General features: G+C 70.2%; 53 protein-coding genes, 1 tRNA gene and 2 pseudogenes (2 of these 56 only partly in view). 26 read left to right on the top strand and 30 right to left on the bottom strand.

The window, feature by feature from the left end:
• Positions 1-1,062: the 3' portion of a GH1 family beta-glucosidase gene (locus tag ACFCXS_RS07860; protein ID WP_376642170.1), read on the top strand. The gene continues 375 nt to the left of window position 1, outside the view; 1,062 of the gene's 1,437 nt are visible here — the last part of the coding sequence; the start codon falls outside the window, past its left edge; it ends in the stop codon at positions 1,060-1,062.
• Between the two features lie 115 nt (positions 1,063-1,177).
• Here ACFCXS_RS07860 and ACFCXS_RS07855 read toward each other — a convergent pair whose 3' ends face one another.
• From ACFCXS_RS07855 to ACFCXS_RS07835, 5 genes are all read right to left on the bottom strand, one after another.
• Entirely contained in the window at positions 1,178-2,065 is an 888-nt protein-coding gene (locus tag ACFCXS_RS07855; RefSeq protein WP_376642169.1) for a carbohydrate ABC transporter permease, read from the bottom strand.
• Positions 2,062-3,045: a carbohydrate ABC transporter permease gene (locus tag ACFCXS_RS07850; protein ID WP_376642168.1), complete on the bottom strand. Its 984-nt coding sequence runs from the start codon at positions 3,043-3,045 to the stop codon at positions 2,062-2,064. Before ACFCXS_RS07850 ends, ACFCXS_RS07855 begins: the two co-directional genes overlap by 4 nt.
• Positions 3,046-3,082: 37 nt before the next feature.
• A complete protein-coding gene (locus ACFCXS_RS07845) occupies positions 3,083-4,396 on the bottom strand; it encodes an ABC transporter substrate-binding protein (RefSeq protein ID WP_376642167.1) in 1,314 nt (437 codons plus the stop codon).
• 186 nt (positions 4,397-4,582) lie between these two features.
• The gene (locus tag ACFCXS_RS07840) at positions 4,583-5,980 is read right to left on the bottom strand and encodes a sensor histidine kinase (protein ID WP_376642166.1); all 1,398 of its coding nucleotides are present in this window, start codon (positions 5,978-5,980) and stop codon (positions 4,583-4,585) included.
• Positions 5,977-6,681, bottom strand: coding sequence for a response regulator transcription factor (locus tag ACFCXS_RS07835; protein ID WP_376642165.1), 705 nt, complete (start codon positions 6,679-6,681; stop codon positions 5,977-5,979). The genes ACFCXS_RS07840 and ACFCXS_RS07835 overlap by 4 nt, the downstream gene beginning before the upstream one ends.
• Before the next feature lie 131 nt (positions 6,682-6,812).
• Here ACFCXS_RS07835 and ACFCXS_RS07830 point away from each other — a divergent pair, with 131 nt between their 5' ends.
• A complete protein-coding gene (locus ACFCXS_RS07830) occupies positions 6,813-7,325 on the top strand; it encodes a hypothetical protein (RefSeq protein ID WP_376642164.1) in 513 nt (170 codons plus the stop codon).
• Positions 7,326-7,397: 72 nt separating this feature from the next.
• Here ACFCXS_RS07830 and ACFCXS_RS07825 read toward each other — a convergent pair whose 3' ends face one another.
• Positions 7,398-8,267: a spermidine synthase gene (locus ACFCXS_RS07825; protein WP_376642163.1), complete on the bottom strand. Its 870-nt coding sequence runs from the start codon at positions 8,265-8,267 to the stop codon at positions 7,398-7,400.
• A 163-nt stretch (positions 8,268-8,430) separates the two neighbouring features.
• A complete protein-coding gene (locus ACFCXS_RS07820) occupies positions 8,431-8,826 on the bottom strand; it encodes a hypothetical protein (protein WP_376642162.1) in 396 nt (131 codons plus the stop codon).
• A gap of 297 nt (positions 8,827-9,123) precedes the next feature.
• Here ACFCXS_RS07820 and ACFCXS_RS07815 point away from each other — a divergent pair, with 297 nt between their 5' ends.
• Complete coding sequence (locus ACFCXS_RS07815) at positions 9,124-10,587, top strand: hypothetical protein (protein ID WP_376642161.1); 1,464 nt, start codon at positions 9,124-9,126, stop codon at positions 10,585-10,587.
• A 586-nt stretch (positions 10,588-11,173) separates the two neighbouring features.
• Here ACFCXS_RS07815 and ACFCXS_RS07810 read toward each other — a convergent pair.
• On the bottom strand, positions 11,174-11,767 hold the full coding sequence (locus ACFCXS_RS07810) for a histidine phosphatase family protein (protein WP_376642160.1): 594 nt from the start codon (positions 11,765-11,767) through the stop codon (positions 11,174-11,176).
• A 187-nt stretch (positions 11,768-11,954) separates the two neighbouring features.
• Between ACFCXS_RS07810 and ACFCXS_RS07805 the strand changes: the two genes are divergently transcribed.
• The 7 genes from ACFCXS_RS07805 (at position 11,955) to ACFCXS_RS07775 (ending at position 18,644) form a co-directional block, all read left to right on the top strand.
• Complete coding sequence (locus ACFCXS_RS07805; RefSeq protein WP_376642159.1) at positions 11,955-12,956, top strand: phosphatase PAP2 family protein; 1,002 nt, start codon at positions 11,955-11,957, stop codon at positions 12,954-12,956.
• Positions 12,907-14,145, top strand: coding sequence for a hypothetical protein (locus ACFCXS_RS07800; protein ID WP_376642158.1), 1,239 nt, complete (start codon positions 12,907-12,909; stop codon positions 14,143-14,145). The genes ACFCXS_RS07805 and ACFCXS_RS07800 overlap by 50 nt, the downstream gene beginning before the upstream one ends.
• The gene (locus tag ACFCXS_RS07795) at positions 14,136-15,728 is read left to right on the top strand and encodes a hypothetical protein (RefSeq protein ID WP_376642157.1); all 1,593 of its coding nucleotides are present in this window, start codon (positions 14,136-14,138) and stop codon (positions 15,726-15,728) included. The genes ACFCXS_RS07800 and ACFCXS_RS07795 overlap by 10 nt, the downstream gene beginning before the upstream one ends.
• Entirely contained in the window at positions 15,725-17,059 is a 1,335-nt protein-coding gene (locus ACFCXS_RS07790; RefSeq protein WP_376642156.1) for an AAA domain-containing protein, read from the top strand. The genes ACFCXS_RS07795 and ACFCXS_RS07790 overlap by 4 nt, the downstream gene beginning before the upstream one ends.
• Positions 17,060-17,291: 232 nt before the next feature.
• Complete coding sequence (locus tag ACFCXS_RS07785) at positions 17,292-17,660, top strand: hypothetical protein (protein ID WP_104779765.1); 369 nt, start codon at positions 17,292-17,294, stop codon at positions 17,658-17,660.
• Between the two features lie 134 nt (positions 17,661-17,794).
• Complete coding sequence (locus tag ACFCXS_RS07780; protein WP_376642155.1) at positions 17,795-18,577, top strand: bifunctional DNA primase/polymerase; 783 nt, start codon at positions 17,795-17,797, stop codon at positions 18,575-18,577.
• Positions 18,568-18,644, top strand: a tRNA-Lys gene (locus tag ACFCXS_RS07775). The genes ACFCXS_RS07780 and ACFCXS_RS07775 overlap by 10 nt, the downstream gene beginning before the upstream one ends.
• A 56-nt stretch (positions 18,645-18,700) precedes the next feature.
• Here the strand turns inward: ACFCXS_RS07775 and ACFCXS_RS07770 are convergent.
• Positions 18,701-19,966, bottom strand: a complete 1,266-nt coding sequence (locus ACFCXS_RS07770) for a M6 family metalloprotease domain-containing protein (RefSeq protein WP_376642154.1) — start codon at positions 19,964-19,966, stop codon at positions 18,701-18,703.
• A 307-nt stretch (positions 19,967-20,273) separates the two neighbouring features.
• Between ACFCXS_RS07770 and ACFCXS_RS07765 the strand changes: the two genes are divergently transcribed.
• On the top strand, positions 20,274-22,139 hold the full coding sequence (locus ACFCXS_RS07765) for a putative bifunctional diguanylate cyclase/phosphodiesterase (RefSeq protein ID WP_376642153.1): 1,866 nt from the start codon (positions 20,274-20,276) through the stop codon (positions 22,137-22,139).
• Here ACFCXS_RS07765 and ACFCXS_RS07760 read toward each other — a convergent pair.
• The 4 genes and pseudogenes from ACFCXS_RS07760 to ACFCXS_RS07745 all read right to left on the bottom strand — a co-directional run bounded on the left by ACFCXS_RS07760 (position 22,109) and on the right by ACFCXS_RS07745 (position 25,816).
• Positions 22,109-23,191 (bottom strand): LLM class flavin-dependent oxidoreductase, encoded by a 1,083-nt coding sequence (locus ACFCXS_RS07760; RefSeq protein WP_376642413.1) that lies wholly within the window; start codon positions 23,189-23,191, stop codon positions 22,109-22,111. The genes ACFCXS_RS07765 and ACFCXS_RS07760 overlap by 31 nt on opposite strands.
• Before the next feature lie 117 nt (positions 23,192-23,308).
• Entirely contained in the window at positions 23,309-23,578 is a 270-nt protein-coding gene (locus tag ACFCXS_RS07755; RefSeq protein WP_376642152.1) for a hypothetical protein, read from the bottom strand.
• Between the two features lie 289 nt (positions 23,579-23,867).
• Positions 23,868-24,248 (bottom strand): annotated as a pseudogene (locus tag ACFCXS_RS07750) (decarboxylase); the annotation flags it as partial.
• 233 nt (positions 24,249-24,481) lie between these two features.
• Entirely contained in the window at positions 24,482-25,816 is a 1,335-nt protein-coding gene (locus ACFCXS_RS07745) for an SGNH/GDSL hydrolase family protein (protein WP_376642151.1), read from the bottom strand.
• Positions 25,817-25,980: 164 nt separating this feature from the next.
• On the opposite strand from ACFCXS_RS07745, the gene ACFCXS_RS07740 reads away from it, so the two are divergent.
• Together ACFCXS_RS07740 and ACFCXS_RS07735 are read left to right on the top strand one after the other, a co-directional pair.
• Positions 25,981-27,354: a DUF445 domain-containing protein gene (locus ACFCXS_RS07740; protein WP_376642150.1), complete on the top strand. Its 1,374-nt coding sequence runs from the start codon at positions 25,981-25,983 to the stop codon at positions 27,352-27,354.
• 67 nt (positions 27,355-27,421) lie between these two features.
• Positions 27,422-28,942 (top strand): MFS transporter, encoded by a 1,521-nt coding sequence (locus ACFCXS_RS07735; protein ID WP_376642149.1) that lies wholly within the window; start codon positions 27,422-27,424, stop codon positions 28,940-28,942.
• Between the two features lie 87 nt (positions 28,943-29,029).
• On the opposite strand, the gene ACFCXS_RS07730 is transcribed toward ACFCXS_RS07735, so the two are convergent.
• The 3 genes and pseudogenes from ACFCXS_RS07730 to ACFCXS_RS07720 form a co-directional block, all read right to left on the bottom strand.
• The gene (locus ACFCXS_RS07730; protein ID WP_376642148.1) at positions 29,030-30,493 is read right to left on the bottom strand and encodes an alginate lyase family protein; all 1,464 of its coding nucleotides are present in this window, start codon (positions 30,491-30,493) and stop codon (positions 29,030-29,032) included.
• Between the two features lie 301 nt (positions 30,494-30,794).
• Complete coding sequence (locus ACFCXS_RS07725; RefSeq protein ID WP_376642147.1) at positions 30,795-31,097, bottom strand: hypothetical protein; 303 nt, start codon at positions 31,095-31,097, stop codon at positions 30,795-30,797.
• Positions 31,098-31,290: 193 nt separating this feature from the next.
• Positions 31,291-32,917, bottom strand: a pseudogene (locus ACFCXS_RS07720) (IS200/IS605 family accessory protein TnpB-related protein).
• Between the two features lie 152 nt (positions 32,918-33,069).
• Between ACFCXS_RS07720 and ACFCXS_RS07715 the strand changes: the two are divergent.
• From ACFCXS_RS07715 to ACFCXS_RS07665, 11 genes are all read left to right on the top strand, one after another.
• A complete protein-coding gene (locus ACFCXS_RS07715) occupies positions 33,070-33,459 on the top strand; it encodes a DUF2267 domain-containing protein (RefSeq protein ID WP_376642146.1) in 390 nt (129 codons plus the stop codon).
• Positions 33,460-33,552: 93 nt separating this feature from the next.
• Positions 33,553-34,359: an alpha/beta fold hydrolase gene (locus ACFCXS_RS07710; RefSeq protein ID WP_376642145.1), complete on the top strand. Its 807-nt coding sequence runs from the start codon at positions 33,553-33,555 to the stop codon at positions 34,357-34,359.
• Positions 34,360-34,653: 294 nt separating this feature from the next.
• Positions 34,654-35,940 carry an extracellular solute-binding protein gene (locus ACFCXS_RS07705; RefSeq protein WP_376642144.1) on the top strand — a complete coding sequence of 429 codons (1,287 nt, stop codon included), beginning with the start codon at positions 34,654-34,656 and terminating at the stop codon, positions 35,938-35,940.
• 6 nt (positions 35,941-35,946) lie between these two features.
• Complete coding sequence (locus ACFCXS_RS07700) at positions 35,947-36,942, top strand: carbohydrate ABC transporter permease (RefSeq protein WP_376642143.1); 996 nt, start codon at positions 35,947-35,949, stop codon at positions 36,940-36,942.
• Positions 36,942-37,859 (top strand): carbohydrate ABC transporter permease, encoded by a 918-nt coding sequence (locus tag ACFCXS_RS07695; RefSeq protein WP_376642142.1) that lies wholly within the window; start codon positions 36,942-36,944, stop codon positions 37,857-37,859. The genes ACFCXS_RS07700 and ACFCXS_RS07695 overlap by 1 nt, the downstream gene beginning before the upstream one ends.
• Positions 37,856-40,468 carry a beta-galactosidase gene (locus ACFCXS_RS07690; RefSeq protein WP_376642141.1) on the top strand — a complete coding sequence of 871 codons (2,613 nt, stop codon included), beginning with the start codon at positions 37,856-37,858 and terminating at the stop codon, positions 40,466-40,468. The genes ACFCXS_RS07695 and ACFCXS_RS07690 overlap by 4 nt, the downstream gene beginning before the upstream one ends.
• 420 nt (positions 40,469-40,888) lie before the next feature.
• The gene (locus ACFCXS_RS07685) at positions 40,889-41,467 is read left to right on the top strand and encodes a DUF3455 domain-containing protein (protein WP_376642140.1); all 579 of its coding nucleotides are present in this window, start codon (positions 40,889-40,891) and stop codon (positions 41,465-41,467) included.
• A 45-nt stretch (positions 41,468-41,512) separates the two neighbouring features.
• The gene (locus tag ACFCXS_RS07680) at positions 41,513-41,701 is read left to right on the top strand and encodes a hypothetical protein (protein WP_376642139.1); all 189 of its coding nucleotides are present in this window, start codon (positions 41,513-41,515) and stop codon (positions 41,699-41,701) included.
• A gap of 71 nt (positions 41,702-41,772) precedes the next feature.
• Positions 41,773-42,258, top strand: a complete 486-nt coding sequence (locus ACFCXS_RS07675) for a MarR family transcriptional regulator (protein ID WP_376642138.1) — start codon at positions 41,773-41,775, stop codon at positions 42,256-42,258.
• A 66-nt stretch (positions 42,259-42,324) separates the two neighbouring features.
• Positions 42,325-42,708 (top strand): VOC family protein, encoded by a 384-nt coding sequence (locus ACFCXS_RS07670; protein ID WP_376642137.1) that lies wholly within the window; start codon positions 42,325-42,327, stop codon positions 42,706-42,708.
• 35 nt (positions 42,709-42,743) lie between these two features.
• Positions 42,744-43,118 (top strand): hypothetical protein, encoded by a 375-nt coding sequence (locus tag ACFCXS_RS07665; protein ID WP_376642136.1) that lies wholly within the window; start codon positions 42,744-42,746, stop codon positions 43,116-43,118.
• Positions 43,119-43,542: 424 nt separating this feature from the next.
• Here the strand turns inward: ACFCXS_RS07665 and ACFCXS_RS07660 are convergent, their stop codons facing one another.
• The 9 genes from ACFCXS_RS07660 to ACFCXS_RS07620 all read right to left on the bottom strand — a co-directional run bounded on the left by ACFCXS_RS07660 (position 43,543) and on the right by ACFCXS_RS07620 (position 49,514).
• Positions 43,543-44,415 carry a hypothetical protein gene (locus ACFCXS_RS07660; RefSeq protein WP_376642135.1) on the bottom strand — a complete coding sequence of 291 codons (873 nt, stop codon included), beginning with the start codon at positions 44,413-44,415 and terminating at the stop codon, positions 43,543-43,545.
• Positions 44,399-45,301, bottom strand: a complete 903-nt coding sequence (locus tag ACFCXS_RS07655; protein ID WP_376642134.1) for an aldo/keto reductase — start codon at positions 45,299-45,301, stop codon at positions 44,399-44,401. The genes ACFCXS_RS07660 and ACFCXS_RS07655 overlap by 17 nt, the downstream gene beginning before the upstream one ends.
• The gene (locus ACFCXS_RS07650) at positions 45,298-46,491 is read right to left on the bottom strand and encodes a cupin domain-containing protein (protein WP_376642133.1); all 1,194 of its coding nucleotides are present in this window, start codon (positions 46,489-46,491) and stop codon (positions 45,298-45,300) included. Before ACFCXS_RS07650 ends, ACFCXS_RS07655 begins: the two co-directional genes overlap by 4 nt.
• Before the next feature lie 11 nt (positions 46,492-46,502).
• On the bottom strand, positions 46,503-46,634 hold the full coding sequence (locus ACFCXS_RS07645; RefSeq protein WP_376642132.1) for a hypothetical protein: 132 nt from the start codon (positions 46,632-46,634) through the stop codon (positions 46,503-46,505).
• Positions 46,635-46,730: 96 nt separating this feature from the next.
• Complete coding sequence (locus ACFCXS_RS07640; RefSeq protein WP_376642131.1) at positions 46,731-47,576, bottom strand: helix-turn-helix domain-containing protein; 846 nt, start codon at positions 47,574-47,576, stop codon at positions 46,731-46,733.
• A 15-nt stretch (positions 47,577-47,591) separates the two neighbouring features.
• On the bottom strand, positions 47,592-48,062 hold the full coding sequence (locus ACFCXS_RS07635; protein ID WP_376642411.1) for a DUF6879 family protein: 471 nt from the start codon (positions 48,060-48,062) through the stop codon (positions 47,592-47,594).
• Positions 48,063-48,105: 43 nt separating this feature from the next.
• Positions 48,106-48,336 carry a hypothetical protein gene (locus ACFCXS_RS07630; RefSeq protein WP_376642130.1) on the bottom strand — a complete coding sequence of 77 codons (231 nt, stop codon included), beginning with the start codon at positions 48,334-48,336 and terminating at the stop codon, positions 48,106-48,108.
• An 89-nt stretch (positions 48,337-48,425) separates the two neighbouring features.
• Positions 48,426-48,668 carry a DUF397 domain-containing protein gene (locus tag ACFCXS_RS07625; RefSeq protein ID WP_376642129.1) on the bottom strand — a complete coding sequence of 81 codons (243 nt, stop codon included), beginning with the start codon at positions 48,666-48,668 and terminating at the stop codon, positions 48,426-48,428.
• A complete protein-coding gene (locus tag ACFCXS_RS07620) occupies positions 48,669-49,514 on the bottom strand; it encodes a helix-turn-helix domain-containing protein (RefSeq protein WP_376642128.1) in 846 nt (281 codons plus the stop codon).
• A gap of 214 nt (positions 49,515-49,728) precedes the next feature.
• Here ACFCXS_RS07620 and ACFCXS_RS07615 point away from each other — a divergent pair, with 214 nt between their 5' ends.
• A complete protein-coding gene (locus tag ACFCXS_RS07615) occupies positions 49,729-50,361 on the top strand; it encodes an ATP-binding protein (protein WP_376642127.1) in 633 nt (210 codons plus the stop codon).
• A 142-nt stretch (positions 50,362-50,503) separates the two neighbouring features.
• Here ACFCXS_RS07615 and ACFCXS_RS07610 read toward each other — a convergent pair whose 3' ends face one another.
• On the bottom strand, positions 50,504-50,968 hold the full coding sequence (locus tag ACFCXS_RS07610) for a very short patch repair endonuclease (RefSeq protein WP_376642126.1): 465 nt from the start codon (positions 50,966-50,968) through the stop codon (positions 50,504-50,506).
• 88 nt (positions 50,969-51,056) lie between these two features.
• Here ACFCXS_RS07610 and ACFCXS_RS07605 point away from each other — a divergent pair, with 88 nt between their 5' ends.
• The gene (locus tag ACFCXS_RS07605; protein ID WP_376642125.1) at positions 51,057-52,313 is read left to right on the top strand and encodes a DNA cytosine methyltransferase; all 1,257 of its coding nucleotides are present in this window, start codon (positions 51,057-51,059) and stop codon (positions 52,311-52,313) included.
• 26 nt (positions 52,314-52,339) lie between these two features.
• Here the strand turns inward: ACFCXS_RS07605 and ACFCXS_RS07600 are convergent, their stop codons facing one another.
• The 4 genes from ACFCXS_RS07600 to ACFCXS_RS07585 all read right to left on the bottom strand — a co-directional run.
• A complete protein-coding gene (locus tag ACFCXS_RS07600; RefSeq protein WP_376642124.1) occupies positions 52,340-53,203 on the bottom strand; it encodes an NgoMIV family type II restriction endonuclease in 864 nt (287 codons plus the stop codon).
• Between the two features lie 11 nt (positions 53,204-53,214).
• Positions 53,215-54,012 carry an HNH endonuclease gene (locus tag ACFCXS_RS07595; protein ID WP_376642123.1) on the bottom strand — a complete coding sequence of 266 codons (798 nt, stop codon included), beginning with the start codon at positions 54,010-54,012 and terminating at the stop codon, positions 53,215-53,217.
• A 449-nt stretch (positions 54,013-54,461) separates the two neighbouring features.
• A complete protein-coding gene (locus ACFCXS_RS07590) occupies positions 54,462-55,478 on the bottom strand; it encodes an SEC-C metal-binding domain-containing protein (protein WP_376642122.1) in 1,017 nt (338 codons plus the stop codon).
• 146 nt (positions 55,479-55,624) lie between these two features.
• On the bottom strand, positions 55,625-55,807 hold the 3' end of the coding sequence (locus ACFCXS_RS07585) for a beta-1,6-galactanase (RefSeq protein ID WP_376642121.1). 1,293 nt of this gene lie beyond the right edge of the window; only the last 183 of its 1,476 coding nucleotides appear in the window; the start codon falls outside the window, past its right edge — the gene reads right to left on this strand; its stop codon occupies positions 55,625-55,627.

The following is a 55,807-nucleotide window of genomic DNA, read 5'->3' as shown; positions in this document are numbered from 1 at the left end:
CTCTACCACTGGGACCTGCCGCAGGAGCTGGAGGACGCGGGCGGCTGGCCGGAGCGTGACACGGCGTACCGGTTCGCGGAGTACGCGCAGATCGCCGGAGAGGCGCTGGGCGACCGGGTGGAGCAGTGGATCACGGTCAACGAGCCGTGGTGCAGCGCGTTCCTGGGCTACGCCTCCGGTGTGCACGCCCCGGGCCGTACGGACCCGGCGGCTTCGCTGCGTGCCGCGCACCATCTGAATCTGGCGCACGGGCTGGGCGCGTCCGCGCTGCGGTCGGTGATGCCGGCCCGCAACACGGTCGCGGTGAGCCTCAACTCCTCGGTGGTGCGGCCGCTTTCGCAGGATCCGGCGGATCTGGACGCGGTTCGCAGGATCGACGACCTGGCCAACGGCGTGTTCCACGGGCCGATGCTGCACGGCGCCTACCCGGAGTCGCTGTACGTGGCGACGGCGGGCCTGACGGACTGGGGCCATGTCCTGGACGGCGACCTGGAGCTGATCAACCAGCCGCTGGACGCGCTGGGCCTCAACTACTACACGCCCGCGCTGGTCTCGGCGGCGGACGTGTCGGCGAAGGCCCCGCGTGCCGACGGGCACGGGGCGAGCGACCACTCGCCGTGGCCGGCCGCGGACGACGTCGCGTTCCACCAGACGCCGGGCGACCGCACGGAGATGGGCTGGACGATCGACCCGAGCGGCCTGCACGAGCTGATCATGCGCTACACCCGTGAGGCGCCGGGCCTGCCGCTGTACATCACGGAGAACGGCGCGGCCTACGACGACAAGATCGACTCCGACGGCCGGGTGCACGATCCGGAGCGGGTGGCCTACCTGCACGGCCATCTCTCGGCGGTCCGCCGCGCGATCGCCGACGGCGCGGACGTCCGGGGCTACTACCTGTGGTCCCTGATGGACAACTTCGAGTGGGCGTACGGCTACGGAAAGCGCTTCGGCGCGGTCTACGTGGACTACGCGACGCTGGAACGCACGCCGAAGACGAGCGCCCGGTGGTACGGCCGGGCGGCTCGGACCGGCGCGCTGCCGGAGACCGAGGCGGTCTGACCGACGGGGGACGGGGGGCGGGGCGCGGCACGATTAGGGGAGTGCCGCGCCCCGGCCGCGTCTCGGCGAGGCCGCGCCCGGCGCCCGGGCGTCAGCCCTTGTTGGCGCTCGGGCGTCAGCCCTTGTTGGCGCCCAGGGTCAGTCCGCTGACGAACTGGCGCTGGAGCGCGAAGTACACGATCAGGGTCGGGATCGCGGTGAGCAGGGCGCCGGCGGCGACGAGGTTGGGGTCGGTGAAGTACTGGCCGGAGAGGTTGTTCAGCGCCGAGGTGATCGGCATGTTCTCGCCGGTGGAGATCAGGACGATGGCCCAGAAGAAGTCGTTGTAGATCCAGATGGACAGCAGGGTGGCGAGGGCGGCCATCGCGGGCTTGCACAGCGGCAGCACGATCTGCCAGTACAGCCGCCACACGGAGGCGCCGTCGACCAGGGCGGCCTCGGTGAGCTCGTGCGGCAGCGAGCGCATGTAGTTGCTCAGCACGAACGCGCAGAAGCCGGACTGGAACGCCACGTGGATCAGCACCAGGCCGAGCGCGGAGTCGTACAGTTTGCCGCTCGTGGTGATGCCGGGCAGGTCGACCAGCAGGTACAGCCGGTACAGCGGGGTGATGATGACCTGCTGGGGCAGCAGGTTGCCGGCGGTGAACACCAGCAGCAGGAACAGGTTGAGCCGGAAGTCGAAGCGGCTGACGTAGAAGGCGACCATCGACGACAGCAGCAGCGTCAGCAGCACGGCCGGCACCGCGATCAGCAGCGTGTTGCCGAAGTAGTGCAGCATGTCCGACTGCTCGAAGGCGTTGGTGAAGTTGTCGAGGGTGAGCTTGTCGGGCCAGGAGACATAGCCCCTGGCGCTGGTCTCCGCGTACGGGCGCATCGCCGCGAGCAGCGCCCACAGCAGGGGCGCGAGCCAGGCCAGGGCGGTGACGACGAGGAAGGTGTGCAGCAGGATCCGGGCGGGGCGGATCGGGGTGCGCTGCTTGACCGGTGCGCTGACGGTACTCATGCGCGCCGCTCCTTCCGGAAGGTGGCGATCAGGTAGGGGATGATCACCGCGAGCGAGATCACCAGCAGGACGACGGCGATCGCGGAGCCGTATCCGATGCGGCTGGACTCCCCGATGATGTTGTTGGTCACCAGGATCGACAGCAGTTCGGTGCCCTGGGCGCCCTTGTTGAAGACGAAGACCAGGTCGAAGGCGCGCAGCGCCTCGATGATCGTGACGACCAGGACGACGGTGTTGGTCGGGCGCAGGGTCGGGAAGATGACGTTCTTGAACGTCTGCCACTCGCCGGCGCCGTCCAGGGCGGAGGCCTCGCGCAGGGCGGGGTCGACGCTCTTCAGGCCGGCCAGGTAGAGGATCATCATGTAGCCGGCGTGCCGCCAGGAGGCGGCGACGAGCACGGCCCACAGGTTCAGGTCCGGGTCACCGATCCAGTCGATGTAGTGGCCGGGCTTGTTGGCGCCGATGATGCTGTTGATCAGGCCGGTGTCGGGGTTGTAGATCAGCTGCCAGACGAAGCCGATGACGGCCAGCGACATCACGACCGGCAGGAAGAACGCGGTCTGGTAGACGCGGCTGAAGCGGATCTTCTTGTCCAGCTGCACAGCCAGGAACAGGCCGAAGGGCGTGGGCAGCAGGATGAGCACCACGAACCAGATGATGTTGTGCTCGACGGCGGGCCAGAACTGCGGGTTGCTGGTGAACAGCTCCTTGAAGTTCTGCAGTCCGACCCACTTGATGGAGCCGAAGCCGATGCCGTCCCAGGTGGTGAAGGCCAGCGCGATCGAGGCGAGAGCCGTCAGCCACACCAGGGCGACGTGCAGGATCGTCGGCACGCCGGCCATCAGGCCGAGCGTGAGGCGGTCCCGTCGGGTGAGCAGACGCCGGTGGCCGTGGGGCGTCTTGGCGGGCGGGGACGTGGGGGCGGGCCCCGGAGCCGGCGGGGCGGCCGGCTCCGGAGCCTTCGCGGGGGTGGCAGTCATGTCTTGATCCGAGTCGTCGAGTCTCCGTTGCGTCGCGTCAGGAGGAGGCGAAGATCGTCTTCTTCTGGCGTTCGATCGACGAGAGGATGCTGTCGACGTTCTTCGGGTTGCGGATGAAGTTCTGCAGCGCCGGCTGCATCACCGTGGACGTGAAGTCCGGGCGGGAGTCGCGGTCCATGAACTGGGTGAGGCTCTTCGCGCCGGAGATCATCTCGAAGCTCTTCTTCTGCAGCGCGGTGTAGCTGGAGGTGTCGGCCTTGGTGGAGGCGGCCACCACGGAGGAGTCGGCCTTGAGGTAGATCTGCTCGGCCTCGGGCGTGCCCAGGTACTCCAGGAGCTTCACGGCGGCGTCGTGGTTCTTGGGGGCCTTGGAGAGCATGAAGCCGTCGGTGGGGGCCTCGACGGTGTCCTGCCCGAACTGCGGGTCGATCTCCGGGAAGGCGAAGAAGTCGAGGTCGTCCAGGTCGGCCTTGTTGGTGAACTGCTGACCGACGAAGGTGCCCAGCAGGTACATGCCGGCCTTCTTGGCCACCAGCGACTGCGCCGCGTCCTGCCAGGTGCGGCCGACCGCGCCCTCCTGGTGGTAGGGCAGGATCTCCGTCCAGTGGTCGAAGACCTTGCGCACCTTCGGGTCGGTCCAGGAGGCCTTGCCGGCCATCAGGTCGACGTGGAAGTCGTAGCCGTTGGTGCGGAAGTTGATCTGGTCGAAGGTGCCCATGGCGGGCCAGGCGTCCTTGTCGCCGAAGGCGATCGGGACCAGCCCGTCCTTCTTCATCCGCTTGCACAGGGCGACGAAGTCGTCCCAGGTGGTGGGCACCTTGTAGCCGTGCTGCGCGAACACGCTCTTGCGGTAGAAGACCGCCCACGGGTACGTGTACAGCGGCACGAAGTAGTACTTGCCGTCCTCTCCCTTGCTGAGCTTCTGCATCGCCGCGGGGAAGTTGCCGCCGATCTTCTGCCACACGTCGTCGATCGGGGACGCGAGCTTCTTCGCCGCGAAGAACTGCATGCGGTAACCGGCGAACCAGGTGAACACGTCGTCCGGGGTGCCCTGGAGGTAGGAGTTGATCTGCTCCTGGAACGTGTTGTGGTCCTTGGTGTTCACGTCGACCTTGATGCCGGACTTCTTGGTGAAGGCGGCGTAGATCTCGGCGAACGCCTTCTTCGGCACGGCGTCGGACGAGTTGGAGCCGAGACTGACCGTCTTCGGGTCGGCGGCCGAGCCGCTGCCGCCGCAGGCGCTCAGCAGGGGTATTCCGGCGCCGAGCAGGGCCGCGCCGCCCATTCCGCGCAGCAGGGTGCGGCGGCTGGGAGCGGCGAAGGAGAGACCGGAGGGAGAGAGGTCGTGCATGAACTGCTCCTGAAGGCAGGGTTCGGCCATGAGGGTGTGGCGTGAAATCCAGTCGCAATCGACCAGAAACCAACTTGACCGAACACGGTGGCGCAATGACAGCCGTATGTCCGGTATCCCGTCAAGAGCCGTTGCCTTCATTTGTCGAAACGTGACCGTCCCGTGAAGGCGCGGTGTCGGGAGTGGTCAGCGGGACCGGGAGCGGTTGTACACGGCAGCGAACCTGCCGGCGCGGCGCCGCCGCATCTGCCGGTGCCCGCCTCCGGCCGGGGCGCGGCCGGCCGGCTGGATCCAGATCCGCACCTCGGCCCCGCCGAGCACCGAGGAGCCGATCCGTACGTCCCCGCCGGTTGACTCCGCGAGCCGGCGCACGATGTCCAGGCCGAGCCCGGTCGAGCCGTCGCTCCCCGAGCCGCGGCCCCGCGCCAGCGCCCTCTCGGGGTCGGGTATGCCCGGGCCCGCGTCGGAGACGAGCACGATCACCGCGTCCTCGCCGTTGTGCACGTCGACCGCGAAGGCGGTGCCCTGCGCGGTGTGCCGGAAGACGTTCCCGAGCAGCGCGTCGAGCGCGGCGGCCAGGTCGGCGCGGGCCACGGGTATGCGCACCGGCCGGTCGGCCCCGGCCACCCGCCACCTGCGGCCCTCGTCCTCCGCGAGCGCCGACCAGAACGCCATCCGCTCCCGGACCACCTCGGCCGCGTCGCATCCCGCGCCCGGACCGGCCGCGGCCGTCTGCGGCTTGGCCTCCCGGGCCGTGCGGATGATGGTGTCGACCTCGCGCTCCAGCTGCTCCACCGCGGTCCGGGTCTGGTCGGCGGCCGGTCCCTCGCCGAGCGAGGCGGTGTTGAGCCGCAGCACGGTCAGGGGCGTGCGCAGCCGGTGGGACAGGTCGGCCGCCAGCTCCCGCTCGTTGGCCAGGAGCTGGACGACCTGGTCGGCCATCGCGTTGAACGCTACCGCCGCGAGCCGCAGCTCGCTCGGGCCCTCCTCGGGCACGCGGGCGCCGAGCCGGCCCTCTCCCAGGTCGTGCGCCCCCTCGACCAGGCGCCGCGCGGGCCGGACCATGCGCACGCCCAGCCGGTCGGCGACCGCGACCGAGCCGAGGATCAGCGCCACCCCGACCGCGGCGAGCACGGCCCAGGCCGTGCCCACGCCGTTGGTGACGTCGGACTCCGGCACGTAGACCTCGACGACCGCGATCCTGCCGGTGCTGAGCGCGACCGGCTGGAGCAGCGTCGAGCCGCCGGGGACGGCGGAGGTGGAGGCGCGGCCCAGCTCGCGCACGGCCGCGATGTCCTCGTCGGCGGCGCGCCGCCGCCCCAGTGCGAGGCCCTCCTTGCCGTCGTCGGCAGGCAGGTGCACCGCGATACCGGCGTCGGAACCGGCGGCGGCGACGACCCGTTCGAGCTGGTCGCGGTCGGTGGTGATGGACAGGGCCGGGGCGACGGCGGCGGCCTCCCGCTCGGCGCCCGAGAAGGCGCGGTCGCGGGCCATCTCGCGGATGACGAGTCCGAGCGGCACCGCGAAGGCGACCACGACCATGGTGGTCACGGCCAGCGACACCTTGACCAGTGCCCACCTCATCGCGGCGCCCCCGGGCCCGGTGGTTCGAGCTTCACCCCCACGCCCCGAAGGGTGTGCAGATAGCGGGGGTTGGCCGCTGTCTCGCCCAACTTCCTGCGCAGCCAGGACAGATGGACGTCGATGGTCTGGTCGTCGCCGTAGGACTGCTGCCACACCTCGGCGAGCAGTTCCCTGCGGGGGACGACGACGCCGGGCCGGCGGGCCAGGAAGGCGAGCAGGTCGAACTCGCGGCGGGTGAGGTCGAGTCGGGCGCCGTCCAGCTCGGCCTGGCGGCGCAGCGGGTCGACGGTCAGGCCGCCGACCCGGATCGCCGGGGACGGCTCCCCTTCCGCGGCGCCGGAGCGGGCGCGGCGCAGCACGGCCGCCATGCGGGCCGACAGATGCTCCACCGAGAAGGGCTTGGTCAGGTAGTCGTCCGCCCCGGCGTTCAGCAGCCGGACGATCTCCGTCTCGTCGTCCCTGGCGGTGGCGACGATCACCGGCACGTCCGTGATCCCGCGCAGCATCTTCAGCGCCTCGGACCCGTCGAGGTCGGGCAGTCCGAGGTCGAGGATCACCACGTCGAAGCGGACATGGGCGACCTCGCGCAGCGCTTCCAGCGCCGTCCCGACGCTGCGCACGGTGTGCGAGGCGTCGGTCAGGTGACGGATCAGCGCCGAGCGTACGAACTGGTCGTCCTCGACCACGAGCACACTTGCCATGCGCCGCACCGTACGCCATCTCGAACAGCCGGGTGCGGGGCTGTGGACAACTCCCCGGCTGGGGACAACGGGCTTGTGCAGGACGCCGTTTGCGGGCCACGCCCGGGGCGCGTGAGGCAGTATGGCCCGCGATGCACAGAGGACTCGTACACGTACTGGCCTGGCTGCTCGCCACGGGCGCGGCGGTCACGCTGTCGTGGTGGGGTGTCCACACGGTGATGGCGGGCACGGCCTACGACCCGCCGCGCGCCCTGCCCGTCAAGGCCGCCGATCCGTCGTCCACGCGGGAGCCGAGAGCGTCGGCCACGCCGCCGGAGCGGACGCCAGTGCCCGAGCGGCGGAGGCCGAGCAGGCCTGAGGCGGTCGGCAGCCCGAGCCCCTCCCCCACGCCGGCGGCCGGCACCGCCGCCCCGGCCGCCTCCGGCCGGGTCAGGAGCTACGACACCGACGGCGGCCGGGCGGTCTTCGACCTCGGGAGGACGTCCGCCTCGCTGGTCTCGGCGACGCCCGGGCCGGGCTGGTCGATGCAGGTGTGGAAGACGGAGTCGTGGATCCGGGTGGAGTTCTCCTCCGGCGCGGACCGGGTGTCGGTGTTCTGCACCTGGCACGACGGGCCGCCACGGGTGGAGATCGGGACCTACTGAGTGCCGCGGACGGCCGTCGGTACCCGGCGGGTGTCGTGGCGGGTCATCGCGGCCGTCGCGATGCGCGGCCGGTCATCCGAACACCGACGGGGGCGGTGCCGGTGACGCCACCGCCACGAGGTCCGTGACGGGCGCGGCCCCGCCGGTGAAGTCGGTGAGGGTCCTGCCGTGTTCGACCCGGGCGGGATGCGGGTCGGAGGCGGCGAGGCGGGTCAGCTCGGCGACGGGCAACGGGTGGTCGGAGGCGACCAGGACTGCGTTGCCGAAACGCTTGCCGCGCAGCACCGCAGGTTCCGCGACCAGCGCGAGCTGCTCGAAGCGGGCGGCTGCGGTGGCGATCTGGCCGCGCAGGTGGGCGAGCGGCGGTCCGTCGGCGAGGTTGGCGGCGTAGACACCACCGGGCCTGAGCGCCCTGCGCACGTCGTCGAGGAACTCGGTCGAGGTCAGGTGGGCCGGTGTCCGGGCCCCGCTGAACACGTCGGTGATGACGAGGTCGGCCCAGCCGTCCGGCACCTTGGCGAGGCCCGCGCGCGCGTCGGCGGAGCGCACCCGTATGCGCGCGTTCGGATCCAGGGGCAGCTCGCGGCGGACCAGTTGGACGAGGGGACCGTCGCGTTCGACGACCTGCTGGGTGGAACGGGGCCGGGTGGCGGCGACGTACCGGGCGAGGGTGAGGGCGCCACCGCCGAGGTGCACGGCGTGCAGGGGCCGTCCGGACGGGGCGACGAGGTCGATCACATGGCCGAGGCGGCGCTGGTACTCGAAGGACAGGTACGCCGGGTCGTCCAGGTCGACGTGCGACTGCGGAGCCCCGTCGATCACCAGCGTCCAGCCCCGGGCCCGCTCGCGATCGGGGATGAGCTCGGCGAGCCCGCCGTCGACGCTCTCGACGACGGCCCCCGCACCGGCCTGTCTGCGCCGGCCGCCCTTGGACTTTCCCATGGGGCCATTATCGGGGTGAGCCGCATGCGCGGCGTACGGTCCGGCGGGCTGCTGAGCGAGCAGCACGATCCGGGGCTGTTGAGGGGCAGTACGCCCCGGTGAAGGGCAGTACGCCCCGGCGGGACTGCCGAGCAGGGCGTACGCCCCCGGGGGCGAGGGGGCCTCAGCAGCAGCTGTCCGCCGCCCTGATCATCCGGGCGGCCTCCCCCAGGGCTTCACGCAGCACCGCGGGGTCGGTCGCGAGGTCCGCCTCACCGGGCGGCAGCAGCCAGTCCGAGCCCTCGACGGGAGGCTCCGGCGCCAGGGCCGGTCCGCGTCCGTCGGTCCTGGTGCAGGTGCTCCCCGGCACGTCCCACGCGGCGGCCGTCCCCGGCGGCACCAGGAAGCCCAGGGTGTCGCCGCCGCCGTCGTGCAGGACGGGGCCCACCGCGTCCGCCGGTCCCCGGCGCAGGATGTCGACCGCCTCCAGGCCCTGCCGGGCCGGCACCGTCACCACATCGCAGCCGGCCGTCGGTGCACCCGGCGGCGTACGAGGATCGCTGATCCGGCTGGTCTCCATCCGGCCTCCACCACGAAAACCCCTGCTTGGACGAGCGGTCGGGAGTCAGGGGCCTCCCGGTCCGCGAGGTTCAACGCGGCGGGACGTCAACGGCTACGGCGGAAGTCAGCCGCAAAGGATGGCACTTCATGGCAGATCACGTATGAGATATCCGGTTTGTAGCCAAACACAGCGTGGCGACTCCATCACAGCAGGTACGTTCTTGCTCGCCGGACACGGGGCCGACCTCGCGGACGACTCGCCACAAGTCGCCCCGCATCCGGCATGGTTCGACGGTTCGCACGGGAGGACCCGGCCATGGCGTCGTCAACGGTGACCTCGTCTCGACCCGACCGGCCGCCACGGCCGAATCTCGCCTTCCGGCGGCTGCGCGGACAGCGCTCGCCGGCCGAGTTCGCCGCGGCGATCCGCCGGGCCGGGCTCGAGATCGGTGAGCAGGTCAGCTGTGACGCGCGGTACATCGGCCGGGTCGAGGCGGGCGAGATCCGCTGCCCCAACTACGCGTACGAACGGGTGTTCCTGCACATGTTCCCAGGCCGCACACTCACCGACCTGGGGTTCGCGCCCCGCTCGTCGGTACGCGGGCGCCGGGCGCTCGACACCGAGGACGCGCCCCCGCCGCGCACCACGAACCGGGCGAACGCCACGAGTGAGACCAGCAGGGCGTGCGAACCGTATGAAACGCGGAACCCGTACGACCCGTACCACCCGCACGACACCTACGAGGAGAGCGACGTGCTACGTCGCGCGTTCATGACCGGCGGAGGCGCCACGGTGGCCGCCGCCTCACTGGGGCCTGTCGGCCTCGCCCGCGACGCCGCGGCCGCACGGCGACCCGCGCACAGTTCCGTGCACCGCGCCGGGGCGAGCGACGCGGGCGCCCTGGAAGAAGCCGTCCGCCGGATCCGGCTGCTCGACGACCGGCACGGGGCCGACGGCCTCTACCGGCGCGCCGCCGCCCCGCTGCGTGCCGCGTACGCCCTGCTGGACGCCGGCGCGACCCGGCAGACCACGGCGGACCGGCTGTACTCGGGCGCCGGTGAACTGGCCATCTCCGTGGGCTGGCTGGCCCACGACTCGGGGCGCTTCGACGACGCCCGCTCGCACTACGCGGAAGCCCTCGCGACCGCCCGGATGACCGGGGATCCCGGACTGGAGGCGCACGCGTTCTGCAACACGGCGTTCCTCGCGCGCGACGCGGGCCGGCCGCGCGAGGCGGTCCGGGCGGCCCAGGCCGCACAGCGCGTCGCCCGGCCCGTGGGCTCGGCCCGGCTGATGTCGCTGCTCGCGCTGCGCGAGGCGGGCGGCTGGGCCGGACTCGCCGACCGCGTCGGCTGCGAGCAGGCGCTGGCCCGGGCGCAGGCCTTCTTCGAACGGGGCCCCTCGGACGCCGACCCCGAGTGGATGAGCTTCTACGGGGAGGCCGAACTGGAGGGCCTGGAGGCGCAGTGCTGGTCCACGCTGGGTGACTGGCCCCGGGCGGCCCGGCACGCGCGCCGGGCGGCCGAGCTGCAGGATCCCCACTTCACCAGGAACATCGCCCTGTACACGGCGGAGCTGGCCGACGACCTCGCGCGCGGCGGCAGGCCGGACGAGGCGGCGGTGGCGGGGATGCGGGTGCTGGATCTGCTGGAGGAGGTCCAGTCGTCCCGCGTGCAGACCATGCTGGCGGCGACGGCCCGCGTCCTTCGGCCGCATCGCCGCGCCACCGGGGTGACGGCGTTCCTGGACAGACACGCCTCGGCACCGCGCATGGCCTGAGCACCGACGGCGCACGGCCGGGGAGCGAGTCGCACGCAGCCCTGGGCCCAGTCGCGCACGGCCCGGGAGTCGGCCGCCCAAGGCCGGGGAGCCGGGCGCCCAAGGCCAGGGAGTCGGGCGCCCAAGGCCAGGGAGTCGGGCGCGCGAGACCTTGGGACCAGTCACGCGCGGCCCGGGAACCGGCCGCGCAAGGCCCGGGAGTCGGGCGCCCAAGGCCAGGGAGTCGGGCGCGCGAGACCTGGGGACCAGTCGCCCAAGGCCCGGGAACCGGCCGCCCAAGGCCCGGGAGTCGGGCGCCCAAGGCCCGGGAGTCGGGCGCCCAAGGCCCGGGAGTCGGGCGCCCAAGGCCAGGGAGTCGGGCGCCCAAGGCCAGGGAGTCGGGCGCGCGAGAGCTTGGGACCAGTCGCGCACGGCCCGGGGACCAGTCGCCCAAGGCCCGGGAACCGGCCGCCCAAGGCCCGGGAGTGGGGCGCGAGAGACCTGGGGGCCAGTCGCGCGGGGCCTGGAAGACCCGCCCCACGCATGCCATGAGAGCCGGCGGCTGCGCATGTCTCGCGAGCCGTCGGCCGTGAGCGCGCCCTGAGAGCTACGCGAGGTGGCCCACGTCGTTCCAGCTCTCGATCGCCGGTTCTCCGTAGGCCCAGCCCAGCACCGACAGCGACGTCGGGTTCAGCCGTATCCGGGCGGCGAAGTCGATCGGGAGACCGAGCCACCGGGCCCCGATGGAGCGCAGGACGTGCCCGTGGGCGAAGACCAGGACGTCGCGGTCCTCGGAGCGGGCCCAGGAGACCACCTCGTCGGCCCGGGCCGTGATCTCGGTCAGTGTCTCCCCGTCCGGCACCCCGTCGCGCCAGATCAGCCATCCGGGCCGGACGGCCTGGATGTCCGCGGGGGTCATGCCCTCGTACGCCCCGTAGTCCCACTCCAGCAACGCGTCCCAGGTACGCGCGCGATCGCCGAAGCCGGCCAGTTCACAGGTCTCACGCGCGCGTGCCAGCGGACTGGTGCGCACCTCGACACCGGCCAGGCCCTCGTACGGCGCCCGGTGCAGCCGCTCGCCGAGCAGCTTGGCACCGCGCCGGCCCTCCTCCAGAAGCGGCACGTCGGTCCGGCCCGTGTGCTTGCCGGACAGGGACCACTCGGTCTGTCCGTGGCGGGCCAGCAGGATGCGCGCGGCCATGGGGCACCTTTCCGGAAGAACAACGCAAGGGGAACTCCTCCATCATGGCTCACGTCCACCGGGGGCAACCCGGGGGGCGATCTCTGCGTCTTCGAAGGCCGGAGGCGCACCCCCGGGTGTGCGCCCACGCCGTACAGTGGCACGGCCGAACGGGTTACGCGTAATGACGAAGGGGGAGGACGATCGGATGCCGCACACCGAGACACCGGGCACCGAGGCGGCCCCCGCGCCCAGGCTGCGCTGGTGGACCGAGCTGCCGCTGATCCTTCTGGTGTACGCGTGCTACTCGGCCGGCCGGCTCCTCGCCCGCGGTGACGTCTCCGGGGCCGTCGACAACGGTCTGACGATCCTGCGCTTCGAGAAGGCGCTGTACCTCAACTTCGAGCACCCGCTCAACCGTCTCTTCACGCGCGAGTCCTGGATAGGGATACCCGCCGACTTCTGGTACGCGTCGCTGCACTACCTGGTCACACCGGCCGTCCTGGTGTGGCTCTTCCGCTCCAGGGCCGTGCGCTACCGCGCCGCACGCACCTGGCTGATGACGTCCACCCTCATAGGTCTGATCGGCTTCACGCTGCTGCCGACCTGCCCGCCCCGGCTCCTCGACGCGAGCCACGGCTTCGTCGACACGATGGCCCAGTACAGCTCCTACGGCTGGTGGGGAGGGGCGGCGAGCGCACCGCGCGGCATGGGGAACATGACCAACCAGTACGCGGCGATGCCGAGTCTGCACGTGGGCTGGGCCCTGTGGTGCGGAGTGATGCTGTGGCGCCACGGCGGCACGCGCGCGACGAAGGTGGCCGCTGTCGCCTACCCCCTGATCACGACGATCGTGGTCATGGGCACCGCCAACCACTACTTCCTCGACGCGGTCGCGGGCGTGGCCGTCATGGGCGCCGGACTGCTGCTGGCACCCCTGGTGACGCGCACGGCGGACCGGGCCAAGGCGCGGTTCGTGCGGCCGGTGGCACCGGCCGCGGCGGCCACTCCCGCCCGTTCCGGCGCCGCGTCCGTCGCGGGCGCCCCCGCCGTCTCTTCCGCCGCGGGTTCCTCGATTGTCAGTGCCGGATGCCAGACTTCCGCGGGTGAGCGAATTCCACGGCAGCGTGAGTCGCGGCTCGGAGCGGGAGCCGAGCCGGGTGCCTCCCCCAAGGACGCGGGGGACGGCGCTCCGGCACCGGCTCGCTGAGCTGCGCGGCCCCGACGTACAAGCGAAGGCACTGGACGCGCGCGCCCTGGCGGCGCTGGCCGCCAACCCCGGTTGTGCGCGGCGCGCGATCCTCGACGGCGCCGGGGTGAACAAGGCGGCGCTGGCGAGCGCGCTGGGCTCGCCGTCGGCCTTCGGGCAGTCGCAGTTCGCGCTCACCAGAGGCAACGCCTTCGAGGCGAAGGTCAAGGCGGACGGCGGCGCGGAGCTGCTGCGCCTGGTGCACGAGAAGCTCGACCGGTCCGCCGAGCCGCCCGTCGACGCGCGCGTGCCCGACCTCACGGCGAGCGGCCCCCGGGGGCGCACGGCCCGTACGGAGCTGGAGCTTCGGGAGGCCACCGCGCACCCAGGCGCCTGGACGCTGCTCGACCACCCGATGCTCGCGCTGGAGGTGGCGGGCTCCCCGGCGTTCCTGGAGCCGGACGCGGTGGTGGTGCACCCGGACGGCAGCTGGACGGTCGTGGAGATCAAGTCCTTCCCGCTGCTGGACGGTTCGGCGGACCCGGCGAAGGTCGGCGCGGCGGCCCGCCAGGCGGCGGTGTACGTACTGGCACTGGAGGAGCTCGCCGCACGGCTCGGCGCGCAGCCGGAACAGGACGCCACGCGGCTCGGCACGGAGCCGGAGGGAGATGCCGCACAGCCGGGCGCGGAGCCGGAGGGCGACGCCGGGACCGACGGGGCGGAGGGGACTGCCGTGTCCACCCCGCGGGTGCGGCACCGGGTCCTGCTGGTCTGCCCCCGGGACTTCTCCAATCTGCCGGCCGCGTCCGCCGTCGACATCCGCAAGCAGCGGGCGGTGACGGCCCGCCAGCTGGCGCGGCTGACCCGCATCGAGGACATCGCCGACGCGCTGCCCGAGGGCACCTGCTTCTCGCCCGAGCTGCCCGCCGAGGAGCTGACGGCGGCCGTGGAGTCGGTCCCGGCGACCTATGCGCCCGAATGCCTGTCCGCGTGCGAGCTGGCCTTCCACTGCCGGACCCGCTCCCGCCAGGAGGGCGCGGTGACCTCGCTCGGCCGGCCGGTACGGGCGGAGCTGGGCGGCCTCACCACCGTCGAGGACGTCCTCGCGGCCGCGCGCGGTGAGGCGGGCGATCCCGACGACCCGGCCGTGGCGGCCCTGCGGCGCGCGGCCGCCCTGCGTGCCGAGGCGCTGGAGGCGGCGTGTCGCTGATCTCCACCCTCGCCCGCCTCGAGGCCGTCAGCACGGGCCGTGCCCAGCCCGCCGCCACCGTCCGGCACCGGCATCTGGGCGACCGCCCGCTGGTGTTCGTGCCGCTGACCACCGCCGGTGAGGCCGGTGCCCCGCTCGGCGCGCTGGTCGGCACCGACCGGGACACGCCGCGCCTGCTGGCCGTCCCGCAGCCCCGGGACCGCGACCTGAGGTTCGCGTTCCTGGCCGAACTGGCCGACGTCGTACTGCCGTACGTCGACTCCTGTGCCGAGGCCGTGGAGGCCGCCGAGCGCATCGAGACCGACCCGGAGACCGGCAAGCGCGTCAAGGTCGAGGTCGATCTGTGCGCGGACGCGCCGCAGCTGATCGTGCCGAGCCGGGCGGGCATCGACCTGGTGCGGCTGCTCGGGCGCTCGACGCGGTTCCGGAGGACCGCGGAGCAGGACCCGGAGGCTCCCTATCCGGCGCCGCCGCGGGTGCCCCTGCTCGGGCGGTGGCTGACGCACTTCGGGGAGCGGGCCCGGGTGCCCGGCTCCTCGCTGCTGCTGGCGATGACCGACGTCCTGGGCCGGCACTGGGTGACGGGGCAGTCCACCCTGGAGGACCAGCATCTGGGGGCGCTGCTCGCCTGGATCGACCCGCCGGAGGGCGTCACCGGTGCCGAGGCCGCGCTGCGGGCCGAGCTGGAGCGGGACGCGCAGGGGCAGCTGACCTGTCCGCCGGCCGGTCCGGCCACCGACCCGGCGTTCGACAACAAGCTGCTCGCCCCGGCCATCGAGCGCTACGACCGGGCCCGCACCGCCCTGGCCGCGGCCGAGGACGGTCTGGAGGCCGACGACCGGCTCGGGGCGCTGACCGCTGCCGAGCGGGCGATCCGCGATCTGGTGCTCAGCCGCACCCGGCCCACCTGGGACGCGGTCTGGCGGGGCCTCGACCTGCTGCGGGAGCTGCCCGAAGGAGCGCGGGTCGAGGAGCGGTGGACCCGGGACCGCTGGTCGTTCACCGGCCACCGCGACCGTGTTCTGGCCGGTGAGCCCCCTCAGCCGCGCCGCGACGACGCGGTCACCGCGGCGAACAAGCTCGCCACGCGCGAGCGTGAACAGGCCCGGCTGGAGGCGCAGGAGGCTCTCGACGACCCGCTGGTGATGGCGGGCCGGCGGCTGTCCGGGGAGGCGTTCGCCGGTGAGGTCACCGATGTCGTGATGGCGTACAGCGAGGGCAAGCGGCCGAGCCCCCGCCCCCTGGTCACGGTACGCACGGACGACCGGCCGTACCTCGGCGAGCGCACGAAGGTGTACCGGTCGCTCGGCGGGAAGCCGCAGTCGGCGGAGTTCGTCGCGGCCGAGGAGGACGGCGTGTACGTCGTTGTGCGGGTCCTCGACAAGATGGGCCGCGGCAAGGAGCCCGAGCCGGGGTCGGTGCCGGAGAAGGGCGACCGGGTCTGCTTCACGCTCTTCGAGCACGAGCAGCGGGGCGGTGCGAAGCTGCCCGACCCGGAGGAGACGCCGTGGACGCACGGCGGGCCGCCGGGTGAGCCGGCCCTGGAGGCCGCGGATCCGGTGACCGAGGAGGATGTGCTGTGACCACGGTGTTCGACCCCTCGGCCGCCGCGGCGCAGGCCACCGACGCGATCCTGCACGACACGCTGCACGGCACCGCGCGCGGTGTCGTCGTGGACTCCCCGCCGGGCGCCGGCAAGTCCACGCTGGTGGTCCGCGCGGCCCTGGAGCTGGCGGAGGCGGGCCACTCCCTGATGGTGGTCGCGCAGACCAACGCCCAGGTCGACGACCTCGTCCTGCGGCTCGCCGAGAAGAACCCCGACCTGCCGGTGGGACGGCTGCACAGCAGCGACTCCGACCCGTACGACAAGGCGCTCGACGACCTGCCGAACGTACGCACCTCGGCCAAGGCGGCCGACCTCGCCGGGCAGGCGGTGGTGCTGTCGACGGCGGCGAAGTGGGCGCACGTCACGGTGGACGAGCCGTGGCGGCACGCGATCGTCGACGAGGCGTACCAGATGCGCTCGGACGCGCTGCTCGCCGTGGCCGGGCTGTTCGAGCGGGCGTTGTTCGTGGGTGACCCCGGGCAGCTGGACCCGTTCGCGATCGTGGGCAGCGAGCAGTGGGCGGGCCTGGCGTACGACCCGTCGGCCTCGGCGGTGACGACCCTGCTCGCCCACAACCCGGACCTGCCCCAGCACCGCCTGCCGGTGTCCTGGCGGCTCCCGGCCTCCGCGGCGCCCCTGGTCTCGGACGCGTTCTACCCGTACACGCCGTTCCGCAGCGGCACCGGCCCCGGCGACCGGACCCTGTCCTTCGGTGTGCCGTCGGACGGCTCGGGTCCCGACCGGGTGATCGACGAGGCGGCCGAGTCGGGCTGGGGCCTGCTGGAGCTGCCCGCCCGGCACACGCCGCGCACGGACCCGGAGGCGGTCCGGGCGGTGGCCACGGTCGTACGGCGGCTGCTGGACCGGGCGGGGGCGGCGACCTCGGAGCGCTCCTCCGGTCCCTCGCCCCTCACCGCCGACCGGATCGCCGTCGGCACGGCCCACCGGGACCAGGCGGCCGCCGTCCGCTCGGCACTGGCCGACCTGGGTGTTCCCGAGGTGGTCGTGGACACGGCCAACCGGCTCCAGGGCCGCGAGTACGACGTCACGGTGGTCCTCCACCCCCTCTCCGGCCGCCCCGACGCGACCGCCTTCCACCTGGAGACGGGCCGCCTGTGCGTTCTGGCCTCCCGCCACCGGCACGCCTGCATCGTGGTCTGCCGGGCGGGCGTGACCGGCCTCCTGGACGACTATCCGTCGACGGAGCCGGTCCAGCTGGGGACGGTGGTGAAATTTCCTGACGGGTGGGAGGCGAACCATGCGGTGCTGGCGCACCTGGCGGAGCACCGGGTGGCGTGGCGGCCGTGAACCGCGCCTGCGGACCCGCCCGTGCCCACCCCGCCCTCGGCCGGGCGGAGCGAGCGGGCACACCCTGTTCGCGCGTCTGGCCGGAAAGCGGCGTGCCTGCGAAGCCCTGACGAACACCGGGTGGTGTGGCAGCCGTACACACTGCCGCGATGCCCACTTGCGCGCCCGCGAGACAATGGACGGTGGCCCACTCCACCGAGAGGGTCAGCGCGACGTACGAGGAGGAGAAGACATGGCGGAGCCCACGCCGCGTCGGAACGAACCGCGGCTACGCCCCGCGCCCCTGCTCTTCGAGCCCGCGGAGGCGGCCTCCGACCCTGAGCACTTCTTCGACCTCGAGTCGATCGACGACCCCCGGGCGCTGCTGTCCCGGGCGACGGAGCTGACGCTGGCGTTCCGGGCCGCGGCGGACCGGGCCGTGGAGTTCCAGGCGATGGCGGCGGCGCAGCTGGCCGATCCGCGCAGGTTCGACCGGCTGACGACGGCCGACATCGCCGAGCGGGCCGAGTGGACCGAGGACTACGCCAAGAAGATGGTCGAGTTCGGGCGGGATCTGATGCGGGGCGGCGTCGAGGGCCGCGGGCCCGGCGGCACCGTCTGACCCGCCTCGCAGAGCCCTCTTCCTGATCACCTGGCATATGCCAGGCGGGCAAGATACTCCCTCCCACCCCCTCCTGTCCCGATTTCCCACAACCCTGGGGAGCCGCACGCTCACGCCGGGTAGACATGGATTCCATGAGCAGCGCATGGAACGCCTCCGATGTCACCCCGGACGGGGCCGCCTGGCTCGCCTCGGCAGGAACGTATCCGCGAAGCACGCTCGCCCTCTGGGAGGAGCGGCCGGACGCTCCGGTCGTGCTGCCCTGCGGCTCGGTCTTCGACGTGGTCAGCGCGCCCGCGATGTTCGGCCGGCGCATGCTCGACCGGCTGTGGGACGACGGCCCGGGCTCGGGGCCGGTCGCGGAGTTCCGGGGCCGGATGCTGCTGTTCGCCGCCCCGGGGACCGCGCAGCGACTCCCCGTCCTGCTGGAGTGGGAGGAGTGGGGCACCCGCGACCGGGACCGGGGCGCCCGGGAGGCCCGCCGTACGAACGCCGTGCCGCCGCTGCTGTGCCACGGCACGGGCGACGCGGTGACCGTTCCGGCCCCGTCGGGGCGCACCCTCCTCGCCGGCCCGTCCGCCTCGGGGGGCTTCACTCCCACCGCTCCGACCCCCTCAGGGGGCTTCACTCCCACCGCTCCGGCCCCCTCGGGGAGCTTCACTCCCACCGCTCCGGCCCCCTCGGGGAGCCCCGCCCCCGCCGGCCCGGCACCCACCGGAACCACCGCCCCCGCCCGCTGCGCACCCCGCTCCGCCACCCGCTGGCTCGTCGCCCCCGACACCCGTCAGCCCTGGCTCCCCGGCCCCGAAGTACTGCTCTGGGCGGCGGTCCGAGCAGCCCGCTCGGCGGTGCGGATTTCGATTTTTCCTCCCGCCGACCAGGATGCTAAGGTCTACGACGTCAGCAGGCGCCGCTAGCTCAGTTGGTTAGAGCAGCTGACTCTTAATCAGCGGGTCCGGGGTTCGAGTCCCTGGCGGCGCACCAGACGGTAAGAGGCCCCTCGCGAGAGCGAGGGGCCTCTTGCGCGTCCCGCGACGCCCTCAATGCCCCACCGCGATCTTCACCGTCCACGCCCCCGAAGCCGTGCGCCCCTCCACCTCCACCCGCACCCCTTCCCCCGGCACCGTGAAGCTCTCCCCGATGCCGATCGGGGCGTCCGCGAGGGGCGGGTAGACGGAGTTCTCCCAGCACGCGTCGGTGTGCGGATGGGCGTCGATCACCTGGATGGGCCCGCCCCCGGACTGCGCCCCGCCCCGCACCCGGTACACCAGCACCCCCTGCCGGCACGCGGCCACGTCGTTGCCCACCGGCCCCCGCGCCTCGAAGGCGAGCACGCTGTCGACACCCGTCCGCACCACCGCGAGCTTGGCGCCCCGCCCGAGCCCGAACGCCTGCGCCCCCGCCGCCCCCGCCACCGGTGCCCCCGGCCCCGCCGTCAGCGGCTCCAGGGTCAGCCGGGCGGACCCGGCGTCCTGCACGCACCGCACCTGCCGCGAGTCCAGCCAGCCGAGCTTCCACTTGTGCCAGGCGAAGAGATCGGGCGCCAGTCCGAACTGGCTGCCCATCAGGTCCCAGTCACCGACGTGTGTGTCCCAGTCGCCCTTGCCGTCGGCGGGACGGTGGTACAGGTCGGGCAGGTCGAACACGTGCCCGGTCTCGTGGGCGAGGACGAGCCGGTCGGGCGGATGCTGCTCGAACACCGTGACGATCCGGCGCAGGTCGGTGCCGTCGGCGCGCAGCGGGCTCGTCAGGTTCACCACCTTGGTCGCGTCCGAGTCCACGCCGGGTGCGTCCGGGTCGGCGACGAAGTACACGAGGTCGTAGCGCGAGAAGTCGACCCGGGGGTCGGCCGCCGCGAGGGCGTCGCGCAGGTAGGCGGCCCGGTGCGCGGGGCTCCAGTCCCGCTTTATGTCGTACGAGGTGGACGGCTTCGGCATCTGGATCCAGTGCCGCAGCGCGTGCGGGCGCAGGGTGAAGCGACCGTAGGAAGCCCGTTCGAAGAAGCGGCTCGTGGCCGGGAAGTGGTCGGCGGTCAGCTCCTGCGGGGTGGTCAGCGGGTGGGAGTCCGGGAAGGACAGGAAGACCATGACCGCGTCCAGGGACCGGGCCGGGCGCGGATAGGCGGCGTTCCAGGTGTCCAGGCCCTCCGAGTGGTGTGCGTCGGTCCGGGTCAGGGCGCAGGGCGCGGCCGAGTCGGGCCCGGCGGCCGAGGGGCCGGCGCCGAGGGAAGTGGCGGCGAGCGCCGACATGGTGGTGAACACGGCCGCGGTGCTGCGCAGTCGGGCGCGCGGAAACGGACGCGGCACGGGTACCTCCGGGTACGGTTCGCGGGACACCGCACCCAGCCTGTGATGATTTGTAGTACTGCGCCCTGTTTGCCTGCACCGGTCGGGTGAAGGCGCCGAAAAATCACGGAAGCCGACACCCCCGAAGCACTCACAGAACGTCACAACTGGTCGGGGGCCTGAAGAAGGCGTCCAGGTGTGCGCAGAAACGATCTGGCAGAAGGGCCGGTTGGCCGAGGAGACTGGACACCGGCTGGAAGGCCCTGGGGCCAGCCTCTATGATCGGCACACTTTCCTGACCTTTCCTGCACGGACAGAGATCGAATACATGCGGGAGCGAGCGGTGAGCGGAACCCCCGAAGGGCCGGCGCCCGCGGCAGACCTGGACCGGCCGGTCGTCACAGAGAGTGAGATCGACACGTCTCCCCGTACCGAGCCGCCGTCCCGGCAGCCCTACCGCTCGGTCTTCGCAGCCGCCCCGCTGGCCATGGCGGTCGTGGACCGCGAGGGCACGGTCGTCAGCGCCAACGCCGCGCTCGCCGCGCTGCTCGGCACCGGCCCCGACGGGCCGACCGGGTCCGCCGCCGCCGACCTGGTCGATCTCTCCTCCGACGCCCGCACCTGGCACGCCTACCGCGAGGTGCTGCGCGGCCGGCAGTCCCGGTTGCGCTGCACGCGCCGGCTGAAGCACCCCGACGGGCACTCGCTGTGGGTGCAGGTGACGGTCACCCCGCTGCCCGCCGAGGACAACTGCGTACTGCTGTCCGTCGCCGACATCAGCGCCCGCCGGGAACTCCAGGCCCGGCTGCGGCACTTGCAGATGCACGACCCGGTGACCCGGCTGCCCAACCGCACGCTGTTCTTCGAACGGCTGTCGGCCGCGCTGGAGGCGGAGTCCTACGAGCAGAGCGGCACGGGCCGGATCGGGCTGTGCTACCTGGACCTCGACGGCTTCAAGGCCATCAACGACACCCTCGGGCACCGCGTCGGCGACCGGCTGCTGGCCGCCGTCGCCGAGCGCCTGATGCGCTGCGCCGACGAGGCGGGGCACTCACGGACCAGCATCCCGCTGGTGGCCCGGCTCGGCGGTGACGAGTTCGCGCTGCTCGTCGAGGACTCCACGGGCACCGAGCAACTGGCCGAACTGGCCGAGTCGGCGCTGCGCGCCGTCCAGGACCCGTTCGACATCTCCGGGCAGCGGCTGTCGGTCTCGGCGTCGATCGGGGTCGTGGAGCGGCACGCCGCGGGCACCACCCCCACCGCGCTGATGCAGGCGGCCGACACCACGCTCTACTGGGCGAAGGCGGACGGCAAGGCCCGCTGGACGCTGTTCGACCCGGAGCGCAACGCCCACCGCATGACCCGCCAGGCCCTGGCCTCCACGCTCCGGCCGGCCATCGAGCGGGGCGAGTTCCAGCTGGAGTACCAGCCCCTGGTGGGCATGGAGGACGACCGGCTGCACGGGGTCGAGGCGCTCATCCGCTGGAATCATCCTCAGTTCGGCGTACTGACGCCGAATCGGTTCATCGGACTGGCGGAGGAGGACGGTTCGATCGTCCCGCTGGGCCGCTGGGTGCTGCGTACGGCCTGCCGGCAGGCCCGGCGGTGGCAGCTGGACCACCCGGACGAGCCGCCGATCTTCGTCAGCGTGAACGTGGCGGTGCGACAGGTCTGGGACTCGGACCTGGTGGCGGACGTGGCCGAGACCCTGGCGGAGACCGGGCTCGCCCCGCACCTGCTCCAGCTGGAGCTGACCGAGTCGGCGGTGATGGGCTCGGCGGGACGCCCGCTGCAGACCCTGAAGGCGCTCAGCGACATGGGGGTGCGGATCGCCATCGACGACTTCGGCACCGGCTACTCGAACCTCGCGTACCTGAGCCGGCTGCCGGTGTCGGTGCTGAAGCTGGACGGATCGTTCGTGCGCGGCTTCCAGTACGACGACCGGGAGGCGGCGGCCCGTGCGAACCCGGCCGACGCGGTCGTCGTCGAGGCGATGATCCAGCTCGCGCACCGGCTCGGGCTGACCGTCACGGCCGAGTGCGTGGAGACCTCGGCGCAGGCGACGCGGCTGCGCAGCATCGGCTGCGACACCGGACAGGGCTGGCTCTACTCCCGTCCGGTGTCGCCGGACCGTATCTCCGAACTGCTGGGCACGCCGGACGTTCAGGCCGAGGCGGGCGTCGGCAAGCCGTAGGCGTCCGCGATGAGTTCGTAGGAGCGGACGCGGACGTCGCCGCCGTGCGCGTTGGCCGTGATCATCAGCTCGTCGGCGCCGGTGCGCTTGACGAGGTCGTCCAGGCCGGAGCGGACCTCGTCCGGGGTGCCGTGGACGACGTTGGCGTTCCAGGAGTCGACGAACTCGCGCTCCATGGGGCTGAACTCGTAGGCCTCCGCCTCGTCCGGGGTGGGCACGAGGCCGGGGCGGCCGGTGCGCAGCCGGACCATGCTGAGGGCTGCGGACAGCACCTGCCGGCGGGCTTCCCGCTCCTCGTCGGCGGCGAACGCGGAGACGCCGATGAGGGCGTACGGCTCGTCGAGCACGCCGGACGGCTGGAAGGACTCCCGGTACAGGTCGAGGGCCGGGATGGTGTTCTGCGCCGAGAAGTGGTGCGCGAAGGCGAACGGCAGACCCAGGGCGCCGGCCAGACGGGCGCTGAAGCCGGAGGAGCCGAGCAGCCAGAGGGGCGGGCGGTGCGGGGACTGGACGCCGCCGGGGGACGTGGCCTGGACCGGGCCGGGGACGGCGTGGATGCGGCGGTAGGGATGGCCGTCGGGGAAGTCGTCGTCGAGGAAGCGGGTCAGCTCGGCGAGTTGCTGGGGGAAGTCGTCGGCGCCCTCGTTCAGCCGTTCCGCGCGGCGCAGGGCGGCGGCGGTGGCGCCGTCGGTGCCGGGGGCGCGGCCGAGGCCGAGGTCGATCCGCCCCGGGGCCATGGCCTCCAGCGTCCCGAACTGCTCGGCGATCACGAGCGGGGCGTGGTTGGGCAGCATCACGCCGCCGGAGCCGAGCCGGATGCGCTCGGTGTGGGCGGCGAGGTGGGCCAGGATCACGGCCGGGGAGGAGGAGGCCACACCCGGCATGGAGTGGTGCTCGGCGACCCAGTAGCGGTGGAAGCCGCGGTTCTCCGCGAGGCGGGCCAGGTCGACGCTGGTGCGCAGGGCGTCGGAGGCGGTGCGGCCTGCGCCCACGGTGACCAGGTCCAGTACGGACAGGGGGACGGGGGCGCTGCCCTGTGCCGCGCCGCGCATCTCGTCTGCCGCGCCGCGTGTCTCGTCTGCCGCCACGGGGTGTGCCTCCTGCTGTGGGCCGTGTGCTGTCGTCACGGCCGTAACAGGGGACTGTCTCCGGTTATTCCCGGCCGGGGGTCAGGCGGCCCGCTCCCAGTCGCTGCGCACGCTGTCCTGCGGAGGTGGGCGGTCGGCCTTCTCGCGGGCGCGCAGGACGGCCCACGCGAGGGCTGAGGCGAAGACCAGCCACCAGGGCAGCGGCCACACGGACCCCCACCAGCGGACCCGGGGGTGGAGGAAGGCGTCCGCGGCGGCCGAGGCCATGCCCGCGGCCAGGTTCCAGCACAGCAGGCGCCCGGCCAGCCGGACAGCGCTTGCAGAGGATCTGAACGGGCCCGATTCGGCCATCGGAGGGTCCTTCACGGCACGACTGGCTGTGGACGGGGTCAGTGTGCACGGAATGGACGACAAACGGGGAATGCGCTTTCGGTCAACCGAAGTTTCGTGCGATGTGACGGAATGGGAGGTTCCTCGGCAGGGGGTGGGAAGTTGGAGCGCTTCTGCCCCGCTTCGCACCGAAGAAGGGGTGGGGCCGATTCCGGCACCCGCTCGCCGGCTCACGGCACCCGCTCGCCCCCACGACAGGTGCTCGCCGCCCACGACAGGTGCCGCGGGCGGCGAGGCCGGGCCCGCCGGCTCACGCCTGGACGATCGGCTCCCGCGTGAAGAGCGCTCCCAGCTCGGGCGCGTTCACCCGGCGGTCCGCCAGGCGCAGGCCCTCCCAGACCGTGACCTGGTTGGCGGTCAGGACCGGCTTGCCGAGCTCCTCCTCCAGAGCCTGGATGTGGGCGGCCGTATGCAGGGCCGTGTCCGGCAGGAGCAGCACCTCGGCGTCGGGGTGGTCGGAGTTCCGTGCGAGCGCGAGGAGTTCGGCCTCGCCCCACGTGCCGACCTCGGCGGCCGTGATGATGCCGGAGCTGTCGACCGACACCACCTCCACGCCGGCCGCGCGCAGGAACTCCTCGAAGAGCCGCGCCACGTCCTCCGGGTAGGTCGCACCGATCGCGACCCGGCGCGCCCGGTGCGGGGCGGGGCGGGGAACGCTGACACCGGTGTGCCGCACGCCTGCGGCAGACGACGGGCACGGGTCGAGACGGTGCGGGGCGGGGAACGCTGACACCGGTGTGCCGCACGCCTGCGGCAGACGACGGGCACGGGTCGAGACGGTCCGGGACGGGGAGCGCTGAGCAGCGGTGTGCCCGCCGCCTGTGGTCGGGCGACGGGCACGGGGTGAGACGGTGCGGGGCGGGACTACAGCTCCGCCGGCGCCGATCCCTTCAGCGTCGACAGGTCGAAGGACTCCGCCATCCGGGCGTACCCCGCGTCGCTGGGGTGCAGATGGTCGCCCGAGTCGTACTCGGGTCGCAGCCGCCGCGGGTTGTACGGGTCACGCAGCGCCTGGTCGAAGTCGGCGACCGCGTCGTACACCCGCCCGGCGCGGATCTGCGCGTTGATCGTCTGGCGGACCTGCTCACGCGCCTCGGTGTACCCGCGGTGCCCCTGGAACGGCATGAGCGTCGCGCCGACGACCTTCACACCGCGCGCGTGGGCCTGTCCCACCAGCGTCCGCAGCCCGGTCAGGATCGCGTTCGGGTCGGCGAGGCGCGGGTTGCGCAGGATGTCGTTGACGCCGAGGTCGATGACGACGACCTTGACGTTCGTCCGCTCCAGGACGTCCCGCCCGAAGCGGTTCAGGCCGCTGGGGTTGTCCGCGGGGCGGCCCAGGCCGTCGGCGAGGACCTGGTTGCCGCTGATGCCCTGGTTGACGACGCTGTAGCGGGGCAGGTCCCGGCCGGAGGCGATCTCGGCGCGCAGCCGGTCGGACAGCACGTCGGTCCAGCGGCTGTTGGTGTCCGGCGTGGAGGTGATGCCGTCGGTGAGGGAGTCGCCGAGGACGACGACCGTGCCGTCGGACTCGTTGCTCAGCACGTCCAGCGCCGTCAGGTACCGCCAGGACCCGATCCGCTCGGTGTACGGCGCACCCGTGGCGTCCTGGGCGTGGTCGCCCTGGGCGACGTAGGAGACCTGCCGGGCGTGCCGGTGGTAGGTCACGGGGCCGGAGCTGGTGGGCGTGTAGGTGGTGACCAGGACGTCGGAGTCGTGCGGGACGACGACCCGTACGGCGTCGCTCATGACCTGCCGGCCGGGCGGGATGACGACCGTGGGGCCGCCGCCGAAGGTCAGCTGCCGCATGGTGTCGGCGAGTGCCGCCGGTGTACCGCTGCCCGCGGAGACGGCGATCGTCGCCCGCGTGATGCTCAGCGGCGACTGGCCGTAGAGATTGGAAAGCGTCACGCGGGCACCCGTACCGCCGACGCTGGTGTGGACGACGTTGCGTACCGAACGGTCCGCCATACCCGTGACCTCCGTGCCGGGTTCGGCGGCGGAGGGGGACGCGGACCAGGTGCCGACCCAGGTGCCGGTGGAGGCGGGTGCGGCGGAGTTGTGGGGGGCGCGGCCGTCGCCGAGGGCGTTGCGGATGCGCAGGCCGTCGTCGGACGCCACACCGACGTATATGGCGGTGGAAAGGCCCACGATCGCTGCGACGACCAGGGCCAGGAGGGCGTAGCCACGTCCTCGGGTCATGCTGTTCAGTTCTCCTCGGGCGATGGGAGCCCAAGGCTCCGATCTGATGTGCCCATGATGCGGCATGGGCCGGGGGGAGCTCACAGCACCCCGTGGCAATACCCCCTCCCGACAGACGCCGGGAACTCCTGTTCCGTTCCAGGAGTCGGTCAGGAAGGGACAATGTGTGCGGGATCACCGAGCGGGTGGAGCGGATGGAACGGACGAAAGCAGCAGAAAAGGATGCCGGTGCCGGAGGGCAGCATGCCCGCCCCGGCGGCGCCGTGAACCGCGCGATGACGACGTTCAGCCCGGCGGACGAGGAGAAACAGCGCGGCGTACGCCGTATGAAGCTCACCGCCACCGGACTTCTGGTGTTCGTGGCGCTGGTCTACGTCCTGTCGACCTGGGCGCACAACTCCGGCGCGGGGACGTGGGCGGCCTATGTCGCCGCCGCCTCCGAGGCGGGCATGGTCGGCGCGCTCGCCGACTGGTTCGCCGTCACCGCCCTCTTCCGCCACCCCCTCGGCATCCCCATCCCGCACACCGCGATCATCCCCACGAAGAAGGACCAGCTGGGCGTCTCGCTGGGCGAGTTCGTCGGCGAGAACTTCCTCTCCGAGGACGTCGTACGGCAGCGGCTGCGCGCCGTCGGCATCGGCAGCCGCCTCGGCGCCTGGCTCGCCGTCCCCGAACACGCCGACCGGGTCACCGCCGAGCTGTCCACCGCCCTGCGCGGCGCCCTGACGGTCCTGCGCGACTCCGACGTCCAGGCGGTGGTCGGCGAGGCCATCACCCGCCGTGCGAACGCACAGGAGATCGGGCCCGGCATCGGCAAGATGCTGGAGAAGGTCGTCGCCGACGGCGGCCACAAACGCGTCGTCGACCTGGTCGTCACCCGCGCCCACGACTGGCTCGTGCTGCACAGCGACTCCGTGATGGACGCCGTACAGGACGGCGCGCCGGGCTGGACCCCGAAGTTCGTCGACAAGAAGGTCGGCGAGCGCGTCTACAAGGAACTGCTGCGTTTCGTCACCGAGATGCGCGACATGCCCGCCCACCCCGCCCGCGGCGCCCTCGACCGCTTCCTCACCGACTTCGCCTCCGACCTCCAGTCCGACACCGACACCCGCGCCCGCGTCGAGCGGCTCAAGGGCGAGGTGCTGGGCCGTGGCGAGGTCCAGGACCTCATCGCCAGCGCCTGGACGGCCGTACGATCCATGATCGTCTCGGCGGCCGAGGACGAGCGCAGCGAGCTGCGGCTGCGCGTACGGGCTTCCCTGCTGTCGCTGGGTTCGCGGATGGCGGGCGAGCGCAAGGTGCAGGACAAGGTCGACCGGTGGGTGGAGGACGCGGCCGTCTACGTCGTCACCACCTACCGCAAGGAGATCACCTCCCTGATCACCGACACGGTGGCGAGCTGGGACGCCGAGCACACCACGCGGAAGATCGAGGCGAACATCGGCCGCGACCTGCAGTTCATCCGCATCAACGGCACGGTGGTCGGCTCCCTGGCCGGCCTGCTGATCCACACGGTGTCGCACGCACTGGGCGCGTGAGGCTTCGGGCTTAAGAGAAGCCGGTCAGGGCACCCGGCCTGGGTTCCGCTCGAAGAGGAGGGGGCCCATGACCACCGCCCAGGCCGACACCGGCCACACCGTCACCACCGACATCCCCGCCCGCCTCGACCGCCTGCCGTGGTCGCGCTGGCACTGGACGATCGTCATCGGTCTCGGCACCGTGTGGATCCTCGACGGACTCGAAGTCACCGTCGTCGGCAACATCGCCAGCCGCCTGTCGGAGCCCGGCAGCGGCCTGCCCATCACCTCCGGCGAGGTCACCGGCATGGCGGCCGCCCTGTACGTGGCGGGCGCCTGCCTGGGCGCGCTGTTCTGGGGCCGTCTGACCGACAAATGGGGGCGCAAAAAGCTCTTCATGATCACCCTGGCGGTCTATCTGGCCGCCACGGCCCTCACCGCGATCTCCTTCGACACCTGGTGGTTCTTCCTCTTCCGGTTCCTCACCGGCTTCGGCATCGGCGGCGAGTACGCGGCCATCAACTCCGCGATCGACGAACTGATCCCCAAGGAGTACCGCGGCCGCACCGACCTCATGATCAACGGCAGCTTCTGGCTGGGCGCGGTCTTCGGCTCGCTGCTGTCGATCGTCGCCCTGGACACGGACATCTTCGCGGCGAACGTCGGCTGGCGGCTCACCTTCGCGCTCGGCGCCGTCCTCGCCCTGGTGATCCTCCTCGTCCGCCGGCACGTCCCCGAAAGCCCGCGCTGGCTGCTGATCCACGGCCGCGACGAAGAAGCGGAACGCATCGTCACCTCCATCGAAAGCAAGATCGAGGAGGAGCGCGGCGAGCCGCTGCCCCGCGCCGAGGGCGAGATCACCATCCACCAGCGCCGCAGCGTCTCCTTCCTGGAGATCGGCCGCACGGTCTTCTCCGACTACCGCAAGCGCGCCGTCCTCGGCTTCTCCCTCTTCATCGGCCAGGCGTTCCTGTACAACGCCATCACCTTCGGCTTCGGCGCGATCCTGACCACGTTCTTCGACGTCCCCAGCGGCAACACCGGCTACTACTTCGCGGTCATCGCCATCGGCAACTTCGTCGGCCCGCTGGTCCTCGGCAAGCTCTTCGACACGGTCGGCCGCCGCATCATGATCTCCGGCACCTACATCCTGTCCGGCCTGCTCCTCTTCGGCACGGCCTGGCTCTTCGACCGGGGCTCCCTGAGCGCGACGACGATGACGGCCTGCTGGTGCGCGGTCCTGTTCTTCGCCTCGGCCGGCGCGTCCAGCGCCTACCTGACGGTCTCCGAGGTCTTCCCCATGGAGACCCGCGCGATGTCGATCGCCTTCTTCTACGCCATCGGCACCGCGGCCGGCGGCATCAGCGGCCCGCTGCTGTTCGCCAAGCTCACGGAAACCGGCGTCGTCGGCGACACGGTCCTCGCCTTCTCCATCGGCGCCACCCTGATGTGCCTGGCCGGCCTGGTGGCGGCCCTCCTCGCGGTGAAGGCGGAACGCCGCTCCCTGGAGGACATCGCCCAGCCGCTGACGGCGGCGGGCAGCGGCGGGACGGACGGCGCGTCCGAGGCCGGCCCCGGGGCCGAGGGGGCTCGGCCGACGACGGCGTAGGCCTGACGGCCGGGGCGCGATCGGAGCATGTGGGCCACGAACCGCGAGGAGGACAAGGGCAGGGCCGGCCCACATGCTCCGGTCACGCTATTCGGCCGACTCCCGGCGCCCCCGGTCACGCCTGCGCAGCAACAGCAAGCCGCCCGCCACCGCGCCGATCCCCGCCGCCGCGGCCCATCCCGCCGCGTCCCCGGAGCCGGTCGCGGCGAGGTCCTCCCCGGCGGCCGGAGACGCCGAGGCGGGCCGGACACCCCCGGCGCCCCGCGACCCGCCCGACGAGCGACCCGGACTCGGCGAAGGGCCCCCGTCAGCCACCTCCACCCGGTCCCGGGTGAACGCGAGCGTCCCGAACCCCAGCTGGTCGAACCCGCCGCTGTCGGGCCCGTAGTCCCCACCCCCGCCCTCCGGTGCGGCCTTGGCGGCCGCCCGCGTGACGTACGACGCCGGCAACCCCCGCCGCCTGGTGTAGTGGTTGGCGATCATCGCCCAGATGGGCCGCGTCATCCCCGGATCCACACCGGCGACACCCGCAGCGGTCTCCACCCCCGACCAGCCCCCGATCGCCCCCTTCCTCCGCGTGTTCGCCGTGTACGGCACATCCCCGCCCAGGCTCCACTTGGCCACGTACTGCGCGCCCTTGAGGAACCGGCTGTCGTCGTACCCGTACAGGTCGACCCCCTGGTTCCACGCCATCTCGCACACCGTGCCCATCAGCCCCACCCCGAGCAGCGCATGCCCTTGGTCACGCCCGGCCTCGACCCACTCGCCGAGCCCGTCCGCATGGACGACGGGGATCGCGTGCCGGACCGACCCCATGCCGTCCCCGTGCTTGAAGTACTCCACGGCCCGCTCCACCACGGCCCGTTCGTCGCAGAAGATCCCGGTCGCGAGGACACACGCGATGGCCGTCAGGTCCCAGTTGGGCCAGTAGTTGGTGAGGACGGCGTTGTTGTGACGGCTCAGGAAGTCGTCGCTGAGCGGATGGAAGACGTCCAGCATCAGCCGCCGCGCCCGCCCGAGGTCGAAGTCCCCGTGGTCGCGGACCAGTTCGGCGGCGTTCGCGAACTGGTAGCCGTACAGCCCCGCCGCCAGGAACCGGTCGGCGCTGCCCTCCAGCCGGGTCAGCTTCCCCGACCAGGCGTTGAGGATCGCCACGGCGGTGCCGGCGTACGCCTCCTCGCCGCTGACGTGGAAGCGCAGGGCGTTCTGGTAGGCGACGTGGATGTCGTTGTAGAGGATCCCGTAGTTCTGCGGCGTGCCCGACCCCCGGTACACGACGGCCTGCGGATTCGCCCGCCACCCGCTCTGCGCATGCCGGTTGGCGGTGAGCTCGGCGAACCCGGCGGTGTACGGTCTGGCCCCCGCCTTCACCTTGGCCGCCATACGGTCCAGATCGGCACGGGTGTGCAGCAGCCCGGGGTGAACGAGAGGGGCGCCGGCGGCACCGGCCGGGGTGGCGAGCGCGGTCGCACCGGCACCGGTGCCCACAGCGGCACTTGCACCGATGCCCGTTGCCTTCAGGATGCTGCGGCGGCTGATCTGTCGTTTCACGTCGTCGTACCTCGGCGTCGTAAGTCGCGTACCTGCGGGGGACGGTGAGGAGACGGCCGGGCGGTGAGGCGATAACAAAAACTGCGCTATAGTTGATCTGTGTCCAGCCGCCGGAACTCCGGCAGCCAGACGATGCGTTGGTGGTCCAAGGAAAGACGCCCCACTTCCTGTGGGGAAATGCAGGTGCAAGGCCTGCCCGGCGCTCCAACGAGAACCCGGCCCTGGGATTCAGGGCCGGGTTCTTTTGTCGTGCCTGCCGAGGTGAGCCGGCCGGCCAAGCCGGCTCACCGAGATCGGACGGTCAGCCGCGTCGGTCCGCGACCGCCCACGACGCCAGCCCCACGGCCCCCGCCACACCGAACACGGCGGGCCAGGCCCCCACCTTCTTCGCCAGCGGATGAGAGCCCGCGAAGGCGGCGACATACACAGCCGACAACGCCACCGCTGCCACCCCGCCGGCCTGCTGCCGCCACTGCCGCGCCGCCGCCGTACCGGCCGCGGCCAGCACGACCCCGCCGAGCGGCCGCTGCCGGGTCCAGCGGGCCACGCCGTACCCGCCCACGAGCCCGCTCGCCGCGATCACCGCACTGGGAACCTTCGCCATTCCTGCCTCCTGCGTCCTACGCCCTGCTCAAGATCCCGAGGCTAGCCCGCACGCCATGGAAACCCGAACCTGAGCCTCGGCTTGTCAAGTTTCCTCCTCCGAGCTATATAAGAAGACGCAGAACCCGTAGGGCATCGCACCTACCGCACCTGAAGAGAAGTGGGACAGTGATGCTCATGCGCACGGACCGTTCCTAAGGACTGAGCGGGAGTGAGTCCTGTTGCCAGGACTCGTGCTCAGCCGGACGTCCCGAACGGTGTTGGGTGTCCTGGTTGCCCGCTTTCGCTCCGTGTCCGGCGCGCACGGATCGTGTCCGTGGTCCGGGGAGGGGGGCGGGTTTCCTCACGCCCTGGGGCCACCGATCCGGCCTGGACGGTCCGATGCCCCTGCTCATCGCTCCGGTGAGCAGGGGGCGGTGCCGTCCGTCGCCGGATCGGGTGCCCGAGGGCGCGCCTGCCGATCGCCACGGCGGCCGCATCGTGGCGGGTGGGTTTGCGGTTGTGGGTGGTGAGGGGTTTCTGCCAGTGCTGGGCGCCCCACCGGGAGGTGTAGGCGGGGTCGACAGCGACGATAGGAATGCCGAGTTCGGCCGCCATCGACACCAGCCTCGCCCGCAGCCTGGCGGTGGGCATGCCGGAGATCAGCTTGCGGAGCGTCCTGCGGCGGCCGTGCTTCTCGCGGGTGGTCTCCGCGGTGAAGTCGAGGTCCTCGACCGCAATCGCGAGGCCGTGGCGCTTGGCGAAGTGCAGCAGGCGGATCAGTGCGTGGCGGATCTGGGCGTCGCGATGTTGGGTGGTGCCGGACAGGTCGTAGCCGAAGCGGAGGGGCTGACCGACGGGGTTGCCGTGGGTGTCCAGGCGCCAGGCGGCCAGGTGGTCGGCGTTGGTGTCGACACCGACCAGCCCGTTCGCGCGGGCCGCAGCCAGGGGCACGGTCTTGACCGGCGGGATCGTCCAGGACGCGGTCAGGTACCAGCGCCCGCGTGCGGTGTCTTCATGGATGCGGTAGGCGACCGCCCGGTTCGCAGTGACCCGGTCGGCCCACTGCTCGCCCCGGTGCGCGAACGCCACCCGGCAGGCGAGCACGTACCGGCCGTGCGGGGCGTTCGCCAGATGCACCAAGGGGGCGGGGAGCTTGATCGACACCTCGCCGCCGGGCGTGACACGGATGGTCTCGTTGCCCAACCGCTTCCCCGACTCGCCATCAGCCTGGAGGTACCGGCGCCCGGCCTGCCACCGCGTGCGCCACTGCTCCTCGCTCAGATGTGCCGCGTCAAGGTGGTGGCGGGTGTTCAGCAGCCGCTTCCCGCCGCGCACCACAGCCACGCGTCCGGCCTGCCAGTCCGCCCGCGCCGCCCGCAGCCGGTCCTCGAGCACGTGCAACCGACGCGACTTGGCGAACCACTCCCGCTTGCTGCGATAGCCGCCCGGAGCCCGCCTGCTGCCCGCCTCACCCACCGGCAGGGACAGCCGGTGCGCGATCGTGCGCACCCCCGCATCCAGGCTCTGAATGTGCGCGAGCTGCCCGCGCCGGGCCAGCGCCCACTGATCATGGGAGGCCCTCGTGATCGACCCCGCCCACCGCGAGGACGACTCCACCGTCAGGCCCCGCTTACGTTCGGCCCACGACTCAGCATCATGGGCCAGCCCGGCTGCACAACGTGCCTTCAGATCCCGGGAAGCCAGCGTGCCCAGATGGTCACCGACCAGACGCAGCACACGTTCGTCCTCGGCGCTCAGGTGCTTGAGTCGGTCACGGACCGCAACCCCGGAAGGGCCGGGCACCACGAACGACGCCCCCACCTGCCGCAACCCACCCAATCCCCTCACCCCCCGCCTCACGCCCACCGACCCAATCCCTCAGCGCAATCAACGAACATCACCGGGAAAGGTCACACATTCGACAGCAGAACTGCCGTTCCCGTCCATGGAGTCGCGCACGTACCGCTGGGCGGACAGTCACTCATACGCGCTTGAATGCGCCCGTGCGCAGCCAACGGCCAGCAGTTCACGACCCCCGGGCGAAGGCGGAACAGGTCATCCGTACCGTCCTGGCCGCCCTCGGCACCCACGTCACCGGCGACGAACGGGTCGACCTGGCCCGCGCCCTGCCCACGGAGGCCGCCAGGCTGATCGCTTCCCAGATCCCGGCCACACACCGCCTCACGGCCGCACGGTTCGTCGACGAGGTCGCCTCACGCACCCCCGGGGCGACGCCGGCCACGGCCCGCTGGGACGTCAGCTCGGTCCTGAGCGCCCTGCCGCCCATCGTCGGCGACGGCCTGGTCACCCGCATCCTGGCCCAACTCCCCACCGGCTACGCCCTCCTGTTCGGCCGGGCAGATCTCACACCGGCGCCGTAGGCTCCTGATGTGAGGCGTGCGACGGCCCCCTCCGGACACGCGGGGGGCCGTCGTACGCGGATGCCGGTCGAACCGACGGAAAAAGGGGGGCCCTTGACCCGCACGACATCAGGAACCCTCACCACCCCCGACGGCACCCGCATCGCCCACCGGGACCACCACCCGGCGGACGGGCCCACGCCGACCGCCGGGTTCCTGCTCCTGCACGGTCTGGCGGGCCACCAGGGCGAGTGGGACACCCTCGCCGCGCAGCTGTCGGCCGACGGCCACCGGGTGGTGACGTACGACGCCCGGGGTCACGGTGCCAGCACCCGCACACCGGCGACCACGACCCGCGAGGCCCACGTCCAGGACGCCGTGGCCCTCGTCCAGCGACTGGACCTGGCCCCGGTGACCCTCCTCGGCCAGTCCCTCGGCGGCCACACGGCGATGCTGCTGGCCGCCTCCCACCCTCACCTGGTGAGCTCCCTGATCCTGATCGAAGCGGGCCCGGCGGGCCCGGCACCCGACCTCCCCGCCCACATCGCGACCTGGCTGGACAGCTGGCCGACCCCGTTCACGTCCCTGGAAGAGGCGCGGTCCTTCCTCGGCCACGAAGCGTGGACGAGGACGCTGGAGCGGCGGGCCGACGGCTGGCACTCCACTTGGGACCGCACCACGATCATCGACACCATCGCCGAACTGGCCACCACCGCCTACTGGGACGAGTGGTCCCGGATCACCTGTCCCACGCTCCTCGTCCAGGGCGAACACGGCACGATGCGCCCCGGGGAACCCGCCACGATGCTCGCCCACCGGCAGGACACGGTGACGGTGCGCATCCCCGGGGCGGCCCACGACGTCCACTTGGACCAACCGACGCGCCTCCACGAGGCGGTCGCCGCCTTCCTGCCCGGCTGAAGGACGCGCTCACCCCTGCGGCCGGCGCCGCCGCCGGCAACCCGCCCACGGAGGAGCAAAAGGTGGAGGAACCGGCGGGGGAACCGGCGGTTCCGCGTCCTGCCGGTCCACCTGCGGCAACCTCGCCGATGTCCGCTTTTGTGCCGCCTCGAGCTTCTGGTCACAACTGAACCCACACGAAACAAGGTCTTGTCGCTGACTTAAAACGATGGTTATTTTAACCGCCATTCGAAGTCCGGCCTGATCATCCGGGCGACCTCAAGGCGTGTGCATGTCTCAAGGAAGGGCAGTGCCATGACGCTTGACAGTGCGCGGTTTTCTCGTCGGGGTTTTCTGGGTCTGGGAGTCGCTGCGGGGGTCATCACGCTGACGGCGTGCGGCTCCGGCGCCGGTGCGGCCGACGCCCCGCTGGTGATGACGGTGTGGGGCGGCGACCCCGACCGCAAGACGTACCAGGCCCGCATCGACATGCTGGTCAAGAAGCACCCGGACCTGAAGGTCAAACTGCAGCTGATCCCGGGTGACTCCTACCCGCAGAAGGTGCAGACGATGATCGCCGGCGGCACCGGGCCGGACATCATGCAGGTCGCCGAGAGCGTCAACACCTACTCCAGCAAGGGCCAGCTGCTGCCCCTCGACGAGCTCGCCAAGAAGGCGAAGCTCGACCCCGAGCAGCGGTTCGGCCCGGTCGGCTCGCTCTACGCCTACCAGGACAAGCTGTATGCGATCCCCGACCGCTCCGGCGCGGTCACCGTGTTCTACAACAAGGACATGTTCGACAAGAAGGGCATCAAGGCCCCCACGGCGGACTGGACCTGGGACGACGCCCTCGACGCGTTCAAGGAGCTGACGGTCCCCGGCAAGGTGTGGGGATACAGCGGCGCCGAATGGTTCCCGCAGTGGTGGAGTCTCGCCTACCAGAACGGCGGCACCATCATCGACGCCCAGGGCCGGCCCGCGGTCGACAGCGACGAGGTGGTCGAGGCGCTCCAGTGGGCGGGCGACCTGGTCTTCAAGCACAAGGTGGTGCCCAGCAAGGCGGACTACGCCGACATGGGCCCCGACATCGGCGGCGACCAGGCGTTCCCCAACCAGAAGGTCGCCACCCACGCCAACGGCTTCTGGGTCATGTCGGGCCTGACGAAGGTGAAGTTCGGCTGGGACATCGCACCGATGTGGCGCGGCAAGAAGCAGGCCGTGTCGGCCTTCGGCAGCGGACTCGCGATCTCCCGCACCTCCAAGCAGCGCGACAACGCCTTCAAGGCGATCGACTTCCTCACCTCCGCCGAGGCGCAGAAGGTGATCATCGCCTCCGGCCAGGACGTGCCGGCCAACCTGGAGGTGCAGAAGAGCCAGGCCTTCCTCAAGCCGTCGTGGATGAAGACGGACGTCGACATGGGTGTGTTCGCCGAGTCCAGCGCGTTCGTCTTCCGGGCGCCGTTCATCCCCGAGTGGAACCAGATGATCGACACGATCTCCAACGGCCTCGCCGACTTCTGGCTCGGCAAGGAGCGCAGCGCCAAGAAGGCGCTGACGGCCGTGCAGAAGGACCTCGAGTCCCTCATCAAGTCCGGGGCATGACCGGCTGTGGCAACCCCGACCGCCCCGAAGGCGGACACCGAGGCGGACCCGAAGGCCGCCGCCACGGCCGTGGAGAAGCCCCCCTCACCCAGGAAGCCCAAGCTCTCCGGGCGCCGACGCCGTGAGGCGCTCTCCTTCTACCTCTTCATCTCGCCCTGGGTGATCGGCTTCCTGGTCTTCCTGCTCGGGCCGATGATCGCGTCGGTCTACTACTCCCTGACCGACTGGGACTCCTTCAACCCGCCGAAGTGGGTCGGCTTCCAGAACTACGTCACGGCCCTCACCGACGACCCGGCGTTCTGGAAGGCCCTGTGGAACACCTTCTACTACGCGGCGATCTCGGTCCCGCTCGGCCTGGTCCTCGGGCTCTGGCTGGCGAACCTGCTCAACAAGCAGGTCAGGGCCCGCAAGTTGTTCCGCACCCTGATCTACCTGCCGACGCTGATCCCCCTGGTCGCCACGGCGATGATCTTCCGGATGGTGCTCGCGCCGAACGGCCCGATCAACGACTTCCTCGGCCTGTTCGGACTCTCCGGCCCCGACTGGCTGCTCGACGGCCCCTGGGTCAAACCCGCCCTGATCCTGATGTCGGCCTGGGGCGCCGGTGCCGCGACGGTGCTGCTGCTCGCCGCGATGAAGGGCATCCCGCGTGAGCTGTACGAAGCGGCCGAGGTCGACGGCGCGAGCGCGACACGGCAGTTCTGGAGCATCACGCTGCCCCACCTGACGCCCATCATCTTCTTCAACCTGATCATGGGCCTGATCAACGCGTTCCAGATCTTCTCGCAGGTCTACATCCTCATCCCCAAGGGCAAGAACCCCGCCGGCTACGACGCGGCCCAGACCATGGTGCCGCTCCTGTTCGACCAGGCGTTCAGCTACTACCGCATGGGCTACGCCTCGGCGATCTCCTGGCTGCTGTTCCTGGTGATCCTGGTGTTCACGGTGATCGCCTTCCGCACCACCCGGCGCTGGGTGTTCTACGAGACCGAGGTGAAGTGATGGCGACCCTGGCACCCCCCGTCCGCAAGCGCGGGCACGAGGACCGGCCCGCGAAGGAACAGGGCCCCGCCGTACGGGCGTTCCGCGCGACCCCGTTCACCTACGGCACCCTGCTGATCGTCGCGGCGATCCTGACCACCCCGCTGGTCTTCGTCGGTTCGATCGCCCTGTCCAGCGACGCCACCGTCAACAACGGCGCCTTCACGATCATCCCGCGCGAGTTCCACTGGGACAATTTCTCCCGGGTGTTCAGCACCGAACTGCCGGTGGGCACCTTCCTGCTCAACTCGGTGCTCATCTCGCTGTTCTCGGTGGTGGGACAGGTCCTCTCCAGCGGCCTGGTCGGCTATGCCTTCGCCCGCCTGCGGGCGCCCGGCAAGAACACGATGTTCCTCGTCGTCATCGCCACCATGATGATCCCGACGCAGATCACGATGATCCCCCAGTTCATCCTGTTCCGGGACCTGGGCTGGGTGAACACCTTCCTGCCGCTGATCGTGCCGAACTTCTTCTCCAACGCCTTCAACGTCTTCCTGGTACGGCAGTTCGTCTCCCGGCTGCCCAGCGAGCTGGACGAGGCCGCCATGATGGACGGCCTGGGCTTCTTCGGCATCTACCGGCGGATCATGTTCCCGATGCTGCGGCCCGTCCTGATCGCCATCGGCATCTTCACGCTCACCCACACCTGGGGCGACTTCATGGGCCCCCTGATCTACCTCAACGACGAGTCGAGGATGCCGCTCGCCCTGGGCGTGCAGTACATCACCGCCACCTCGCAGGCGGGCCAGGCACCGCCCTGGAACCTGGTGATGGTCGGCTCGATCCTGCTCGCCCTGCCGATGATCCTCGTCTACTACCTCGGCCAGAAGTACCTGTACGAAATGGACATCAGCGGCGGAAGCGCGGGAGTCAAGTGAGCCATCCCACCACACTCGGCCGGGGCGTCGCGCTCGACGCCCGCGGCATCCGCTTCGAGGGCGGACCGCAACTCGTGCTGTGCGCGTCCCTGTTCTACTTCCGTCTGCCCCGGGAACAGTGGCGCGCCCGGCTCGCCCAGGTCCGGGCCTCCGGCTACACCTGCGTCGACGTCTACCTGCCGTGGAACTTCCACGAGACGGCCCCCGGCCGCTGGTCCTTCGAGGGCCGGCGGGACGTCGCCGCCTTCCTCGACCTCGCGCAGGAGGAGGGGCTGTACGTCATCGCACGGCCCGGCCCCTACATCTGCTCCGAATGGGACGGCGGCGCACTGCCCGCCTGGCTGGGCCTGGACCCGGAGCTGGGGGCCCGTCAGAACGAGCCGCGCTTCCTCGCCGGGGTCACCGCCTGGTTCGACCAGGTGCTGCCGATCCTCGCCGAACGCCAGTACCCGGCGAACGGCCCTGTGATCATGGTGCAGCTGGAGAACGAGCTGGACTTCTTCGACTGCGAGGACCGCACGGGGTATGTGACCGCCCTGCGCGACCAGGCGATCCGCCACGGCATCACCGTGCCGCTGATCGCCTGCTCCGGACAGGGCGACCTCCACGGCGCTACCGGCGACGTCCCCGGCGTCGTACCGGCGTGCAACTTCTACCCGGACGACGACTCCCCGCACATCGAACCCGAAGTACGCCGCTACGCCCAGCTGCTGGCGGAGCGCGACCTCCCCCTGCTGATCACCGAGACCAACCGCCGCCACCGCACCCTGCGCCGGCTCCTGGCCAGTGGCGCCTCGCTGATCGCCCCCTACCTCCAGTCCTCCGGCTGGAACTTCGGATACACCCCGTCCGCGGGGAACTGGGGCAAGCCGGGCAACCTCATGAGCCACGGCTACGACTTCGGCGGCTACGTCTCCTCCACCGGCACCGAACGCCCCGAGTACGCCGAGGCCCGGATCCTCGCCCGCGTCATCGACACCCTGGGACCACGCCTGGCGCTCGCCACCCCCACCACCCCGCCCACGCCGCTCACCACCGACTTCCCGACCAGCTCGGCACCGTCGGCGCTGCGCCTCGACGGAGGCGGGCTGCTCCTCGCCGTACCGCATCTCGGGAGCCGGGAGGGGACGGAGACAGGGACGGGGACGGGAACGGCGGTCGTGAACGGGGTGCCGGTCGCGGTAGCGGCGGACTCGTGCCCGTTGATGCTGGCGGACGTGCCCCTGGAGCCGTGGGGCCAGGAAGGGACGCTCACTCTGGCGTCCGCGGACCTGGTGGCGGCGGGGGAGGGTGTCCTGGTGTTCTCCTCAGAGGTGCCGGTCACCGTCGTCCTCGGAAACACCCGGGTGGAGATACCGGCGCCGGAGGCCGGAACGCCGCAGCGGGCGACGGCCGCGGGGCTGACCCTCGTGGCGCTGGCCCCGGCGGACGCCGTACGCCTGCGCGCCACGGACCGCGACGGCACCGTACATCTCGACGCACCGGCCCCCGCCCGGCCCGCCGCACCGGAACCCGTCGCGGTACGGGGCGCGCGGCGCCGAGCGGCCACCGCTCCCGAGCGTGCGGCGGGCCGCCACGAGCTGCCACCGGCACTGGAGTCGCTCGGCGTGTACCGGGGGCGCGGCACCTACCGGACCACGACGGACCTCACGGACGTCGACGAGCTGCTGCTCGTCGGGGCGGCGGACATCGTCGACCTGGCCGTCGCCGGCCGGGTACGCCCGACGATCGCCGACTTCGGAGCCACCCGGCGGATCGACGTCCGCGAGGCGACCGGCGCCGTCGACGTCGAGGCAGTCGTGGAGATCTGGGGCCACGCGAACTTCGACGACGCCCGCCTGCCCGCCCTCCGCCTCGGCGCGCTGCGGGGACTGGGCACACTCTGGACGGTCCGGGAGACGACGGACGTGTCGGCGCTCTGGTCGGTGCACGGCCACTGGGCGGGCGACCCGGCACCCCTGCGCGAGCTCGGCGGCTGGAGCAGCACCCGCGTCGGCATCCCCGTCACCTACACCCGCGAGATCCGGACGGCCACCGCCGCGGCCCTGCACCTCAAGGGGGTGGCCGAGCCGGTACGGGTCACCGTGACCGACAGCGAGCCGCACACCGTCCACGCCGAGAACCCGTGGATCTCGCTGCCCGCGGGCACCCACCGCATCTCGGTCACGCTGCCCCACCACCCCAGCGGCGGCGGCCTCCGCGCCGAACTGCTCGCCTTGGCCCCGGTGACGGACTGGACGTGCTCCACCCAGGACGACGACCTGCTGACCGCCTTCGCCACCGAAGCCGCAGCCGCACCCGGGCAGGAGGTCCAGCTGCCGCTGGTCCTCGCACCGGGGGAGGAGGCGTGGCTGGACGTCGACCTGCCCCCGTCCCACGACGGCCTCCTGCTGCGCCCGGACGGCACACAGATCCGGGTGACCGGCTGGGCGGGCGGGGAGTGCGTGGGCAGGGTCTGGGTCGGCGACCGCCCGGACTTCTCGGGCGGCGACGCGGACGTCCTGTGGATCCCACCGGGCTGGTTCGGCCTGACCCTGCTGGTGCGCGGCGCTGCGGGACCGAAGGCTCCGGAACTTCGCGTGCTGCGGCTGGAGTTCCCCGACGGCTGAGCTTCTCCCACCGCCGAATGCTCCGTGTCTCGGCGTACGCCACCCTGACGGAGCGCATCACTCGCCCCGAACGCCGGAGGCGGACAGGTAGTGCAGGCGACACGGTGCGTAAGGGCCCGGCGTCAGCCCGAACTCACGGATTCTCTGCGAACCGCCGCCATCAGACGTCCGCGGGGCCTGGCATCGCCCTCCCCCCGGTCCCATCTCGGCCCTCCGTCCCGACTCCGGCCGCGCCGTCCCGACTCCGGCCGCGCCGACCCGCTCTGACGTCCAGCGCTCCTTTCCAAACCCTTACGCGTCGCCGCGTGACGCGAACCGGACGGTGATCCACCCGTACTGTCCAACACGAGCTGCAGCGCCAGCTGTTGACCGCTCAGAACCGTGGCCGGCCCATCCTCCTTCCGACTGGAGTCGATTCTCATGCTCTTCAGCAAGCGCGCCGCCCTGACGACAGGAAGCATCGTCACCGCCGCCGCCGCGGTGATCGGTACCGCGGCCGTCAGCCAGGCGTCCGACGGACCGAAGACCGCATCGCACCCCGCCGTGCACTCACGTGTGACATCGATCGCTCCGCAACTCCGCGTACCGGACGGCAACAAGAGGATCGCCGAACTCGCCGCGAGCGGGGTGCAGACCTACACCTGCACCAACGGCGCCTGGACGCTGCTCGAACCGGCAGCCACCCTGTCCGACGCACGCGACTGGCGCCACCGGCCTGTCGCCCTGCACTCGCGCGGCCCGGTGTGGGTCTCCACGGTCGACGGCAGCGCCGTCAACGCCGCCGCCGTGCCCGGCGCGACCAACGCCCGTCCCGACGCCGTCCCGGAGCTGCTGCTCAAGGCCACGGCCAACCGTGGCAGCGGGGTCTTCGGTTCCGTTTCCTATATCCAGCGCCTGAGCACACGAGGGGGAGTGGCGCCCGCCGGTTCCTGCGAGGCGGGAACACAGGTCGGCGTGCCCTATACGGCGACCTACGTCTTCTATGCGCCGAAGGGCTGATGAATTCCTGAGGCAGCACGGCGAGACCCCCGGACGGTGTCGGTGGTGGCAGGGCCGGTCACCCACCAGAGTGCCCCTGCCTCTGCCTCTGCCTCTCCCCTGCCCCTGCCTCTCCAGCTCCTCGACCTCCTGTGGATCCCACCGGGCTGGTCCGGCCTGACCCTGCTGGTCCGGGGCGCCGCGGGACCGAAGGCTCCGGAACTTCGCGTGCTGCGGCTGGAGTCGTCCGGCTGAAGGGCCACCCCCGCCAACCGGGCGGGGGCAGCCCTTGACCTCAACTTTGCTTGAGGTTCTACGTTGACCGCATGAACACGCAGACCGAGAACCTCAAGGAGTACTCCCACGAAGAACTGGCCGCCCAGCCGATCGGCGCCTGGACCGGCGAGGCCTACCGCAGGGTCGTAGGGTCCATACGAGCCCGACTCGCGGTCGAGAACCTCACCCAGCCTCACTGGTGGACCCTCAACCACGCCTCCGGCGCCCCCGGCAGGTGGACCCGCACCACCCTGACCCCCCGCCTCACCCCCTACGACGACCAGGCCACCGACTTCGACCAGGTCTACGACGACCTGACCGCCAGAGGCTGGCTCACGGAGGACGCGACGGGCGGCATGTCCCTCACGGAGGCCGGTGAGGCGGCCCGCCTCCGCGCCCGCGAACGCAGCCTCCAACTCCACCGACGCACCCACGAGGGCATTTCCCAGGCCGACTTCGTCACCACGATCAACGTCCTGCGGCGCATGGTCGCCAACCTGGGCGGCAACGGGAACCTCCCCGACGACGGAAAATAGTTCGACACGACGCGGCCTCCCCTCCCATCCTGCGGAGCGACTCAACGCACTTACGGGAGAAGGCCGTTGACCCCGCTGAACCCCACCATTCGACACGTCACCTTCGACTGCACAGGCGAGCCTTACGAACTGGCCCGCTTCTGGGCGGAGTTCCTCGGCCACGCGATCTCCGGCATCGACAAGCCCGGGGACGACGAGGTCCTGGTCGAACTTCCGGACGGCGCGCCCGGCCTCCTCTTCGTCAGAGTCGAGGAGGCCAAGGCGACGAAGAATCGCATCCACTTCGACCTGGGCCCCACCGGCCGCACCCGCTCCGAGGAGGTCGAACGCGCAGTGTCCCTGGGCGCCCACGTCCTCACGGACCGCACCCTCCCGAACGGCCGGGGCTGGGTCGTGATGGCGGACCCGGAGGGCAACGAGTTCTGCATCGAGCGAGGGGAACTGGGCTGATGGAGGCGTGGCGGAGTTCGAACCAGGAAGCGGGAATGCCGATGGTCGAGGACGAACCAAGGGTGTACGAGATCCGCATCCACGGCTGCCCGAGCTCGGAGGAGGCTCTCGCCCTCCAGGACCCGGTCGAACACCTCCTGTGCCCGGACCCCGACCATGCTCCGCCGTGCGAGATCCCGTGGAGCTTCACCCTCGCCGGCGGGGACGACGGCGCCTCCACCACTCTTGTGCTGGGCGTGTACACGTCCGGCGGCCGGGCCGCGCGGGTGGCGGAGCGGGTGGGCACTCTCGTGGGCGAGGAACACCGGGTCGCCGTGAGCGAGGGCGGGGCCGAGGACTGGGAGGAGCTGGTGGAGCAGTATCGGTTCGAGAGGGGGCTGCGCACAGAGCGGGGCGGCCCCGAGCAGTAGAGGCCCGGACATGTTCGGCTGCTGCACGAGGCGTTGGCGTTGCTCCTTGCCGCACACCCTCACCGAGAACGTCTCCGGCCTGGACGACCTGCTGCACTGACCGCGTCCAGGCCACCCGCACAACGTGCTCCACAACCGCACCCGGCCGATGCGCTGCTTCTTGCTGCCCGGGCCCGCTACCTGCTACCCGCCACCCACTACCGCCGCTCGGCCACGGATCCGCACCCCCACCCACCGGCCACGCCGCCCCACCTCCGGGCCGCCCGGTCGGCAAAATCCCCGCGGTGGAGGGGCGGGTGTCAGGAGTGAAGCGAAGCGCAATCGGCGCGAGCCGACGCCCGAAGGGCGCTCTTGACACTCGCCCCGGAACCGCCAACCTCAGAACAACCGGGCGGCCTTGAGTACGTCCTGGCCAACGGGATGATCACGGACTCGTTTGCCGCACTGCACGGCCATTCGGCACATCCTCCAGCAGCTCGGCTGCCCGCTGCCGTAGGGCCTCCTCAAGCTCCAGATTGTCCCCCCGGCTGTTGGTCTGAAGCAGCTGAGTGATGACCACCAGCTCAGCGAAGCGGCCGGCCTGTGTGTCGAGGACGTCGCCGAGGTGATCACGGACCTGCCCACTGACTTCGGGAACGAGCAGGCTGTACGTGTGCAGCATGGCCGCATCGAAGCCCGCCGGTGCGATGCCCCAGCCCTCCCAGTCCAGGATCGTGAGTGTGGGACCGGTCAGGTTCGCCCAGTGCAGGTCGCCGTGGGCGGTCGACCAGGCAGGGACGGTCGTGTCGATCTCATGTCCCAGGAACTGCGGCATGGCCCGGTCGAGGTAGGCCTGCCGTACTGTGACCCGGTCTGTGGCTACGGCGGACACCGTTTCCAGTGCGGTCCTCAAGGCCACCCACCAAGCGTCGGGCAGGTCAGGGCGCTGGTGCAGGATCGGGCCGTCCGTGGTCACCGTCGGCTCGGCGACGAAATCGTACAGCTCCCCCAGGTAGCTGTCGGCGCTCTCGGTCCAGGCCAGTCGTCGGCGGAGGCACGGCCGAGGGACTGCTGACGGCACGCAGTCGTCCGCAGCCCGCGGTCCTTCCCAGAGTTTGCCGTTGGCTTTGTCCGTGCGAGCGTGGACCAGGCGCAGCCACGCGGGGCCGACCGGGGTGTCGACGCGGCCGCTCAATGTACGGCCCTGCCACCCCCACGACTTCGGGGCTGTGGCCATGGTCACGTTCAGCCGACCGCTCGCTTCCGCGAAGGCCGTCAGCATCCGCCGGGAGATTGCGCGTTCAGGTTCCGAGAACATCCACGACCCTTCTCAGACGGTCCGGTGACATCGCGGGGTGCTGTTCGACAGCTGCCACGGCTTGCGCCCAGTGTTGCGCGCTGTCCGTCGACAGCAGAATCCGGCCGACTCCGGGAGCGGAGGCCACGACCGCAAGACCAGCGGTCGCGCGGCAGCTCCCGGGGCGAATCAGCTCGGCCAGTTCCGGTGTGACCATGTCCCGGACTGTGCCGCCGTGTAGTGGGGCCGAGGCGAGTACATCAAGTCCGGCTGCTGCCGCGTCTACGAGCACGCCGACCCCGCCCAGGGCTTGGGCGATGGGCGCGAGATTGACGATCGACAACGGGAGTTGGACAGCCCGAAAGTGATGACCGCGGCCACCGGCCTTGATAGCCAGTTCCAGCAGCTGCGGCACATCGAACAAGCCAAGGGAGAAGCCGCTCCAGGTGGCGACGCCGTACGCGCGAATCCGGCCTTCCTGCGCTGCCTGCTCCAGAGCTCCGAAGCCCTCGTACAGACGCTGGATCTTCAGCTCGGCGGACATGCTGCCGTGCTCGGGGTTGTGCAGGAAGACCGTCTCGGGCTCACGGCCGAGAATGCGTTGGCTGCGGCTGACCTGCCAAGCGATGAAGCGAGGTGTCAGACAGTAGTTGTCCTCCGCCTCGGAAGCGGTGATCACGCCTGCTCGTAGCGCGCGGTCGCATGTGACAGTGCTAAGGAAGCCGACCTTGGTCGACACCTTCACACCAGGTGTGCCAGGAACCACCAGGGCCAGCTGCTGCTCCGCCTGGCCCTCGGCGTAGTTCGGGGCTGTGTCGATCCAGTCGGCGCCCGCACGGACGGCCATCGCCGCCGCCCCTGCGACATCGCGGCACCGGTAGGTGCCCAGCCCGAGCGTGGCCGTCACTCCGCAGCCCTCCTAACCCCCACGATCTGGCCGCTGACCAACTCGGATAAGACCTGTGCCGTCTCGGACACTGCGAGGCCGCCTGACTCGGCCAACTCGCCGAGCTTCTGAGGAAGGCCCGGTACCAGGCGCTCCAGCATCGGACGCACACGCCGCGCGAAAGTCCACTCCTCACCGCCCGCTGTCAGCCGCACATTCCCTTCGGGTGTTGCATCGAGTGCCGGTCGTGTGACCAGCAGCTGCACCCACAACTGCGGGTCTGGGGGTACGGCGCTGACGTACGGCAGCGACGGGGTCAGCCGTGCCTGTTCCGTGGCATCACGAGCGGCCAGAAACCGGGGGAGGAGGTCAGGGGACGTCAGCTCGGACATGACGAGCTTGGCCAGGTTCTCACTGAAGGCGGCCTGCTCGGTGGCGCTGCCGAACCGGGGCACGTCGGAGCGCACTACCTCATGGGTCCGCAGGCTGTCCGACAGCCAGGCGATGACATCGGCACCCGTCGAGGTCTGGAGCCCGCAGGTCAGGTGAAGTGACGCTTCTCCCGCTGAAGCGGACACGGCGTGCCACCAGCCCCGTGGCAGGTAGAGCACATCGCCCGAGTTTAGAACCAATTCGGCTACAGGAGAGGCCGGGGGGCTCTCCGGCGCCTCGACGTCCCGGTGCATCGGGGCAACGCGGGTCGGCCCGTAGAGCCGCCAGCACTTGGACCCGCTCAGTTGGATCACAACGACGTCGTGGTCATCCCAGTGGACGCCGAATCCCTCGGTGCTGGTCCAGGACGCGTACAGGTTGATCTGCACCGCTGTGCGCAGCCAGCGCTCCAGATCCCTCGCCACCCGGGCAGCGCCGGGGTGGAGTTCGTCCACGGCGTCCAGTACGAGGGTGGCGCCTTCAGCGAGCTGCTGATGCAGGTCGGCGGGCTGAAGACGCTGCCAAACCGTCCGCCGGCGGGTGACGGCCGGACTGCTGTACGTGAAGGTGGCGAGTGGCTGACCGTCCTTCGCAAGGCGCAGACGAGGAGCATCCAGCCGATGGTGCGTGAGGATGGCGTTGAGGTCGTCCCAGGAGAGCAGTGACGCCACGCGGTGGGAAGATCCCCGGCTGACGTGATAGCGCTGGCCGAACGTCTGGGCGAGGAAGTCGTCCCCGCCCAGACACTGGGCCACCGAGAAGGGCATCTCAGTGGTCATGGATATGGCCGTCAGTCGTTGGTGTCGCTGACACCGGTCGATCCGCCGTCGGACGGCTGCTCCGACCGGGCCCTGGCCGCCATCACCTTGCTGCGGGCGACGAGCAGGCCGTCGCTGGGCTGAGTTGACTGCTCCTGAACCATGAGGTGCTCCCATTGAGGTGATACGAGGACAACTGGGAATCACGCTAGGAACGGAAGAGAGCCTGCCTCTACGAACGTGCGCGAACTTGCACGCGGTCACCCGAGAGAGTTGATCGCCGCAGTGATCAGTGACCGCGCGGCAGCCCCGTAGACAGCCAACTCCGCCAGCTCGGCGAAGGCCTGCGCGTACATCGCGACCTCAGTGGGTTGCGTGATGGTCAGGTGCGCTGAGACGAGTTCCACGTTGACCTGCGTGTCGTCGTACATCGTGAAGGACTCGACGGGCCACCCCGCCCCACGCGGAACACCCAGCGGAATGATGCCCAGTGACACGGAAGGCAGCGAAGCCGCAGCGATCAGGTGGCCCAACTGACCTGCCACGACTTCCGCGTCGCCGATGAGAGTCCGCAGCACCCACTCTTCGACCAGCACCGCGAACCGGTGGTTTCCGGTGTGCAGAACTTGCTGCCGCTCCATGCGAACAGCCACAGCCGCGTCGATGTCGTCGGGTACGTCACGCAAGGCGGTGATCGTCCTCAGTACGGCCTCGGTGTATGCGGGGGTCTGGAGGAGACCGGGCACGACCCAGGACTGGTACATACGAAAACGCCGGGTGCGACGGAACAGAGGGGCGACCGACTCCTGTACCTGTTTGAGTCCGGCCCGCTCCATACGGCGCCACTCGACGTACATCCCCTCGACGGCACGCGCGGTGGCGATGAGATCCGCTGTCTGCTCCAGGGCTCCGCAGTGCAGTGTCCATGCCCGGATGTCCGCGTCCGATGGGGGTGTTCGTCCGTGCTCGATGCGGGAGCACTTGGACTCATGCCAGCCCGCGAGGCCCGCCAGCGCCCGCGCGGTGAGACCCGAGTCCTTCCGGATCTCACGCAGGCGCCGGCCGAGCGCTCGCCTGGCCTCGGCAACACTGGACGATGAGGGCAACGGATGAGGTCTCCGTCAGGCCTGACGGCGGGGCGGCTGGTAGTGCTCATGCGGCGTGCCCCGCTCCCACACCGCCTCGAACGCGGAGCCGCACAGCCTCACGGTTGCCGGGTCATCTGTGCACGTCTCGTCGTCTGGTGCCAGCTCGCCGTCTCCGCCGAAGTGGTGGAACACGATGATGCTTCCGTCCAGCAGCCAGAAGTCATTGCCGGGCAGGGCGAGATCCGATGCCCGGCGCCGCGGTAGCCACCGGACCTGCTCGCCCGCCGCGATATTGGCGGCGGTCACATGGTGCTCGAACTCGATGTAGTCGCTTACGGGTTCGGAGACGATGCGGGCACGGCGGACTTCGATACCCCTGCCCACCAGCTCGGAAGTCAGAGCGAGCCATGGCCGCAGGACTGGGTCGTTGTCCTCGGGTGCGTTGCGGACGCCCTGCTGCCATGCGACGAACCGGGGATCGGAGCGCATGTAACCATCGCGCATCTCCAAATGCACGGCCGAGCTGTTGCAGGCTCTCAGCCGTTGCTCAAGCGTCGGTTTCGCCGCCCCCACCGCTCACCTCCGGGAAGAACTGCATCATGCGCCTCGGGAACTCGATCACCGTCTCATGCCCGGGGATGTCCATCTGAGCCAGCCGTTCGGGGTCGGTGATCTTCCACCCCTGAAGAACGTAGTTGCCGGTCTGGTCATCCAGGTACACGGTGGGCGACTTCCCGTCGGGACTCTCCGGGTCCTGACCCAGCTTGATGAGTGCCATGTCTGCTCCTTTCGGACTGCTGTGTGTCCGATCTTTCGCCCAAGGGCGCCCCACGGCCAGGAACTTGCGCGAACTTGCGCGTAGAACGCTTACCGGGGGCTGGGGCCCTTGGCGTCGCCGCGCAGACTCAAGTCACCGTGGCAGACCGCATCCACGAAACGACGCCATGCGTAGGCCCCGGTTCGTGCGACGGGCCCATCAGGCCGCTTGGAGTCGCGTATGAGGGTGCCGTGTGGTCCGTAAGCGCACTCCAGGCACTCAGTCGCGTTGCCGCCGCTGTAAGACGACTTGAACCACCTGAGGTCGGGTGCGATCTGCGGGCCAAGAGACATTCAGAGCTCCTTGCGGGCGCGATGGATCAGGGCGGAGGAAGCCTCCATGTCCAACGCTTGTGCGCGCAGGTACTCGAACGCAAGCCGGTATCGCTCCAGTTCGGCTTCCTTCTCCAGGAAGAGCGAACCTGTGTGGAAGTCGACGTACACCACGTCGAGGGCCGGTTCAGGGCCGCCGATGATGACGAAGCTCCCGAGCGCTGCGGCGTGCGCTCCCTTGGAGAATGGCAGCACCTGGAGGGTGACGTGAGGGGACTCGTTCGCTTCGAGAAGCCGGTCGAGTTGCTCCTTCATCACCGCCGGCGACCCGACGACGCGGCGGACCACTGATTCATCAAGGATTGCCCACAGGTGCAACGGCTTCGGGCGGGACAGGAGGTCCTGCCGCTTCATGCGGATGTCGACCAGCCGCGCGATCTCCTCCGGCTCCAGCGGCACTTCATTGGCCTCCTGAAGCGCCACGCTGTAAGCACGCGTTTGCAGGAGCCCTGGAACGTAGACGCAGCAGAAGTGGTTCTCGCGAACGGCGTCGTCCTCAAGCGTGAGCAGCAGGTTCATGCTCTCGGGAATGGAGTCGGCGAAGGAGTTCCACCAGCCCTGCTCCTTGGCGTTCTTGGCGAGATTGACGACGGCTCGCCTCTCGGCGTCCGTTGCGTCGTACTCACGGCAGAGGGCGTCGATGACGAGCCACTTGACCGGACCGGCCGTGGTCTCGTACCGGCTGACGGTGGCCTTCGACACGCCGACGAGACTTCCGGCCTCCTCAAGTGTCAGGCCCTTACGTGAGCGCAACTTGCGCATGGTGGCGCCCAGTTGGCGGCGTCGTGTCGTTCTCCGTTCGGGCATGCGGCTCCTTCACCATGTGCCGGGCTTCAGCCCGCGGGACGCCCATCAGGCTAGGTAGCCGTGAACCGGGCTCACTACCGGATTCACTCGATCGATTCTCATGAGAAGTTACACAGTGAGATTTCTCTGTGCCATGCTCGTTCTCGGTCGCTACGCAACGCAGTCGTACGGATACGACCCGGCGCGTTGGGTGGCCTGGGAGGGAGGAGTGGTCATGCCTGGCCAGGAAGTCACGGAGTCCCGGCTCCGTTGTGTTCTGCCCTTTGAAGCGGTGCCGATGGAGGTGCCTCTGCTGCGAAGAGCAGCCGCGCAGCAGCTCGACCGGTGGGGCGTACTAACCGCTTCTGACGAGGCCGAGCTGCTCGTTACGGAGCTGGCCACCAATGTCGTCAAGCACGTGGGCGAAGGGGCGTTAGCGACCTTGATCCTCGAGAGAAAGGGGGAGCGGCTACGCCTCGAAGTCCACGACATGAGCCCCGTCGTGCCCACCATCAGGGCAGCGGAATGCGGTGAGGAATGCGGCCGTGGCCTGCATTTGCTCGCGGCGATGGCGGTGGACTGGGGCACCGTTCTGACGGCAGCGGGTAAGGCGGTTTGGTGCGAGCTTGCACTGAGTGACGGGCGTAGTTGCCGACGGGTCGACCGAGCGGTGGAGGCACTCGAGAAGTACAAGAGAGCCGGGCGTGAGCCCGGTCAGCGAGGTCGAATCGGTGATGTGCTCCTTGTCGAGTCTGCGGTGGAACTGATCGCTGATCTGCTTCACTGGACCGCTGCTCGAGGTCACGACCCGGACGACATTCTCGATCGTGCTCAGATGCACTACGAGGCTGACTCGGAGGCTGCTTGACGGGCTTATTCCCCGGAGGCGTTGCACTTCCTCGGAACTGGGATGCTCAAGCAGCTCCTGGATGCGCAGGTCTGCGACTGCCGCTGAGACAAGAGCGCGGGGTGTGGATGTGTCCCTTCGCCGCAGGAGTGAGGCAAATCCATCATTCAGCGCGTATAGCTTGATTAGCAGGGGGAGTGGCTTCGAGAGTAGCGATGATGCGCGCTGCGGCCTCGTCCGGTGCCTCGTGCTCCCAGACACGGACGACTGTCCACCCTGCGGCTGCGAGTGCAGCATCGGCGGCCCGGTCTCGCGCAACATTGCGCTCGAGCTTCGGTCCCCAGTACCCGCCATTGACGCCAGGCTGTCGTCCGTGCTCGGGGCAGCAATGCCAGAAACAGCCATCTACGAAGACAGCTACACGCGCACGGGTAAAAACGATGTCCGGCCGTGGGCGCGCACCCTCAAGTTGCAGACGAAGATCAACGCGATACCGCTTCCCCGCGGCATGGAGCAGCGACCGGATGGTCCGCTCAGGCTTCGTGTCCCGCCGCTTGATCGCAGCCATGTTCCGCGAACGGCCGGGCGTAGGCGGTGTCGGCGTTGCGGGGTCTGTGCTGGAGGTCATCGCCTACACCGTAGCCCTACTGTCAGACCCACAGTGTTTGATGGGCGAGGATGGTAGACCTGTGCAAGACAGACATGGAGGTAGGAGCGTGGCTGATCTGTCCGCGGTGGAGATCTGCGCGGGCGCTGGGGGCCAGTCGCTCGGCCTTGAGCTGGCAGGTTTCGACCACGCCGTCGCCGTCGAGCTCGACGAGAACGCCGTCAACACCCTTCGCGAGAACCGTGACTGGAATGTGGTGCACGGTGACGTCGCGGATGAGGACCTCTGGAAACCGGGCAATTACGCCGGTATCGATCTCCTTGCCGGAGGTGTGCCGTGTCCTCCGTTCTCGATCGCCGGCAAGCAACTCGGTGCAACCGACGAGCGTGACCTCTTTGCCTGGGCCGTTGAACTGGCTGGCAAGATGAAGCCCCGGGCTCTCCTTCTTGAGAACGTTCGGGGCCTCTCAATGCCTCGCTTCTCGGCCTACCGGCAGCATGTGAAAGACCGACTGAGGGACCTCGGATACTGGTCCGACTGGAAACTTCTGCATGCAAATGACTACGGCGTTCCGCAGCTGCGGCCTCGATTTGTCCTCGTTGCCATGCGTCATGAAGATGCGCAATGGTTCGAGTGGCCCGAAGAAAAGCCCACAACGGACACCGTGGGAACGGCTCTACAGGACTTGATGGCAGACGGCGGCTGGCTGGGTGCCGAGGCTTGGGTCAAGAAGGCCAATGATATCGCTCCCACCATTGTTGGCGGCTCCAAAAAGCACGGCGGCGCGGATCTTGGGCCAACTCGCGCGAAAGCGGCCTGGCGCAACCTCAGCGTAGATGCGATGGGGGTGGCTGATGCGCCGCCGGATTCGAAGACGCCTGTGGACTTCGTGCCGAAACTTACGACCGAGATGGTGGCGCGTATCCAAGGGTGGGGGAAGGAGTCTGAATATGAGTGGGAGTTCACCGGTCGCAAGACGACGAAGTACCGGCAAATCGGCAATGCATTTCCGCCCCCGGTCGCGAGGGCGATCGGTAACTCGATCGCCAATGCACTGAATCGCAAGGGTGAACCTAAGGAACTGGCTGAAGTAGAGCATGAAGTCATGCACGACGCGCTCTACCTGGCCCTGAAGAGCGCTTCAACCGCACTGACGGAAAAGGAACTGGTTAAGCTCGCCGGCGAGAAGATGGACTCGCTGGCCTTTGAGCGCCGGATGGCTACCCTTGCGCGGGATTTTGTGATCGACGAGGATGATCAGCTGGGAGGGCGTGCGTACCGCCTCGCGGGCTTCAAGGGGTTCACGGGTCAACAAGACCACGAGCGGCACGCACGTTTTGCTGAGTTGCGATCCCGGATCAGCTAGCTCTTCATATCCGCAGTGCCCTGTCGCTAGATCGCTAGGTCGAGCGGCAGGTCACTGATGTCGCGGAGGCGCTTTCCGCTGACCAAGGTATTGAGCATACTGATTGCTTCGTCGTTCTCCGTTTCGTGGACCCCGCTGATCAGTTCCGGAAGAGCGAAGTGATACACGGTGTCGATATCGCCGGTACCCAGGGCCAGAGAGGCAAGCCGAGACGGGGACGGTTCGCCGGTGACAACAGCGATGTGCGGAGTGCGTCCCTTCCGATTCCGGATTACATTGAGAGCCTCTGAACGTGCATTCTGGGCACGGTCGCTGCGAAGGGTCCACTTACATGAAACTATCGCATGGACGATGGGCCGCTCCTGATTGATTGTCCTGATAACTGCGTATCGACCCGATTTCGAATCCACCAGATCATGGTCGCGGTTGATGATGTCGTCCGGCTCGGGCCTTCGGAGGATTAGGATGTCAGGGCTGATCTCGTACGAGTTACCCAGTACAGACGCTAGGTTCCGGTCGTTTGCGATTGCGCTTGCGAGGTCAGCCAGATGCGTGTAGGGCTCATACTTGGAAATTTGATACTCTGCGCGGGACCCGCCAACGTTCTCGATGCTCCAGTCACCCGGGCGGAGAGACTGGAAGAGCGGAAAGGTCTCTGAAAGGAACCCTTCAACAGCCTCTTCGAACTGTTTCCCCGCTTTTTGTCCGTCAAGTTTCTTAGGGATGGTTTCGGCGGAGAGCTCTTTCGCGATGCTCAGAGCGGCGCCTACGCTGGTCCTTTGGCTCTTGTCAGCATTGGAGGCAATTCCCTCGGGTGACAAGGCAAGCGTATGCTTCTCGATAAGGTCATTGTGGAAGTTCCTCCTGGCTGCCGTAAGTATCGCCGTCACGGGAAGTGCTCCTAACTAGAGCCACCTGTACTGGTTTTCAAGTAGCTTATGAGATCCTCTTGCTCCTTGTGTGTGAGGATCCGAGCTAGATCGTAGACGCGATCCAGCTCCGAACGAGTGCGTTCCGCTCGCTGTAGCCAGCTGAGGAGCGTTTGCTTGTTCACGCGGTTCAGGCGCCTGACCTGTGCTAGTACTTCGTCGTATTGCTGGGGGTCGGGAACCTCGTCTCTGACGGGCTCGTTGCACCGCGCGCACTCGGTTCGCCAGTTGTCGATGTCGTCAGCCGCCCCACGGCTCCTCAAGCGTTCCTGTGGCACTCGGTGCCCAATGGTCAGCCGGGCTTTGCTGTCTGGTTCACCTGGGTAGGGCTCCCGGGCCCCAGTCCCACAGACAACGCAGCGTCCCCCGTCGCGCTCTATGACATCGCGCCGCACGCGAGCAGATGGTGCGAACCGCTTGTGGGCCTGGCGATCCTCGTCGAGCCAGTACCGCGCCCCCTTCTCCTGGAGCCGGTACTCGTCCGAACTCAATGAGCCATCATCCTTATACGACGGGATGATCCATCCCACCGAGCGCAAGGTACGGAGACGGCGATTGAGATGCTCGGACTTGCCGACGATGTCTGAGCCGAGCGCGTCGCGGAGCTCATTCATCGTGAAGATGTCGCCTATTTCCTTATTGAACCAGAGCCACGCCGCTAGGCGCCGTTCCTGGCCAAACGTCTTATTACGTGTGCCTGGCTGGATTGTGAGCTCCCACCATGGCGTCCCGTCTGGGGCTATCGGTCCATCGTTTGCGCTAACGTCCATACGCTGGAGTATGGCCGGCTGAGTGGATCACCACCCAGGAGCTAGCTGGCAATGTCGGGGATCAACTGCCGTCGCTGGAGCGACAGTAGTTCTGAGCCCTTGCACGGTATTGCGAACGGGACTTTCTCGCCGAGGTGTTAGTGGGTTCGAGGGCCGCCCGCTTCCTGGTCAGTGTCGTGCCTCCGCACCCCGCCTCAAGGGCGCTTCACTCCGCTGCGCTGCGTTCCGCGTCGGCTGCGCCGATGGCCCTGCGGGCCACCCTTGACCCGGGCCGCTCCGGCACGGGAGAGAAGCGAGCGGGCGGCCCGGGGAAGCGGGGGCCAGGGTGGGGAGCGCCGCCGTGTGCTGGGGGGTGCCCGGCGTGACGGGCGCGTCAGCGGTTCCGCGCACGCCGGGTCGGCTTGGCGGCGCCTTGCCGGTGGTCCCTCTTGATCAAGGGCAGCGGGCTCTCAGGCGCCGCCCCCGTGGCACTCGCCATACGTCCGCCCTGACCCACACCAGCACCCCGCCCCCTGCTGCGGCGGCCAAGCCACTGCACGGCCCCGTGCCGCCAGCGTCGTCGCGTACTGCGGCAGCAGCGTCGCGTCCGTCGGGGAGGAGAGTTCCGATGCCGCGAAGGCCTCGTAGGACGGGACCGTGCCTGTGACGATGCCCAGGTTCGGGGTGCCGGAGGAGGACAGTTCGCGCAGGGCCGTCTCTATGGTCGAGAGGTGTTCCTCGTGGGTCGGGTACTCCGATGCGAGCGCCGGATACGCCTCCAGGAGTTCCGTGAGCTCGTTCGCCGGCCAGTGCAGGATCGCCACCGGGAAGGGGCGGGAGAGGGCCTCCCGGTACGCGCCCAGTTCCGCTCGGAGGCGGAGGATCTCCGCCTCCAGTTCCGCCGGGTTCTCCGAGCCCAGGGACCACACGCGCTTGGGGTCGTGGAGTTCGTCCAGGGTGATCGGGAGGGAGTGGACCGAGTCCGCCAGGGCGTCCCACTCGTCGTGGGAGCGGCCCAGCATGCGGCGGACCCGGTGGCGGCCGAAGAGGAGGGGGTGGGTCGGCTGCGGGGGCTCCTCGACGTCCGTCAGGAGGCGGTGCACGGCCTCCGTGAACGTCTCGTGGGCCGCTTCCAACTCGTCGTGGTTCTCCAGGGACTCCGCGACGATCACCCAGGGGGCCGGGTCCTTGGGGGACGCTGCCCGGACACCCTCGATGATCGCGCGGGCCTCGGCCTCGTGGCCGTACTCCCAGAGGTTCGAGGCCTTGAGTGCCCGTACCAGGTGGGGGTTCTCCAGGCCGTCGGGGGAGGACAGCAGGCGGTCGTAGAGGGTGGTCGCGGTGGGGCGGTCGCCGGAGAGCTCCAGGTGGGCCGCCGCCCGCAGCAGCAGGGCCTCGGCGTCCTCGGGATACAGGCCGGCGGTCCGCTCCAGGCGTGCCGCCTCGGCGGTGTGGTCGACGTTTTCGGCAGGCGTGTCGGGGCGCATGGGGGACACCGTACTGCCGGGAGGTGACGAGCGTGAGAGATGCGCAGGCCAGACCACTCGGCCACCCCACTTCCCCTCGCTCGCCACCCGGGCTTCACGCTTCGTTCCGAACCGCCGCCGACGGATCACGGCGGGCCGTGGCCGGACTACTGCGTCACGTTGTCTATTTGGAGGGTTTGGACCGCCTTCGCCGAGAATGGGACGCTTACCGATTTGCCGTTCAGGCGGATGTCCGAGCGTGTCGTGTAGAGGTCGCCGCCGCCCGTCGTGACCGTGTTCCAGCGCGGGACCAGGCCTCCGGAACCGCCCGTCACCGTCGAGAAGCGGGA

This window comes from Streptomyces sp. NPDC056373, from assembly GCF_042262425.1.
GTDB lineage: Bacteria > Actinomycetota > Actinomycetes > Streptomycetales > Streptomycetaceae > Streptomyces.
Note: the sequence above shows the minus strand (reverse complement) of the source record. Positions and strands in the feature narration are given on the sequence as shown.

Excerpts from the sequence above, each read along its gene's own strand:
- ACFCXS_RS07755 (WP_376642152.1), bottom strand. The coding sequence starts at position 23,578 with ATGGCCGAATCGGGCCCGTTCAGATCCTCTGCAAGCGCTGTCCGGCTG.
- ACFCXS_RS07850 (WP_376642168.1), bottom strand. The coding sequence starts at position 3,045 with ATGACTGCCACCCCCGCGAAGGCTCCGGAGCCGGCCGCCCCGCCGGCT.
- ACFCXS_RS07630 (WP_376642130.1), bottom strand. The coding sequence starts at position 48,336 with ATGGCACTCATCAAGCTGGGTCAGGACCCGGAGAGTCCCGACGGGAAG.
- ACFCXS_RS07840 (WP_376642166.1), bottom strand. The coding sequence starts at position 5,980 with ATGAGGTGGGCACTGGTCAAGGTGTCGCTGGCCGTGACCACCATGGTC.
- ACFCXS_RS07650 (WP_376642133.1), bottom strand. The coding sequence starts at position 46,491 with ATGACCACTGAGATGCCCTTCTCGGTGGCCCAGTGTCTGGGCGGGGAC.
- ACFCXS_RS07660 (WP_376642135.1), bottom strand. The coding sequence starts at position 44,415 with ATGTTCTCGGAACCTGAACGCGCAATCTCCCGGCGGATGCTGACGGCC.
- ACFCXS_RS07785 (WP_104779765.1), top strand. The coding sequence starts at position 17,292 with ATGGCGGAGCCCACGCCGCGTCGGAACGAACCGCGGCTACGCCCCGCG.
- ACFCXS_RS07620 (WP_376642128.1), bottom strand. The coding sequence starts at position 49,514 with ATGCCCGAACGGAGAACGACACGACGCCGCCAACTGGGCGCCACCATG.
- ACFCXS_RS07625 (WP_376642129.1), bottom strand. The coding sequence starts at position 48,668 with ATGTCTCTTGGCCCGCAGATCGCACCCGACCTCAGGTGGTTCAAGTCG.
- ACFCXS_RS07705 (WP_376642144.1), top strand. The coding sequence starts at position 34,654 with ATGACGCTTGACAGTGCGCGGTTTTCTCGTCGGGGTTTTCTGGGTCTG.
- ACFCXS_RS07725 (WP_376642147.1), bottom strand. The coding sequence starts at position 31,097 with ATGGCGAAGGTTCCCAGTGCGGTGATCGCGGCGAGCGGGCTCGTGGGC.
- ACFCXS_RS07830 (WP_376642164.1), top strand. The coding sequence starts at position 6,813 with ATGCACAGAGGACTCGTACACGTACTGGCCTGGCTGCTCGCCACGGGC.
- ACFCXS_RS07685 (WP_376642140.1), top strand. The coding sequence starts at position 40,889 with ATGCTCTTCAGCAAGCGCGCCGCCCTGACGACAGGAAGCATCGTCACC.
- ACFCXS_RS07820 (WP_376642162.1), bottom strand. The coding sequence starts at position 8,826 with ATGGAGACCAGCCGGATCAGCGATCCTCGTACGCCGCCGGGTGCACCG.
- ACFCXS_RS07805 (WP_376642159.1), top strand. The coding sequence starts at position 11,955 with ATGCCGCACACCGAGACACCGGGCACCGAGGCGGCCCCCGCGCCCAGG.
- ACFCXS_RS07765 (WP_376642153.1), top strand. The coding sequence starts at position 20,274 with ATGCGGGAGCGAGCGGTGAGCGGAACCCCCGAAGGGCCGGCGCCCGCG.
- ACFCXS_RS07760 (WP_376642413.1), bottom strand. The coding sequence starts at position 23,191 with ATGCGCGGCGCGGCACAGGGCAGCGCCCCCGTCCCCCTGTCCGTACTG.
- ACFCXS_RS07595 (WP_376642123.1), bottom strand. The coding sequence starts at position 54,012 with ATGGACGTTAGCGCAAACGATGGACCGATAGCCCCAGACGGGACGCCA.
- ACFCXS_RS07615 (WP_376642127.1), top strand. The coding sequence starts at position 49,729 with ATGCCTGGCCAGGAAGTCACGGAGTCCCGGCTCCGTTGTGTTCTGCCC.
- ACFCXS_RS07810 (WP_376642160.1), bottom strand. The coding sequence starts at position 11,767 with ATGGCCGCGCGCATCCTGCTGGCCCGCCACGGACAGACCGAGTGGTCC.
- ACFCXS_RS07635 (WP_376642411.1), bottom strand. The coding sequence starts at position 48,062 with ATGCGCGATGGTTACATGCGCTCCGATCCCCGGTTCGTCGCATGGCAG.
- ACFCXS_RS07855 (WP_376642169.1), bottom strand. The coding sequence starts at position 2,065 with ATGAGTACCGTCAGCGCACCGGTCAAGCAGCGCACCCCGATCCGCCCC.
- ACFCXS_RS07735 (WP_376642149.1), top strand. The coding sequence starts at position 27,422 with ATGACCACCGCCCAGGCCGACACCGGCCACACCGTCACCACCGACATC.
- ACFCXS_RS07825 (WP_376642163.1), bottom strand. The coding sequence starts at position 8,267 with ATGGGAAAGTCCAAGGGCGGCCGGCGCAGACAGGCCGGTGCGGGGGCC.
- ACFCXS_RS07645 (WP_376642132.1), bottom strand. The coding sequence starts at position 46,634 with ATGGTTCAGGAGCAGTCAACTCAGCCCAGCGACGGCCTGCTCGTCGCC.
- ACFCXS_RS07675 (WP_376642138.1), top strand. The coding sequence starts at position 41,773 with ATGAACACGCAGACCGAGAACCTCAAGGAGTACTCCCACGAAGAACTG.
- ACFCXS_RS07695 (WP_376642142.1), top strand. The coding sequence starts at position 36,942 with ATGGCGACCCTGGCACCCCCCGTCCGCAAGCGCGGGCACGAGGACCGG.
- ACFCXS_RS07835 (WP_376642165.1), bottom strand. The coding sequence starts at position 6,681 with ATGGCAAGTGTGCTCGTGGTCGAGGACGACCAGTTCGTACGCTCGGCG.
- ACFCXS_RS07590 (WP_376642122.1), bottom strand. The coding sequence starts at position 55,478 with ATGCGCCCCGACACGCCTGCCGAAAACGTCGACCACACCGCCGAGGCG.
- ACFCXS_RS07610 (WP_376642126.1), bottom strand. The coding sequence starts at position 50,968 with ATGACCTCCAGCACAGACCCCGCAACGCCGACACCGCCTACGCCCGGC.
- ACFCXS_RS07780 (WP_376642155.1), top strand. The coding sequence starts at position 17,795 with ATGAGCAGCGCATGGAACGCCTCCGATGTCACCCCGGACGGGGCCGCC.
- ACFCXS_RS07815 (WP_376642161.1), top strand. The coding sequence starts at position 9,124 with ATGGCGTCGTCAACGGTGACCTCGTCTCGACCCGACCGGCCGCCACGG.
- ACFCXS_RS07665 (WP_376642136.1), top strand. The coding sequence starts at position 42,744 with ATGCCGATGGTCGAGGACGAACCAAGGGTGTACGAGATCCGCATCCAC.
- ACFCXS_RS07745 (WP_376642151.1), bottom strand. The coding sequence starts at position 25,816 with ATGACCCGAGGACGTGGCTACGCCCTCCTGGCCCTGGTCGTCGCAGCG.
- ACFCXS_RS07845 (WP_376642167.1), bottom strand. The coding sequence starts at position 4,396 with ATGCACGACCTCTCTCCCTCCGGTCTCTCCTTCGCCGCTCCCAGCCGC.